Source organism: Niastella soli (genome assembly GCF_017742245.1).
GTDB classification, from domain to species: Bacteria; Bacteroidota; Bacteroidia; order Chitinophagales; family Chitinophagaceae; genus Niastella; species Niastella soli.
Genome location: NZ_JAGHKO010000002.1, coordinates 346,029 through 395,920, shown reverse-complemented (window position 1 = coordinate 395,920; position 49,892 = coordinate 346,029). Strand labels below are relative to the sequence as shown.

The 49,892-nt window shown below is 41.2% G+C and carries 27 protein-coding genes and 1 CRISPR repeat array; of the genes, 18 read left to right on the top strand and 9 right to left on the bottom strand.

Going from position 1 to position 49,892, the window contains the following annotated elements; all coding sequences use genetic code 11:
* The 14 genes from J7I42_RS14150 to J7I42_RS14085 form a co-directional block, all read left to right on the top strand.
* A partial coding sequence (locus J7I42_RS14150) for a hypothetical protein (RefSeq protein ID WP_209139467.1) occupies positions 1-557 on the top strand: 557 nt, incomplete at its 5' end.
* Positions 544-2,064 (top strand): replicative DNA helicase, encoded by a 1,521-nt coding sequence (gene dnaB / locus J7I42_RS14145; RefSeq protein WP_209139466.1) that lies wholly within the window; start codon positions 544-546, stop codon positions 2,062-2,064. The genes J7I42_RS14150 and dnaB, both read left to right, overlap by 14 nt.
* 946 nt (positions 2,065-3,010) lie before the next feature.
* Positions 3,011-7,558 carry a type II CRISPR RNA-guided endonuclease Cas9 gene (gene cas9 / locus J7I42_RS14140; protein ID WP_209139465.1) on the top strand — a complete coding sequence of 1,516 codons (4,548 nt, stop codon included), beginning with the start codon at positions 3,011-3,013 and terminating at the stop codon, positions 7,556-7,558.
* A gap of 94 nt (positions 7,559-7,652) precedes the next feature.
* Positions 7,653-8,546, top strand: coding sequence for a type II CRISPR-associated endonuclease Cas1 (gene cas1 / locus J7I42_RS14135; protein ID WP_209139464.1), 894 nt, complete (start codon positions 7,653-7,655; stop codon positions 8,544-8,546).
* Positions 8,547-8,568: 22 nt separating this feature from the next.
* Entirely contained in the window at positions 8,569-8,874 is a 306-nt protein-coding gene (gene cas2, locus J7I42_RS14130; protein WP_209139463.1) for a CRISPR-associated endonuclease Cas2, read from the top strand.
* Positions 8,875-8,967: 93 nt separating this feature from the next.
* A CRISPR array of direct repeats spans positions 8,968-14,475; the repeat unit is 47 nt; unit sequence GCTGTATCAGCTCTAAGCTACTGAATAATTTGAAAGCAATTCACAAC.
* Positions 14,476-14,598: 123 nt separating this feature from the next.
* On the top strand, positions 14,599-15,708 hold the full coding sequence (locus J7I42_RS14125; RefSeq protein WP_209139462.1) for a vWA domain-containing protein: 1,110 nt from the start codon (positions 14,599-14,601) through the stop codon (positions 15,706-15,708).
* Between the two features lie 60 nt (positions 15,709-15,768).
* A complete protein-coding gene (locus J7I42_RS14120) occupies positions 15,769-17,418 on the top strand; it encodes a TraB/GumN family protein (protein WP_209139461.1) in 1,650 nt (549 codons plus the stop codon).
* Positions 17,419-17,710: 292 nt separating this feature from the next.
* Positions 17,711-18,334, top strand: a complete 624-nt coding sequence (locus tag J7I42_RS14115; RefSeq protein WP_209139460.1) for an RNA polymerase sigma factor — start codon at positions 17,711-17,713, stop codon at positions 18,332-18,334.
* 214 nt (positions 18,335-18,548) lie between these two features.
* Positions 18,549-20,522, top strand: coding sequence for an alpha-L-arabinofuranosidase C-terminal domain-containing protein (locus J7I42_RS14110; protein ID WP_209139459.1), 1,974 nt, complete (start codon positions 18,549-18,551; stop codon positions 20,520-20,522).
* A gap of 206 nt (positions 20,523-20,728) precedes the next feature.
* Positions 20,729-21,934 (top strand): FecR family protein, encoded by a 1,206-nt coding sequence (locus J7I42_RS35585; RefSeq protein ID WP_209139458.1) that lies wholly within the window; start codon positions 20,729-20,731, stop codon positions 21,932-21,934.
* 333 nt (positions 21,935-22,267) lie between these two features.
* Positions 22,268-25,711 carry a SusC/RagA family TonB-linked outer membrane protein gene (locus J7I42_RS14100; protein WP_209139457.1) on the top strand — a complete coding sequence of 1,148 codons (3,444 nt, stop codon included), beginning with the start codon at positions 22,268-22,270 and terminating at the stop codon, positions 25,709-25,711.
* 50 nt (positions 25,712-25,761) lie between these two features.
* On the top strand, positions 25,762-27,264 hold the full coding sequence (locus J7I42_RS14095; RefSeq protein WP_209139456.1) for a RagB/SusD family nutrient uptake outer membrane protein: 1,503 nt from the start codon (positions 25,762-25,764) through the stop codon (positions 27,262-27,264).
* Positions 27,265-27,822: 558 nt separating this feature from the next.
* Positions 27,823-29,220, top strand: coding sequence for a thioredoxin family protein (locus tag J7I42_RS14090; protein WP_209139455.1), 1,398 nt, complete (start codon positions 27,823-27,825; stop codon positions 29,218-29,220).
* Positions 29,221-29,798: 578 nt separating this feature from the next.
* Positions 29,799-32,762 (top strand): alpha/beta hydrolase family protein, encoded by a 2,964-nt coding sequence (locus J7I42_RS14085; protein ID WP_209139454.1) that lies wholly within the window; start codon positions 29,799-29,801, stop codon positions 32,760-32,762.
* Positions 32,763-33,461: 699 nt separating this feature from the next.
* Here J7I42_RS14085 and J7I42_RS14080 read toward each other — a convergent pair.
* The 7 genes from J7I42_RS14080 to J7I42_RS14050 form a co-directional block, all read right to left on the bottom strand.
* Entirely contained in the window at positions 33,462-33,761 is a 300-nt protein-coding gene (locus J7I42_RS14080) for a hypothetical protein (RefSeq protein ID WP_209139453.1), read from the bottom strand.
* A gap of 577 nt (positions 33,762-34,338) precedes the next feature.
* Positions 34,339-34,842 (bottom strand): TlpA family protein disulfide reductase, encoded by a 504-nt coding sequence (locus J7I42_RS14075; RefSeq protein ID WP_209139452.1) that lies wholly within the window; start codon positions 34,840-34,842, stop codon positions 34,339-34,341.
* Between the two features lie 335 nt (positions 34,843-35,177).
* The gene (locus J7I42_RS14070; protein WP_209139451.1) at positions 35,178-38,405 is read right to left on the bottom strand and encodes an NAD(P)/FAD-dependent oxidoreductase; all 3,228 of its coding nucleotides are present in this window, start codon (positions 38,403-38,405) and stop codon (positions 35,178-35,180) included.
* 428 nt (positions 38,406-38,833) lie between these two features.
* Positions 38,834-39,343, bottom strand: a complete 510-nt coding sequence (locus J7I42_RS14065) for a MauE/DoxX family redox-associated membrane protein (RefSeq protein WP_209139450.1) — start codon at positions 39,341-39,343, stop codon at positions 38,834-38,836.
* 710 nt (positions 39,344-40,053) lie between these two features.
* Entirely contained in the window at positions 40,054-40,407 is a 354-nt protein-coding gene (locus tag J7I42_RS14060; protein ID WP_209139449.1) for a helix-turn-helix domain-containing protein, read from the bottom strand.
* Positions 40,408-40,506: 99 nt separating this feature from the next.
* Positions 40,507-40,830, bottom strand: a complete 324-nt coding sequence (locus J7I42_RS14055; RefSeq protein WP_209139448.1) for a DNA-directed RNA polymerase subunit alpha C-terminal domain-containing protein — start codon at positions 40,828-40,830, stop codon at positions 40,507-40,509.
* 121 nt (positions 40,831-40,951) lie between these two features.
* Entirely contained in the window at positions 40,952-41,299 is a 348-nt protein-coding gene (locus J7I42_RS14050) for a helix-turn-helix domain-containing protein (protein ID WP_209139447.1), read from the bottom strand.
* Between the two features lie 420 nt (positions 41,300-41,719).
* Here J7I42_RS14050 and J7I42_RS14045 point away from each other — a divergent pair, with 420 nt between their 5' ends.
* From J7I42_RS14045 to J7I42_RS14035, 3 genes are all read left to right on the top strand, one after another.
* The gene (locus J7I42_RS14045; protein WP_209139446.1) at positions 41,720-43,282 is read left to right on the top strand and encodes a tail fiber domain-containing protein; all 1,563 of its coding nucleotides are present in this window, start codon (positions 41,720-41,722) and stop codon (positions 43,280-43,282) included.
* Between the two features lie 13 nt (positions 43,283-43,295).
* Positions 43,296-44,624 (top strand): T9SS type A sorting domain-containing protein, encoded by a 1,329-nt coding sequence (locus tag J7I42_RS14040; RefSeq protein ID WP_209139445.1) that lies wholly within the window; start codon positions 43,296-43,298, stop codon positions 44,622-44,624.
* 449 nt (positions 44,625-45,073) lie between these two features.
* Positions 45,074-46,804 carry a GMC oxidoreductase gene (locus tag J7I42_RS14035; protein ID WP_209139444.1) on the top strand — a complete coding sequence of 577 codons (1,731 nt, stop codon included), beginning with the start codon at positions 45,074-45,076 and terminating at the stop codon, positions 46,802-46,804.
* A gap of 347 nt (positions 46,805-47,151) precedes the next feature.
* Here the strand turns inward: J7I42_RS14035 and J7I42_RS14030 are convergent, their stop codons facing one another.
* Both J7I42_RS14030 and J7I42_RS14025 read right to left on the bottom strand, forming a co-directional pair.
* The gene (locus tag J7I42_RS14030) at positions 47,152-47,493 is read right to left on the bottom strand and encodes a helix-turn-helix transcriptional regulator (protein ID WP_209139443.1); all 342 of its coding nucleotides are present in this window, start codon (positions 47,491-47,493) and stop codon (positions 47,152-47,154) included.
* A 208-nt stretch (positions 47,494-47,701) separates the two neighbouring features.
* Complete coding sequence (locus J7I42_RS14025) at positions 47,702-48,331, bottom strand: GNAT family N-acetyltransferase (RefSeq protein ID WP_209139442.1); 630 nt, start codon at positions 48,329-48,331, stop codon at positions 47,702-47,704.
* A 273-nt stretch (positions 48,332-48,604) separates the two neighbouring features.
* On the opposite strand from J7I42_RS14025, the gene J7I42_RS14020 reads away from it, so the two are divergent.
* The gene (locus J7I42_RS14020; RefSeq protein ID WP_209139441.1) at positions 48,605-49,501 is read left to right on the top strand and encodes a hypothetical protein; all 897 of its coding nucleotides are present in this window, start codon (positions 48,605-48,607) and stop codon (positions 49,499-49,501) included.
* Positions 49,502-49,892: the final 391 nt, after the last annotated feature.

The window sequence follows — 49,892 nt, the reverse complement described above, 5'->3', positions numbered from 1 at the left end:
ATACGTTTCATATTCTCACTTCAGCACGTATTCAGGCTACCTGGTTGGACGCAACAAGCAGACGAAAAGACTGCATAATAGATGAAAAAATGTGTTTATTGGAAGTTTCTGCCAGCATTCAGTTGACAGAAACTCCATTAATGTCGGAAGAAATGCCACAAAGTAAAGTAAAGAAAATAAAAGAAAAGAAGAATAGTAGTACTGGCGAAAACGGCCAGGCCGTTTCGCCCCCTAAAAAAAGTTTGGAAGAGCGGGAAAAAGAATTGGCTATTCGACAACAGGAGTTTTACAACAGCCTGGTTGAGTATGTGCTCACGTACGGCAAAGAAATGGTCCGGGCTTTTTACAATTACTGGGCTGAACCCAATAAAAGCCGGACAAAATTCAAAAAAGAAATGCAGGCCACCTGGGACACGAAACTTCGATTGGTTACCTGGGCGGGAAATGAGGAACGCTTTGGTAGGGGTACAACAAAGCTCGAAGCACCGGTAAACAAAGTCCGGGAACTGGAAGAAGCTGAAAACCGTAAAAAACTAGGCATCCATGGAAAAGACTAAAAACGACCGGGATAAGAAAAACAGGCGTACTGCTTACGTTGATACTGTAAACCTTGTGTATGGTAAGCTGCCGCCGAATGCTAAAGATCTGGAAGAGCTGGTACTCGGGGCGATCATGATTGTGCCCGGTTCAATAGACCGGGTGTTGGAATACGTCTCAGAGGATTCCTTCTATTCGCAGGCACACCAGGAAATTTTCCGGTGTATGCGCACGCTCCATCAAAAATGCCAGCCAACGGATCTTGGGATGGTAGTGGAGGAGCTTAGGAACCAACAAAAGCTGGAGGAAGTTGGCGGCCCTTATTACGTTACCACCCTTACCAATAAGGTTACTTCATCTGCCAGTATAGAGTTTTACGCAAAGATCATCGCACAAAAATATTTAGCCCGGGAAATGATCAGAGTAGGCACGGAGATTGTGCAAAATGCATATGAAAATTTTAACGATGCCTTCCAGCTGTTGGATTTAGCTGAGCAACAGCTGATGAGCATTGGTAGCAAGCATGTACATGGCGATGTGAAGGGCATGGATACGGTGATGGTAAACACGATCAACCGGATAGAAGAGTGGCGTAAACAGAATAGTCCGGTTACCGGTGTTCCTTCGGGGTATGAACAATTAGACCGGGCCACCCGCGGCTGGCAGCCTTCCGACCTGATTATTCTTGCTGCCAGGCCATCGGTGGGTAAAACCTCATTTGCCCTGCGGTTGGCACGTAATGCCGCACTCAATGGGATAAAACCGGTACCAGTTGCCATATGGTCCTTGGAAATGGAAGACGTACAGCTGGGATTGCGCATGCTGGCAGCCGAAAGCGGTATGATGCTTCACCGCCTTCAAACGGGGAGTTTGGAAGACGAGGACATGGCCCGATTATACCGTACCGGTATACAGACCCTGGCCGGAACAAAGATCTTCGTTGACGATCAACCGGGCTTAAATCTACTTAAACTACGGGCCAAAGCCCGCCGGCTGAAAAAGAGGTATGATATCGGCCTTATCCTGGTTGATTACTTACAGTTGATGACCGATGATGACAACAGGGGCAATCGTGAGCAGGAAATTTCGCGCATTAGCCGCGGCCTGAAGTTGCTGGCGAAGGAGCTGGGTATACCGGTGATTGCACTATCTCAACTAAGCCGTGATGTAGAAAAGCGGACGGGAGTCAAAAAACAGCCCCAGCTAAGCGATCTACGCGAATCGGGGTCAATCGAACAGGATGCGGATGTGGTGATCTTTCTGTGGGGGCCAGACGATGACGAAATTGAAAAGGATGCTTCGCTGCGAGATCGCAGGTATGCGCGTATTGCCAAGGCCCGCAACGGCATGCTCCTTACCATCAATTTCGAACTGAATAAAGATACGCAGGAGTGGGAAGAAACGGATCGGGATTCGTTTTCGAAACCAGTTCCATCCGCCTCCGCTAGACCGCTTAAAGGGGGGTCGAAGGAAAGCCCACGTTTGCCATATTCAGACAATGCAAAAGACGAAGATCTGCTTTTTTGAAAATGAATTCCGGCAATAATACCATTAGCCGGTAGTATGGCGCAGTGAGTCAGACAGCGGTGCAATAAGTAAACGCTTTTGCCGAGTACTATAAAAAAAGAAAGCGACTTGCGCCGCTTTAAATGTTTTCACAACGGAATAATCCTTATTGTGAATTGCTTTCAAGATTTAAATCTAAGAACTTTTATAATACACGAAAAATAAATTTTACAGAAGTAAGGGTTTAATAAACGTAGTTATACTTTGTTTAAACTAATTCTGGAATTTCAGATGTGCTAATTATTTCTATCGACATTATTTAATATTCTTCTGATCTATGTTTAGGAATTGTAGTAGATCATATTTTTAGATTATCTATTCCTGTTATAATCAGCATTTAGGATATATTACCCGTATAATTTATCAGGTAACACTTTGATAGCTTATTTGACTAAAAAAATCCCCACTTTTTTTGTACAATCCTTGCACAATATTAGAAGGGGTAATCATACTCGATTAATTCTAATCGATTTTCAGTTATTTTTAAGATGAAATTTATTGCAAGGTAGAATAACTTGGAATCTTAACGGTAGAATCAATTATAAGACTTTAATAAATTGGTAATTATTCCAAGAAGGATAACTAAGAATAGATAGGATGTTTCAAGGAACCTGTTATGAAACTTTCATGAACTAGATACAATCTATTTAAGAAGTTTCATAACAGATTAATTGAAAGCAATTCACAACCAACCCCTCATTTTCAATACAATCTTAAAAATGATTGTTGGAAACAAAATGAAGATAAGCGATACATCGCCAAATTGGGGTTTGGACCCCCTTTTCAGAATCTAGGGCCCGTAATCCTGCCCTTCATTTTGTAAGTATAAATATAATATTATGAGGGGTTGTGAAGCACATATTTGTGCTTTTTTGTAAATTTATTGACCTCTATCAAATAGCTAATAATGACAAAAACAATTTTAGGTCTTGATCTCGGAACTAATTCGATAGGGTGGGCATTGATAGAGCAGAATACTGTTGAAAAGGCTGGTAAGATCATTGAGGCGGGATGCCGCATCATCCCAATGTCGCAAGATGAGTTAGATAAATTTGGTAGTGGGGTTTCTGACTCAAAAGCAGCCGAAAGAACAGGATTTAGAAGCACAAGAAGGTTGAGAGAGCGACATCTTTTACGAAGGGAAAGATTACATAGAGTGCTGCACATTCTCGGTTTTCTTCCGGAACATTATGCTGCTCAAATAGATTTTGTAAAAAGGCTTGGTCAATTTATTCCGGAAACTGAACCCAAGCTGGCTTATTCATATCATGAAACAGGCAAAGCAGAATTTCTTTTTAAAAAATCTTTTGAAGAGATGCTGGCCGACTTTGCTCGGCAGCAACCACTCTTAGTGCAGGATGGCAAAAAAGTACCCTACGATTGGACCATATATTATTTAAGAAAAAAAGCATTAAGAGAAAAAATTGAAAAAGAAGAGCTGGCCTGGTTACTACTTCATTTCAATCAAAAAAGAGGTTATTACCAATTAAGAGGGGAGGAGGAAGAAGAAAATGCTGAAAAGCTAGTCGAATTCCATGCATTGAAAGTTGTAGAAGTGATACCTGATGACGCGCAAAAAAATAGAAATGAGATCTGGTATAGTATAGTTTTAGAAAATGGCTGGATATACAGGCGATCAAGCAAAACACCATTATTTGACTGGATAGGAAGGATTCAGGAGTTCATTGTAACTACCGATCTACTTCCAGACGGTTCAATAAAAAAAGACAAAGAAGGGAAGGAAAAACGAAGTTTCAAAGCCGTTGACTCTGAGAAAGACTGGATAGCTATAAAAAAAAGCACAGAAAATAAAATTGAAAGAAGTTTTAAAACCGTTGGCGAGTACATATACGACACTCTACTGCAAAACCCAAATCAAAAGATTAAAGGCAATCTGATCCGAACCATTGAACGAAAGTTCTATAAAGATGAACTAACCAGAATCCTGGAAAAACAACAGGCGCTACATCACGAATTACAAGACAAGGCGCTGTATCAGGCCTGTTTGGAAGAGTTATATGAATACAATGAATCGCACCGAAATAACATCAGCAAAAAGAACTTCAGCCATTTATTTTTAAATGATATTATCTTTTTTCAAAGACCATTAAAAAGCAAAAAATCCCTTATTGGCAACTGCAAATTTGAAAGCAGGACTTTTATAAAAGATGGGAAGAAAGATATAATTTCATTGAAAGGCATTCCCAAATCCCATCCTTTGTTCCAGGAATTCAGGCTATGGAAATTCATTCAAAACCTACGCATCTATCAACGGGAAAAGGAAGTGAATGGTAGGCTGGAATTAGATGTCGATGTTACCCGATTGTTTTTAAAAACAACCAAAGACTGGATCACTCTTTTTGAGTGGCTGAATGAACGTAAAGAAATTGATCAACAATCATTTTTAAAATTCCCTTTTTTTCAACTAAAAAAGAAGGCTGACCAATATCGCTGGAACTATGTAGAAGACAAGACCTATCCATGCAATGAAACCCGGGCTTTGATCAATAGCAGACTGGAGAAAATACATGACGGTCATGATTCTTTCCTGACCCAGGAAACGGAACAAAGTCTCTGGCATATACTCTATTCCGTAGAAGACAAAAGTGATTTGTCAAAGGCCCTAAGAACCTTTGCAACAAAAAATAACCTGAATGAAGATTTTATAGAGCAATTCAAAAAAATTCCTCCTTTTAAAAAAGAATATGGCGCTCACTCAGCCAAGGCATTAAATAAGCTATTACCCCTGATGAGAATGGGTAAGTATTGGAATCAGGAAGCGATTCACCTTCACACGAGGGAACGAATTGATAAAATATTGTCCGGCGAGTATGATGAGAAAATTAAAGACCGGGTTCGCGAAAAAGCATTACACCTTTCGCAAATAGAAGACTTCCAAGGCTTACCTGAATGGTTAGCAACCTATATTGTGTATGACCGCCATTCGGAAGATGGAGATGCCACCAAATGGCGAATAGCAAAAGATATTGAGTTGCTGGAACAACACAGCCTGCGCAATCCGACAGTGGAAAAGGTGATCAATGAAACCCTGCAATTGGTTCGCGACATCTGGAAACAATATGGCAACAGCGAAGAAAATTACTTCAAAGAAATTCACGTTGAGCTGGGTAGAGAAATGAAAAACACAAAAGCTGACCGGGAAAAGATCTCCAGGCAAAATTCAGAAAATGAAAACACCAACCTCCGCATCAAAGCTTTATTGGTTGAATTATTTAATGATGGCGGTTATGACAACGTTCGTCCTTACTCTCCGATGCAACAGGATATTTTGAAACTTTATGAAGAGGGTGCATTAAATGCTGAAGCTGATAAAATACCCGAGGACATCCTGAAAATATCCAAAACCGCTCAACCTACGTCTTCTGAGTTAATCCGGTACAAATTATGGCTGGAGCAAAAGTATCGATCCCCGTATACAGGCCAGATTATTCCATTAAATAAATTATTTACCCCGCTATACGAAATAGAGCATATAATTCCCAGAAACCGCTATCATGATGATTCATTTAATAATAAGGTAATATGTGAGTCGGCTGTCAATAAATTAAAGGACAACCAAACCGCACTTGAATTTATTCAAAATGAGGGCGGGCACATTATTGAAACCGGTTTCGGTGAAAAAGTGATGGTGTTCACCCTGAATGCTTACGAAAAATTCATTAAAGATCATTACGCTAAAAACAAAGGCAAGCTGAGCAGGCTATTTATGGAAGATATTCCGGAATCGTTTATTCAGCGCCAACTGAATGACAGCCGTTATATTAGTCGGGAGGTAAAAAGATTGCTGAGCAATATTGTGCGGGAAGAAAACGAACTGGAATCCACCTCAAAAAATGTAATACTTTGCAACGGCGCCATAACATCTAAATTGAAACAGGATTGGGGACTGAATGACATCTGGAATGAGATCATCACACCTCGTTTTGAACGACTTAATACTTTAACCAATAGCAATAATTTTGGGGAATGGGCCAGTAAGAGCGGTAAACCGGTGTTTCAAATTCAAATGCCACTAGCGCTTCAGAAAGGTTTTAACAAAAAGCGTATTGATCATCGACATCATGCCCTGGACGCTATTGTTATAGCCTGTACCACCCGGGATCATATAAATTACCTTAATAACGAGAGTGCGCTTGAAAAAGGATCAAAAGAGGAAAAAGAGAAAAAAAGATATGATCTGAGAAGTAAGCTATGTTTTAAAAAATACAATGACGCTACAAAGAAGGACTACAACTGGACATTTTATCAGCCATGGAATGTTTTTACCAGAGATGCCAAAGAAAAATTATCACAGGTAATTCCAAGCTTTAAACAAAACCTGCGGGTAATAAATAAAACCCAGAACTATTATCAAACCTGGCAAAAGGATGAACATGGCTTGTTAAAGAAAATACATGTCCTTCAAATAAAGGGTGACAGTTGGGCTATTAGAAAGCCCATGCATAAAGATACCGTTTCAGGCCTTATTAAATTAAGACTAAAAAAGGCAGTGTCTTTATCGGCAGCGTTAGATAATTGGCAAATGATAGTTGATAAGGATTTTCGGAGTCATATTAAAAAGTTAATTGACCAACATTTTGACAAGAAGAATATAATAAAGCATTTTAAAGAAAAGGGAAATAATTGGAACGACCGGGATATATCTAAAATAGAGATTTACTATTGGAATAAAGAAAATGTGGCATCCAGGGTGAAATTGGATGAATCTTTTAATTCAGCAACAATTAAAAGTATTACTGATTCGGGCATTCAGGCTATTTTAATGAATCATCTGAAGAAATACAATGAAGAAAAGGATGGTAAAGTCATTGAACATCCTGAACTGGCATTTTCTGTGGAGGGCATTGAAAATTTGAATAAACATCTCTCTTCATTAAATGGAGGAAAACACCATAAGCCTATTTTTAAAGTCCGTACATATGAGCCTAAGGGCAATAAATTCAGTGTTGGACAAAATGGGAATAAGGCACATAAATATGTTGAAGCGGCCAAAGGTACTAATCTGTTCTTTGCCATATATAAAAACGAAAGTGGTAAACGAAGCTTCGAAACTGTACAATTGAATATAGTTATTGAACGGCAAAAGCAAGGGCTAGCCCCCGTTCCGGAAACTAATGAAGTGGGCGAATCCTTATTATTCCATTTATCACCCAATGATTTGGTTTATGTGCGAGGCAGTGAAGAGCTAGACAATAGTAATGTTATAGATTATAGCAATTTAACCAGGGATCAGCTTACTCGGATATTTAAAATAGTAAGCTTTACCGGTAGCCGGTTATATGCCATCCCCTGCAACGTAGCCAGCTCTATCGTAGATAAGGTAGAATTTACACAACTAAATAAAATGGAATTCACCCTTGAGAAGATTTCTATAAAAGATCATTGTATAAAATTACAATCAAACAGACTTGGACAGTTAAAGCCTGGAATGTAGGAAAATCGAATCTTGACTATGATCAATACCTATTGGATGAAAGACTTATTGAGGAAATAAAAAATTAAAGTTACCCGTTTCAGGATAAAACCCCATGATAAAGCGTACGCTTTATTTCGGAAATCCAGCCTATTTAAAGACGGCTAACGAGCAGCTTGTAATAGAAATGCACGATAGTGGTGAAGCGAAAAGTACACCTATTGAGGATATTGGCATACTAATACTTGATCATCAGCAAATAACGATAACGCAGGCGCTCATTGCAAAGTTATTGGCCAATAATACCGCTGTTATTACGTGTGATCATACGCACCATCCAACCGGCCTGTTATTGAATCTTGATGGAAATAGTTTGCAAAGTATGAAGTTTCAGGCGCAGATAGAAGCAACGCTTCCATTGAAGAAACAACTTTGGCAACAGACAGTGGCGCTTAAAATTCAAAACCAGGCTGCTTTATTGGCAATCCAGCGGGAAGAAAATAAATATCTTTTAAATCTTGCTTCAGTCGTAAAAAGTGGTGATCCGGACAATAATGAAGCCAAAGCTGCGGCTTATTATTGGAAACATTTAATCCCTGACTTTCTGCAGTTCAGGAGAGAGCGATATGGCCCTCCCCCCAATAATCTTCTGAATTATGGATATGCAATATTACGGGCCATAGTAGCCCGTAGTCTTGTAATCTCTGGATTATTGCCAACCCTTGGCATTCACCATCGAAATCAATACAATGCATATTGTCTGGCAGATGACATCATGGAGCCGTATCGACCATATGTAGACCAGGTTGTTTGTCAGATCATTAGAGGAAACGGCAGGTTTCTGGAAATGACGCCAAATATGAAAAAGGCCTTATTGGGGATACCGGCCATGGATGTGATAATTGACGAGCAGAAGAGCCCATTAATGAACGCGGTTCAGCGCACCACCGCTAGCCTGGCCAAATGTTTTGAAGGGAAATCACGAAAAATTTTATATCCTGAGCTTTGAACGATTAAATGCCTATCGAATCATGTGGGTATTAGTTTTTTTTGACTTGCCTACGGAAACCAAAAAGGACCGTAAGATCTATGCCCGGTTCCGAAAGGAGATTATGGCGTATGGATTTCAGATGTTCCAGTTCAGTATTTACTTGCGACATTGTAGCAGCCGGGAGAACGCTAATGTTCATATTGAGAGGGTGAAAAAGATTTTGCCAGAAAAGGGGCATATTGGGATTATGTGTATAACAGACAAGCAGTTCGGGATGATGGAAATATTTCGGGGACAGGATCAGGTTAAGGCGCCGGAAACGGTTCAACAGTTGGAGCTTTTTTAGGTCTATAGGATGAAAAAAGTGCCTTCTCAAACCAGTTTTTAGGTCCTGTAAAACAGTTAAAAAGCACAACAGGACTGGGTTCTAGCCAATCCTGCTGTATCAGCTCTAAGCTACTGAATAATTTGAAAGCAATTCACAACTTAAGCCTGTCAATCTTACTGCCCAGTTTGGCTGTATCAGCTCTAAGCTACTGAATAATTTGAAAGCAATTCACAACCAGTATGCCCCCAGGTTCATTCGAGCAATGAGCTGTATCAGCTCTAAGCTACTGAATAATTTGAAAGCAATTCACAACAGTAGGTCATTTCTGAATACACCTCAACCTGCTGTATCAGCTCTAAGCTACTGAATAATTTGAAAGCAATTCACAACAAAATCATTGCTTTGCTGATTTGCCACCCGGCTGTATCAGCTCTAAGCTACTGAATAATTTGAAAGCAATTCACAACTGGAATTTACTTAGCTGGCGAAAGAGAGGGCTGTATCAGCTCTAAGCTACTGAATAATTTGAAAGCAATTCACAACATAAAGAGAATAGCGACAGACGTATGTACGCTGTATCAGCTCTAAGCTACTGAATAATTTGAAAGCAATTCACAACTGCGCCTGGTACGTCACTCTGATATTGATAGCTGTATCAGCTCTAAGCTACTGAATAATTTGAAAGCAATTCACAACGATCCTTACCCCCAATAGAATAGTAAACATGCTGTATCAGCTCTAAGCTACTGAATAATTTGAAAGCAATTCACAACCCCATGCCCACGCGTAAACTAATACCACAAGCTGTATCAGCTCTAAGCTACTGAATAATTTGAAAGCAATTCACAACAAATATTTGTAGTTGTGAAATCTTGTGATGGCTGTATCAGCTCTAAGCTACTGAATAATTTGAAAGCAATTCACAACGTTTGCGTATAGTACCAGTCGAGCAACATAGCTGTATCAGCTCTAAGCTACTGAATAATTTGAAAGCAATTCACAACTTATTACGAGTTGCACGAGCAATTAATATTGCTGTATCAGCTCTAAGCTACTGAATAATTTGAAAGCAATTCACAACACAAACCTGTGGATGTATGCGTTTAACCGAGCTGTATCAGCTCTAAGCTACTGAATAATTTGAAAGCAATTCACAACAGGCGATTAATGCCGCCTGCAAAAGACCTTGCTGTATCAGCTCTAAGCTACTGAATAATTTGAAAGCAATTCACAACTACAAAAAGACGCGAAAAATTATGTTCATAGGCTGTATCAGCTCTAAGCTACTGAATAATTTGAAAGCAATTCACAACATAACTTCGATATAGTAGTCTTTGAGATGCTGTATCAGCTCTAAGCTACTGAATAATTTGAAAGCAATTCACAACGTCCAATCTTGACAAGTGACTCGTATTCTTGCTGTATCAGCTCTAAGCTACTGAATAATTTGAAAGCAATTCACAACTCAAGACGAGGAAAGCTGTGATATGTACGCGCTGTATCAGCTCTAAGCTACTGAATAATTTGAAAGCAATTCACAACAACTTCTGTCGTTTTAAATCTTTCGCCAACGCTGTATCAGCTCTAAGCTACTGAATAATTTGAAAGCAATTCACAACAGCGCAAGGGGTATCCGGGCAGAATGGAGAAGCTGTATCAGCTCTAAGCTACTGAATAATTTGAAAGCAATTCACAACGTGACTCCCAATAACAAACTACTTCCAGTTGCTGTATCAGCTCTAAGCTACTGAATAATTTGAAAGCAATTCACAACTGGTGCCTTATAGCATTCGTATTGGGCTGAGCTGTATCAGCTCTAAGCTACTGAATAATTTGAAAGCAATTCACAACCCTGGAAGACGATTGCGACTTCCGTAACCTGCTGTATCAGCTCTAAGCTACTGAATAATTTGAAAGCAATTCACAACCATCTGGCATAGAAGCAACAATCTCCTGTGGGCTGTATCAGCTCTAAGCTACTGAATAATTTGAAAGCAATTCACAACTGAGGTTCTTGCCGCCGCAATGTAGACATAGCTGTATCAGCTCTAAGCTGCTGAATAATTTGAAAGCAATTCACAACGTTGGTAGGGCTCCGTGCTCAGAATTACCCGCTGTATCAGCTCTAAGCTACTGAATAATTTGAAAGCAATTCACAACACCCTCCGGCTTCATTGCCGTTGGTGAAGTGCTGTATCAGCTCTAAGCTACTGAATAATTTGAAAGCAATTCACAACGAGAAGCCAGCCAAGGATAGCATAATAATTGCTGTATCAGCTCTAAGCTACTGAATAATTTGAAAGCAATTCACAACCTTCGATCGCTCGTTTGGCATAGTCGGTGGTGCTGTATCAGCTCTAAGCTACTGAATAATTTGAAAGCAATTCACAACAGCTTTACGTAGCGGCTTAAATAGTTTTGCGCTGTATCAGCTCTAAGCTACTGAATAATTTGAAAGCAATTCACAACACCTTCGTCCACTCACTGGCATCCGCTGTTAGCTGTATCAGCTCTAAGCTACTGAATAATTTGAAAGCAATTCACAACGGCATGGGGCTAGGGATATGGGGAATGATGCTGTATCAGCTCTAAGCTACTGAATAATTTGAAAGCAATTCACAACTAACGGGTCAAGTGTAAAGGAAATTGCATTAGCTGTATCAGCTCTAAGCTACTGAATAATTTGAAAGCAATTCACAACATGGCGGAGTATCGAGCTTCCAAATTTGGCGCTGTATCAGCTCTAAGCTACTGAATAATTTGAAAGCAATTCACAACTCTGCCCCAACGGGCATGTGCAATATTACAGCTGTATCAGCTCTAAGCTACTGAATAATTTGAAAGCAATTCACAACTGGAATGTAGCAATTCCTCCACCCCCTGGCGCTGTATCAGCTCTAAGCTACTGAATAATTTGAAAGCAATTCACAACGATCAGTTACCGAAGCAAACACAAAAGGAAGCTGTATCAGCTCTAAGCTACTGAATAATTTGAAAGCAATTCACAACTGCGTCACTAAATAATAACGCGTTCAATGAGCTGTATCAGCTCTAAGCTACTGAATAATTTGAAAGCAATTCACAACGATATCATGGAAGAGCATGAGAAGCAGTTTAGCTGTATCAGCTCTAAGCTACTGAATAATTTGAAAGCAATTCACAACGCAGGGCATTAATTGTAAATGGTGAATGTGGCTGTATCAGCTCTAAGCTACTGAATAATTTGAAAGCAATTCACAACGGTGATTTGCGTACGTTGTACATTTTCATTGCTGTATCAGCTCTAAGCTACTGAATAATTTGAAAGCAATTCACAACGCCATTCTTCTGTTGTTGAGTGATTTAAGCTGTATCAGCTCTAAGCTACTGAATAATTTGAAAGCAATTCACAACTGTAACAAGCGGCACACTATATACTAGATAGCTGTGTCAGCTCTAAGCTACTGAATAATTTGAAAGCAATTCACAACACCCCGCCGTGAACGTGAGATAAAAAACTTGCTGTGTCAGATCTAAGCTACAGAATAATTTGAAAGCAATTCACAACCAGCAATTTGCAGCCCTTATAGACAACGAAGCTGTATCAGCTCTAAGCTACTGAATAATTTGAAAGCAATTCGCAACTAGAAGAACAAAAAGAAACACGTAAAAAAGCTGTGTCAGCTCTAAGCTACTGAGTAATTTGAAAGCAATTAACAACCTACTGTGCCTGTAGTGCCTGCTTCATGGGGCTGTATCAGCTCTAAGCTACTGAATAATTTGAAAGCAATTCACAACAGGTAGAAAGTTGGGAGGCCCTGGCGACTGCTGTGTCAGCTCTAAGCTATTGAATAATTTGAAAGCAATTCACAACCTTGTGCCACCCTGAATAAATCCGTTCTTCGCTGTGTCGGCTCTAAGCTACTGAATAATTTGAAAGCAATTCACAACTCTTAGCGTACTCAAATAAAATCTTCGGTGCTGTGTCAGCTCTAAGCTACTGAATAATTTGAAAGCAATTCACAACTACACAGGACATGTTCAATAAACTGGACAGGCTGTATCAACTCTAAGCTACTGAACAATTTGAAAGCAATTCACAACTGGTTCAAGCATTGGTAAACTTTTATGGTTGCTGTATCAGCTCTAAGCTACTGAATAATTTGAAAGCAATTCACAACACAGAAATTACCGGGCACCTACTGCATGTAGCTGTATCAGCTCTAAGTTACTGAATAATTTGAAAGCAATTCACAACAACACTCCTTTAGCCGTATTAGGTACTATAGCTGTGTCAGCTCTAAGCTACTGAATAATAATTTGAAAGCAATTCACAACACTTGTTTCAGTGCTGCGGCGAGCGCTTCAGCTGTATCGGCCCTAAGCTACTGAATAATTTGAAAGCAATTCACAACAGAGATACGCAAAAGGGTTAGCAGTTCGGGCTGTGTCAGCTCTAAGCTACTGAATAATTTGAAAGCAATTCACAACTGATCAAAAGGCACAACCATGGTGGCGATAGCTGTGTCAGCTCTAAGCTACTGAATAATTTGAAAGCAATTCACAACAGAGATACGCAAAAGGGTTAGCCGTTCGGGCTGTGTCCGCTCTAAGCTACTGAATAATTTGAAAGCAATTCACGACAACTTCATATTCGGGCATAATGCCGGTACAGCTGTGTCAGCTCTAAGCTACTGAATAATTTGAAAGCAATTCACAACATCTCCTGCCCGACCTTAAAGTTGAAATGGCGCTGTGTCAGCTCTAAGCTACAGATTAATTTGAAAGCAATTCACAACAGCAGGTAATTAGGATTGGCCATTTTTGCTGTGTCAGCTCTAAGCTGCTGAATAATTTGAAAGCAATTCACAACCCACTGAATGACTTTATTGTGGGGTACCTGGCTGTGTCAGCTCTAAGCTGCTGAATAATTTGAAAGCAATTCACAACAGTTTTGCAAGTGCTTCAGCTTGTGTCATAGCTGTGTCAGCTCTAAGCTACTGAATAATTTGAAAGCAATTCACAACGCAGTGGCGCAGAAGAAAGAAACGTGGGTGCTGTGTCATCTCTAATCTACTGAATAATTTGAAAGCAATTCACAACACGACACAAACATTTGTTAACACTTAAATTGCTGTGTCAGCTCTAAGCTATTGAATAATTTGAAAGCAATTCACAACTTTGGAATAACATTATAATCTTAGATTATAGCTGTGTCAGCTCTAAGCTACTGGATAATTTGAAAGCAATTCACAACTAAATCCATTACCCCCGATAATCAAAACTCGCTGTGTCAGCTCTAATCTGCTGAATAATTTGAAAGCAATTCACAACAAAGACCTTGGCGGCCGGCACAATATACATGCTGTGTCAGCTCTAATCTACTGAATAATTTGAAAGCAATTCACAACTGTTACTACCTCCTGTAGCGCTGTATGTTGGCTGTGTCAACTCTAAGCTGCTGAATAATTTGAAAGCAATTCACAACATGGCCATGGCCAGATTCTTTACCTCCCCAGCTGTATCAGCTCTAAGCTACTGAAATTTGAAAGCAATTCACAACACAGTATACTTCATGCCTTTGAACGTGTAAGCTGTGTCAGCTCTAAACTACAGAATAATTTGAAAGCAATTCACAACATGAAGTTCCCAATACAAGTACTGACACATGCTGTGTCAACTCTAAGCTACTGAATAATTTGAAGCAATTCACAATAACCTTCTTTTGTTTCCTGCCAAAATTAGCGTATACTAGAGGCAGCAATGAAACATATTATAATATTCTTTGTAGCGACAGCTTTTTCGGTTGGGGTATTCAGCCAGACAAAAAAAGTAACAGGTAACCTATCAACCTCCGACACGGCTGATCTCACCATTTTAAACATCTACCCCGATTCTTTTCCCAATGTATCGGTTGTGTTTAAAGCCGAAACAAGAAAAGGCGAACCCGTCTGGAATTTAACAAAAGAGAAAATGGCGGTCAGGGAGAATACACAACATTGTGAGGTGGTCTCACTGGCCCAGATCTCCAAATACAAACCGATCAATATTGGCATTGTGATTGACCATTCCGGCTCTATGCGAATGGGTATACACCCCATCGTTGATAGTTTCGGTAATCCAACGAATACCTATAACGTAGATAGCATTGCGCCTATTGATAATGCAAAATCTGCCGTCAAAACATTTGTCTCTACGTTCAATACAAAAAAGGATTTCATTGGTGTAATTGGCTTTTCGGAGGAGGTAGACGAAGTATTACCCCTTTCACAGAATGTTTCAACAATCAATGCCAGCGTTGATTCCATGCAAGCCGGCGGGTCCACTGCATTTTATGACGCGCTGATCAAAGGGATTGAAGAAGTTAAAAAGGCAGATGGCGTAAAGGTATTGGTGGCGCTTACGGATGGTCAGGACAATTCCTCAAAATCAAAATGGAATGAGGTAGTTGATATAGCTAATAAGGCAGAGGTGCCTATTTATATTGTCGGGTTGGGGAATGTTAACAGTGATACGCTTTCGCTTATTGCCAAATCAACCAAAGGGCAGTATTATTATACGAGTTCCGCTTCCTCCTTAAATGTGTTATATAAAGAGATCAGCAAACAGGTGCAGGCGTTTTACGAGCTAGTTTATAATTCTCCCAACTTTTCTTCAGCCGACAGTACCCGGCAAATAGCATTGTCGTTTAACATTGATAGTATTTATTTGGTTACCAATCCTTCCACTAAAGCATTTCCAACAGAAGTGGTTGCGTTTGTAGCCAGGAAAGAAAGGGAAAAGCGATATCCCCTCTATGGCGGTATTGCATTAGTTGTATTGGCTGCAACCGGAACAATCGTATATACTTATCAAAAAAGGAAAAAGAGTTAGTTTAATTAGTTGTCGTAGACCGCAAACCAGAAAGACAGGGCAATCCATAAAATCTGTCATGTGAGAACTATTACCATGAATTGTATTTTTCGCCAGGGAGGTAATTTATTCCTGGTTGTGCTGCTACTCCAGGCGTGTAGCTCATCAAAACCCTTTCAATATCCCGACCGGTATGTGATCCCCACATTGGATGGAAATAGCATTGTAAGAATGCCGGCGAAGAATTGGGAGCTGACATTTGTTGGTGAACCTGTCTTTTATAAACCTACTGGGGCCGGTATAAGAGACGCGAAGGAGGTCTTCCCCAATCAGATACTTAAAAGCGACTCACTTATTATATGGGGTAAAACAACCGGAGCGACTGAGCGCCGGTTTTACCTGTTTGAATCAACCGGTATGTCCAAAAGAGATGAGGATTCTTTTTATGTGCATAATGGTGCTGCGCTGTATACTGTCAGGACTGGCAAATACAAGTTCTTTTTTAAAGGCAACGCCACCGATTCTAAAAGAAGCCTCCAGCTACTCACCTCACTGAGCACGTCGATACCAGCCTGGAACGTCAATTTTGCCGATGTGAACATCGGTAATGACAGTCTAAATATGTATGTTAGTGCTGCTCATAAGATAAATACCCTGGAAAGCTATTATAACAAAGAGCTGACCTCGGCTGAAAGAAATGTGCTGAGTCAGTTCCTGGCAACGTATTGTACGTTTACTGGCGACTATGATAAAGCCTATCGTTATGACCCGACCATCATCCGCAGGGTCGGACCGTCCCGTGTAAACAAACACCTGTTACCGGCTGATGCCAAAAGCGTGATCCTGGAACAGGCAGCACGAAACAAGGTCCTTTTCTTTAACGAATGGCATGTAGACGTACAAACCCGGGCATTCCTGATCACTTTATTACCTGAGTTAAAAAAGCTGGGGTACAACAAGCTGGCATTGGAAGCGCTGTTTACAAAAGTTGATAAGGGTTATCCGGATGCTAACACCGGCTTTTATACAAAGGAACCCATCTTTGGCTTATTGATACGGAAGGCACTGGCATATGGCTATACCTTGATACCATACGAGGACACCACTAAAGGCAATAACACCTTTAATTACCGGGATTCCATGCAGGCCAATAACCTGGTGAATGCCCTTAGCGCAACCAATGATACTGGTAAAACCATTGTGCTGGCCGGTTACAGTCATATTTATAAGTCGCCCGACAATACGGGTAATACTTTTATGGCGCAGTATTTTATGCGGCGGTCGGGCATTACGCCTTATTGTATAGATGCCGTAAATGCCAACAAAAACGCTTTTACTCATGGCGGTGGTTATCCAACACCTTATCTTTTATTAGAGGACTCCCTTTTGGTGAATGATGCGCCGGCGCGGTATGACCTACAGGTGCATTACCCGACCCATTTTTACAGGACAGACAACTATCTGGATTTATATCCTTTCCAATTAAAGAAGACGAACCTGGCAGATCATAGCATTATATTTACCAAAGACAGTGATGCTATAGTATTAATATATCTGTTTGAAGAGTGTCTGAAAGCACAACAGGTAAATGAGTTGGTGCCGGTACAGGTAACCCGTGTTCATCAGACGCGTACTGAAAAAGACATTTACCTGTCGAGTGGCCGTTATATGATCTGTGTATTTAATTTGGATGGTAAACTGGTGAGGCAGAAAGGTATCACTATCAATTGATAACGCTGATGAACATGACCCCGATCAGTAAATTGTGCTACATCGATTTGCGGTATAGGTTTTTTGTTAATGGTCATCTTTATTTCGGTTGAATACCCGTAAGTTTGTATCCCAACCAATTACTCCCCTGAAATTCCTTTACATCTTTACTCTCCTTCGGTTTAAGGGATAGCTATACCTATTTAGCCTTTTCACCTATTTAAGCTTTATCTACAGCTCAAATTCCTTATCTACAACAAATTTAGTAGCAGGTGCTGGATTGTCATTCAGCAAAAATTTTCCGTGGACCTTCATGAGCAAAAAATTAGAGAACCAAACTGTCATCAATTTTCAACATGGTGATGAAAAGGCTTTTGAGAAAGTATTCAAAGCTTATTATAGTTCAATTGTAGTATTTACAAAAAAAATAACCGGTAATCAGGATGAAGCAGAAGACATAACCACGGAGGTGTTTTTAAAATTGTTCCAACGTAATACCCAATTTAAAGATGAACCCGGTATCAGGGCGTTCCTGTATGTGAGTGCCCGTAATAGTTGTCTGAATTATTTGAAGTCGAAAAAAGCACATGACCGCAGTCATTTGGAAATAGCCAAGCGGATGGAGAATGATACGCTGTTAGAGTATGAATATTCTATAAAAGCGGAGATCGTGGAAACCATCCATAAGGCCATAGAGAACCTGCCCGATGAATGCCGGAAGATCTTTAAGCTGCTATATTATGATGAGCTGAAACCCGCCGAGGTGGCAGCTTTGCTGCAGATCTCGGTCAATACGGTGTATGTACAAAAGAGCCGGGCGATGCAGGTATTGCGGTTAAGATTATCAGAAAACCAACTGGCTGTAGCCTGGCTTTTTTACACGCTGGCATTGCTTGAGCTGGATGTGGTTTGTCGTCCATTTTATGCCCTTCTTTGAAGACCGGGCAAAAAAATATTTCCCGGCTGTAAAGAATTAGCAACTAGATGTTGTTTAAAGATTAACCGAACGTTATCAAATTATTACCGGAGGGGATGATCAATTAAAACCATTAACCGAGTGGATCAGCCCCAGTAAATTAAATGGTGTCAGGATAGTGCAGTGTGAAAACCCCATATTTAATAGGATATTTACAAACCATTATTCTACGCTAATGATAAAACGATTGCTTGTAACTGCCATTGGTAACTTATTTATGATCTTTGTTTCCGGTCAGGAAGTATACAAAATTGATATTAAGAATACCAGGGCTAACATCCAACCCACCATGTGGGGCTTGTTCTTTGAAGACATTAATCGTGGCGCCGATGGCGGCTTGTACGCAGAACTTATAAAAAACAGGAGCTTCGATTTCCCAAAACCGATGACTGCCTGGGAAACATGGCCGAAGAATGTACGTGATGGTATCTTCCTCATCACAAAGGATATGGATCCCAATGCTAAAGATCCCAAATTCATGACAGTTTCGACCAGTGAAAAGGATACAGTCGGTTTAGTAAACTCAGGGTTCGATGGGATTTATTTTAAGAAAGGGCTCAACTATACATTTACCTTGCAATACCAGCAGGTTCAACCAGGTATCCATGTGCGGGTATTTTTGATCAATACAAATAATCGCCCAATTGGAAACGCATCAATGGAGCTTAATGCAGCAACCTCCAAAGGCTGGCAGGAACAACAGATCACAATCACGCCAAACGATTCTGCCATTGTAGGAAAGCTGCTGGTCATATTTGAAGGCGAAGGAAAGTTAGCCGTAGATCGGATCTCACTGATGCCAACAGATACCTGGAGGGATCGTCCGGGTGGATTGCGGCATGACCTGGTGCAAAAGTTGTATGATCTGCATCCCGGTTTTCTTCGTTTCCCAGGTGGTTGCATTGTAGAAGGAAATCAACTCGTTCATCGCTATCAATGGAAGAATACCATCGGTCCGCTAAACGACCGCTTGCTTGTTCAGTCGATTTGGGCCGATGATGTGCCGAACCGGCAAACGCCAGATTATATGGAAAGTTTTGGGCTTGGCTTCCTTGAATACTTTCAATTATGCGAAGACCTCGGCGCCTCACCTATGCCCATTATCAATTGTGGCATGAGTTGTCAATTTGATGCAGCAGAAGTGGTCCCCCTTTCACAATTGGAACCTTTTATTCAGGATGCACTTGATTTGATTGAATTTGCCAATGGAGATGTAACTACTACCTGGGGTGCTAAGCGAGCAGCATATGGCCATCCTGACCCATTCAAAATGAAAATACTTGGAGTGGGCAATGAAAACTGGGGACCGCAATATGTTGAGCGCCTTGATCTGTTTACAAAAGCGATTAAAGAAAAATATCCCTATATTAATATAGTAAATGCAACAGGATACAGCAGGAATATTCCTGTGTTTACGTACATGGATAGTGTATTACGTAAAAGAAATGTGGACATTATTGATGAACATTTTTACGACACGCCAGACTGGTTCATGAGAAATTCAACGCGATACGACAGTTACGACAGGAAAGGACCAAAAATATTTGTAGGCGAATATGCTGCACAAACCGATAGGATAGGAAGTCAGAAAAATGTCAATAATCTCATGGCGGCTTTGTCTGAGGCCTGTTTTATGACGGGATTGGAAAGAAATGCAGATGTGGTATCTATGGCAGCTTATGCGCCGCTTTTTGCGCATGTGGATGGCTGGCAATGGACCCCTAATTTGATTTGGTTTGACAATATAACTTCCTATAACACACCCAGCTATTATGTGCAACAACTTTTCTCTTTGAATAAAGGTACGCATGTGCTTTCACTGACAGAAGGTGGAAGGACAATCAATGCGCTCGATAGTATTTGGGCCAATGCAGTAATTGACACAAGTACCAACGAAGTGATCATTAAGGTAGTTAATCCATCCACGTCAGCAAAACGGAAAAAGATCTCGATCCCATCTATAAAGGATCAATCGGTAAAATCTATTGTTACAGTGCTTGCCGGGCACCCGGATGATATGAATAAGATCGAAAAACCGGACATAATTAAGCCGGAGACAAAACAGGAGACATTGAAATCAAATAATATGGTATTCGATTTTCCGCCATATTCACTAACTGTTGTAAGATTACAGACTGCAGGCAGATAATTCATAGCGCCGTTGCCTGGCTTATTTATACAGTCGCGATGCTACAGCCAGAGGTGGTTTGTCGTCCATTTTATGCCCTTCTTTGAAAACCAGGCAAAAAAATATTTGCTTACTGTAAAGAATTAGCAACCTCATGTTGTTTTAAGGTTAACCGAATGTTATCAAATTATTACCGGAGGGGAAGTTCAATAAAAACCATTAACCGAGTGGATCAGCACGCAGCAATTACCGAACTATTATTCAAGCATCTGAAGCAGGAGCTTACACCCGATGAATCGGCGACCCTATCAGCGTGGGTGGCGCAGTCGGAAACAAACCGCCAGTTCTTTGATGATTTGACCAATATGCCCGCGCTCATGGCTGAAGTGCGGGCATATAAAGAAGGCGAGCAGCTTGATCTGGAGGCAGCCTGGACCAGGATAAAAGAGATAGGTTGGGAGGAACCGGTAGTTCAGTCCAAAAGAATTTTTAGAATGAACTGGCTGGTGTATGCTGCGGCTGCCCTGTTGTTGATCATGACCTCCACTACCTTGTATCTGTTACTTCACTCTGATAAGTCGGCAGCCGTACCGGCAGTAATTCATGCCCAGCAAAGCGATGCGAAACCCAGCTCCACGCATGCCTATCTCACGCTTGACAATGGCAAAACCATACAACTCGATAACTCGAGCGGCCTGTTAGCCAGGCAGGGCAGTATGAAAGTAGAGAAGAAAGATAATGGCGCCTTGAGCTACTCCTCGGATGGACTTGCTTCTTCTGAAAAACCACTCTATAATAAGGTGACCGTACCCAAGGGGAGCGATGTGGTGTATTTGCAATTATCAGATGAAACGAAGGTGTGGTTGAATGCGGAAAGTTCAATCCGGTATCCGGTAGCTTTTAAAGAAAATGAGCGCAAAGTAGAGATCACCGGGGAAGCTTATTTTGAAGTTGCGAAATCAAAAGGGAAACGTTTTGTTGTAAGCAAAGGCAACATGAGCGTACAGGTATTAGGTACGAAGTTCAATGTAAATACGTACGAAAACGAAGCCGATATTAAGGTGACCCTGTTAGAAGGCTCCGTTAAAGTACAGCAGGAGCAATCGCAAAAGATCATAAAACCCGGCGAACAAGCCGTTGTAAACGGTGCCAAAATAAATGTAGTAAGTGATGTAGACCTGCACCAGGTAATGGCCTGGAAAGAAGGCAGGTTCGTTTTTAATAATACCAATATCCAGTTGATCATGCACCAGATGGAACGCTGGTATGATTTGGGTCCCACCCAGTTTGAGAACGAAGCCGTAAAGCAATGGGAGTTCAATGGTGAGATCTCCCGCTACAGCAATGCATCAAAAGTATTAGAGCTGTTGGAAAAAACAGGCGCTGTTAAATTCACCGTAGAGGGAAAAAAAATTGTTGTCAGGCCACTATAATAGCCCAACTCTGTTTGTGTCGTTAACCCCAAGTAAGGTGTTGTATTAAGTGTAATTTGTCTAACCATAAAATTGCCTTATCATCATTCAATTCCTGCCTTATTGTATTATTAAGCCTCGTCCTACCGGAGGGGAGTGCATCCCGTTAAGCATTAGGCCACGTCCATCTATTTAACCATTTGTAGGAGAAATTGACTCTCTGCTTTTATGCTACGATTACTTTATACTAACTGCTAAAAACAGAAAGCCAGCAATGCTGCTACATTGCCGGCTTTTAAAATGTCAACCTGCAAGTTTCTAAGGCATTACATTGTTAACATTCAACCCAAAGTTATGCAAATTATTGTTTGCAAACTAGTGTCATTATTGTCTGCCATAGGCAATAAGGCGACTAAACCAGGTGCTGTGGCCGGCACCACCAAAATGCTGCGGCAAGCAGGTAGAATTATGAAACTTACTGCTATTTTAATTCTAGGAGCATGTCTTCAGATCCATGCTACAGGGTTGGGGCAGGGGATCACCTTATCGGAGCGGGACGTTCCGATAGAGAAGGTGCTTAAGAAAATACAGCAACAGAGCGACTACAAATTCTTGTACACTTCTCAGTTGTTGGAAGGAGCACCGAAGGTTACTGTAGTTGTGAAAAATGCGCCTATTCAGCAGGTACTTGATTTGGTTTTTAAGGGAGATAGGTTGGATTATGAAGTAAATGAGCATATGGTTATTATTCGGCCGAGGAGGGAAGAGTCTGTTAAGTTAGCAACGCCATCATTTACAAAAGATCCCATTGGCGAAGTGCGGGGTGTTATAACAGATGAGAATGGCATGCCGGCGCAGAATGTGAATGTTATGGTGAAAGGGACCAGTAAGGGTACCACGACAAATTTGCGAGGGGAATTTGTATTACGGGATGTGTCGGAGAATGCGGTGTTGCTGATCTCTTCCATTGGGTTTGACCGGCAGGAAATAATAGTTAAGAATAAGGACTTTCTTTCAGTTAAACTAAAGATAGCCGTGGGTAATCTGGACGAAGCGCAGGTGATTGCATATGGTGCCACTAGCCGCCGCTTTACAACGGGTAATGTTTATACAGTGAAAGCGGCTGATATTGAAAAACAACCGGTACAAAATCCTTTGCTAGCATTAGAGGGACGTGTCCCAGGTGTAGTAATTATACAAACTACTGGTCTTTCGAATGGTGCTGTAAAAATACGTATACAGGGGCAGAATAGCATTGTGGATGCCCGTAATGAGCCTCTTATCATAATTGACGGGCTTCCGTATCCTGCTATTTTACCCCAAGACCGTAATGGTACTCCTGTCTCGGGTGGTGGTCCTACAGGTGCCAGCCCTTTGAGTTATTTAAATCCAATGGATATAGAGTCTATTGATGTATTGAAGGATGCCGATGCCACTGCTATATATGGTTCGAGGGCTGCCAACGGTGCTATCATCATTACAACCAAAAGTGGGAAAGTTGGTAAAGCAAAAATTGATATTAATTTTCAACAAGGTTGGGGACAAATTACACGCAAAGCGAAGATGATGAATCGCCGGCAATATCTGGATATGCGGTATGAAGCTCTGAGTAATGATGGGATTGATCTAAATACCATTCCTTCTACTTCTGAATACTATGATTTGAAGCTATGGGATACAAGCAGATACACCGATTGGCAAAAGCAATTAATAGGCGGAACAGCACAATATACAAATATCAGTGCTTCTGTAGCAGGCGGTGTAGAAACCATACAATACCTTATAGGTGCAATATATAACCGAACGACTGATGTCTTTCCTGGTGATTTGGATGATCAAAAGGGATCTGTACACTTTAATGTAAAGGGATTGTCATCGAACCGTCGCTTCACTGCTCAGTTATCTGGTATGTATATGGTGGATGAAAATAAATTGCCAGGTGTAGATCTTACACAAAGAGCCATTTTGATTGAACCAGTGGCCCCTGCACTTTATAAAGCAGATGGTACTCTAAACTGGCAGCCAAACAGTGAAGGAAAGTCGACTTGGGAAAATCCTATGGTTTACAGTTTATATAGGAATTATACCCATAATACGCGAAATCTTGTAAGTAATGCGTTACTTAGTTATACGCTTCTGCCTGGCTTGGAGGCCAAGAGCAGTTTTGGTTATTTTAATATGCAAACCAATTCTTTTGTATCAACTCCAATCGAATTTTATCCGCCAGAAAGTAGGCCAAACTCAGTAAGGCAAGCTCAACATACTTATTCAACACACAGCACTTGGATAATAGAACCCCAGGTTTCTTATACTAGAAATTTTAAAAATGCACAAATTGAAACACTCGTGGGCGCCACGATTCAAGAAAATAATGATGAGTCATTTGAAATATCTGGCAGTGGCTATCCCAGCAATCTTGTACTTGGCAATATTTTATCAGCAGTATCCATAGATTCAAGAAGCAATTCTAATGTTTTATACAAGTATAATGCTCTGTTCGGGCGATTAAACTTAAAATGGAATAATAAATACCTAATTAATTTAAACGCCAGAAGGGATGGTAGCAGTCGCTTTGGAGAGAAGAACCGATTCCATAATTTTGCTAGTGTCGGAATAGGTTGGATATTTAGCAATGAAAAATTTATTCAGAAAGCGATACCATTCCTTAGTTTTGGCAAGTTAAGAGGTAGCTATGGTACTACGGGTAATGATCAAATTGGCGATTATTCATATTTAAATCTTTATTTTAGCTCTCCTGCACCCATTCCATATCAAGGTACAGCAAATCTGTCAACATTTACCTTGCCTAATCCTTACCTACAATGGGAAGAAACTAAAAAATGGCAGGTAGGAATAGACCTTGGATTTTTGAACGATCGAATGATTTTGAATTTTACTTATGTTCTCAATAGATCTTCTAACCAACTCTTACCGTATACCTTGCCAACTATAACTGGCGTTAGCAATATACTTAGTAATTTTCCAGCAATTGTACAAAACACCAGTTTGGAGTTTTCGTTAAATACAACAAATATTAAATCTAAAACCTGGAACTGGACAAGCAGCTTTAATCTTACCATCCCCCAAAATAAGCTAATCTCTTTTCCAAATATCGCAGAATCCAGTTATGCCTCAGGATTTGATGGCGTCATAGTGGGGCAGCCCCTTGGAATAATTAAACTTTTTCATTATTCGGGAGTTGATCCAGCAACTGGTGAACCTCATGTTATTGACGTTAATGGTAATGCTACTTCAACTCCTGATTTTGATAAAGATTTTTATATTCTACGTTCTCCATCTCCTCGGTATTTTGGAGGTATTCAGAATGTAATCCAGTATAAAGGCCTAGAGCTCAGCTTTCTTTTTCAATTCGTGCATCAGTTGGGAAAAAGGGCATTGTTTTATGATAATGGAATGCTTGCACCTGGTGCCTTTATCAGAATGTTAAGTAACCAGCCTGCCTCTGCGTTAGATCGTTGGCGGAAATCTGGAGATAATAATGTTATGGGAAAATTTACTACTGATCCTTTATTTTCGTTTCCTTTCTATTTGGCTTCAGGTAGTGATGCGGGTTATTCGTATGATGCCTCTTATATCCGATTAAGAAACTTTTTCCTGTCATGGCGATTGCCTATTACGTGGAAACAATCAAGTAAGATTCGCGATATACAAATCTATTGTCAGGGGCAAAATTTACTCACATTTACCAATTATTCGGGATTGGATCCTGAAAATCAAAATGCGTCTGCATTGCCACCGCTACGTATGTTGGTGGCAGGACTTAAAATAGGATTGTAGCGTGGCAAATAGGGGAGTAAGATGTAACGTTTGACTACAAAATTAAATTTATGCATTTAAATAAAAGTATAATAAGCCAATGGCGTGATGTCAATGTTAATAGTTTTGTCAAAGTCGTCTTTATTGGCTGTGTATCCATAATTCAAACCAATTGTGAAAAACTGGTAGATATACCGACCCCTAATTTTGCTGTTACAGGAAGCAATGTTTACACAGAAGATGCAACCGCAATTGCAGTCCTCAATGGTATCTATCTTGATATGAGTGCCGCTTCTAAAGTTTTTTCGGGTGCGAGAAGCATATCTTTTTATACAGGCTTATCTTCCGATGAACTTGTTTTATATGATGTCTTTGCAGATGAATCATTGAAAAAATATTACCAAAATGAATTAGTTGTTACCGGTGCAACAGTCGCTGGTTTCGAAACTTGGGCGCCATTATACAATTATGTGTTCCGATGCAATGCTGCTATAGAAGGGTTAACTGTTTCAAAAACTTTGACACCATCCGTTAAAGAGCAATTGCTTGGTGAGGCCATACTACTACGTGCATTTGTTTATTTTTATCTAGTCAATCTTTTCGGAGATGTACCATTGGTATTGTCAACCGATTATAAGGTAAATGCAACATTAGCCAGAAGTCCTAAATCACAGGTGTATCAGCAGATAATTGCCGACTTAAATGAAGCGAAAGGCCTTCTTTCCAATAATTTTCTTAATGCCACTTTACAAGAAAGTTCCAATGAAAGGATAAGGCCCACTAAATGGGCAGCGGCGGCTTTGCTAGCAAGAACTTATTTGTATACTGAGAAATATGCCTCTGCTGAGGCAGAGGCTACTGAAGTAATCAACAATAGCACTTTGTTTACTTTGCCAGAATTGGCAAATGTTTTTTTGAAAAATAGTACAGAAGCAATCTGGCAATTACAACCAACTGATATTGGATACAATACCCAAGAATCTGTAACATATATGTTGATACCAAATGGGCCGATAGGAGGAGCTGAAAAGGGAATATTCTTAAGTCCACGATTGCTGAGCAGCTTTGAATCAGATGATCAACGCAGACTCAATGGAAATTGGGTTGATAGTATTATAGTCAGTGGTACAATTTATTATTTTCCGAATAAATATAAGTATAATCCTGTTTTCGATCCTTCCACCGCTTCCACTGCCGATATGAAAGAATATCTGATGCTGCTTAGACTTGGAGAACAATTGCTAATCAGGGCTGAGGCAAGGGCTCAGCAGGGTAATATCAGTGGTTCTCAAAGTGATTTGAATAGCATTCGCAGAAGATCAGGGTTAGAAAATACAACTGCTAATGATATAACATCGTTACTGGCCGCGATTCTTCATGAACGCCAGGTGGAATTATTTACAGAATTTGGTCATCGCTGGTTTGACCTCAAAAGGACTGAGTATGTGGATACGATAATGAACCAAGTCACTATACTTAAAGGTGGAATTTGGCAATCAACAGATCAATTATATCCATTACCATTAAGTGAACTGCAGCATGCACCGAATCTTATACAAAATGCAGGGTACTGAATCCCCCTGAATAATGCACCAATTAAATTAGTTCTTTGATACTGGCTGTCTCAATGCTCTGTAAGTGATAATGATAGGTCCGTCGGATGCGTTTTCAGGGCCAGCCTTATACAACCTTTAGCTGCTATCCCGTTTTCAATCATAGACGAAAACTGTAAAAACACAAGTTTGATCACGAAGTGCGAAAATGTCTTGTTTCTAAGCACAAACATGATGATTTGTGCCCAACGTTCATTCTTTTTATCTCGATATTTATCAGAGCCATACTTGTGTTGCAATTGATGCTGTTTGATACCCTTTCTATTAATTAACAGTGAGTTGGATTTTAAGGTGCCCGATAAATATGGAATGGATATGATTTGGATAAATAAATTGCAACAGACAACAAAGATATTTGAGTGAGTTGAAAAGATTGTGAAGCTGGCTCTTCCAATAGGTCATTTCTCTCGCTTTTAAAGAGTAGCAGAAAATGGTCATTTAATTCGCCGACGCAAAGTCATTATCTCTTTAGGAATTCTTTATTCCAGCCATTAATTAACCAGGAAAAAAATAAAAAATATGAGAAGCATCAAACGATCATTATGCTTAATGATGTTATTTATAGCATCTACAATAAATGCCCAAGAAGATGCGTCCCAGCGTGGAATACAATGGACTACTGGTCTTACGTGGCAACAGGTAAAGGAAAAGGCAAAAATAGAGAATAAATATATTTTTCTAGATTGCTTTGCTACCTGGTGTGGGCCATGCAAGCAAATGGAGAAAAAAGTTTACATTAATGATACGGTTGGACAGCTTTTCAATCAGAAGTTTATTTCAATAAAAGTGCAGTTTGATAAAACTGAAAAAGACAATGAAGACATCAAACGATGGTATGATGATGTGGCTATTCTTGAAAAAGAATACAGAGTAAAGGGATTCCCCACCTATATATTTCTGTCGCCACAAGGGCTTTGGGTACACAACGAACTCGGTTTTCAATCGGTAGCAGAGTTTATAAATACAGCTCAAATTGCATTGCAGCCTGATCGTGTATACGTAGATCCGAATGAGGACTTTTATAAAATGGCAGAAAATTATAAAGAAAATAAAAAGGATTTTCGGCAAATGCCTTATATGCGAAAAAAGGCTCTGGAGTTAGATGAGTTGGATATGGCGAACGCTGTTGCTCATGATTATAAACAATTTTTGACTGGTCTTAGCAAAGAAGAACTTTATACAAGGGAAAATTTGGAATTTTTGGCATCCACTTATATCGCTAAAACTTCGCCCTTTTTCAGTTTGTTTTATCCAAACGGTCGACGCGCTGATGCAGTGATGAATCAAAATGGATTTGCCGCAAGGGTTGTTGAGAATACAGTCAATGTAGAAATAGTAATGCCGTTTTATAAGCATTATGGATTTGTGCCAGCACGGATTTTTGGTAGTAAAGTGGATTCTACGGAGGCAGATTGGAAGGCTCTATATCAGTCTATCCGTAAAAGCTTCAATAGGGAGTATGCGAAAAGAAGTTTATTGGATGCTCGAATTAATTGGTATGATACAAAACAAAACGACCCAGCTTTTTTGAAATATTATTTCCATTATTTAGAATTATATGGTCTGGATACTTCGCAAGTGCATCGAAACAGTCCTTATTATGCAAGTTCAATAAATATTTATTGTTGGGTGCGTGTTTTTGAGCGCGCTACAGATAAGACAACTCTTGAAAAAGCAACCTGGATTATGAGAAAATTAGTAATGTTAACTAATGAATGCGCATACATAGATACCTACGCTAATTTACTATATAAATTGGGAAAAGTAAGAGAGGCAATTGAATGGGAGGAAAAAGCATTACAAGGTGCTTTGGAAATGAAATGGGATCAACAGATAGAAGAATATGTTAAAAATTTGGAAAAAATGAAAAGGGGAGAACCAACATGGCTTGGACAGGTTGGGAAGACTGCTCAATAGTAATGAAGCTGTTTTAGAATGTTAGCAGTAACTATCGTGCGAATCCATTCACTATGGTTAGTAATTAAACTAGGGTGTTGGCAAACATAGTTCCAGTTAATGAGTATTTAAGAGCATTACTTCTGTATTGGAAAAGCTTGCCTTTAAGTATATAGAAAGTTAAACCCAATTGGAAAGGGTGTTTTCAATAACTTCCCCCGTTCATGGCCAGGCGAATGGCTGTCGAATCCTACGAAGTGATTGCTTTAAAAACCAAACAGTTCTTATCTAACTAATCAGCTTGAACGCCTCATATCTAAGAAAATAATCTTATGTTTTATAAGTAATCTACAGGAAAAACTATGCAGATTGTTACAAATGAAATGGAGGAACGGATGGTAAGATAATCGATATTTTACATTCGAGGAAATGATACAATATTTATCAAAGATAGATTTCCCTTAAATACAAAATATTAAGAAATAACATACAGGAATTAAATGCTTTTTCGTAAATTAAATGAATTGAGTCTGTAGAAAAACTACATTGTTCGTGTTATTAATTACAACCAATGGCAAAAAATCGTAAAGCAACATTTTATGCAATATTTGGGTTTGATACTTATACTCTTATTAAGTAATATCGGCGCAACAGCGCAACGTCTGGTTCTACAGGATAGTAATCTTATACCGTATTCAGTGCAAGACTTTACCCACTATCTTTGGACTCCAATGTACGAAAAAACAGGTAAGCCTGTTATTGATTTCAGTGCGATAGATCATTGGTATGGCGTAGAACCAAGCCTCCATGGTGTTGCCATAAGCCCAGATGGACGCTATTTTACCTATAAAATACAAAATCAACCTTTCAATAGTTACACAATTGTAATACAAGCCATTGATAGTACCTGGAAATATACTTTTTGTGGTGCTGAGCCAGGTTGTTTTTCTGGAGATAGCCGCCACTATATTTTAAGGGTAGGGGACAGTCTTTGTTTTCTGACACTTGGAAAAATGCAACTCCGTTATATACCTGGTGTTTCTGGTTATAAGTTGTTTGAACAAGGAAAAGGGCAATGGTTGGTATGGCAGTATAAGGATAGTGTTCAAAGGTTAGTGCTATACGACTTGTTTTCGGATAAAGAGAAGATGGTTTTTAGGGGAGTGTCTGATTACTCTTTTGATAATAGTGGCCAATGGCTTTGCTGCCAGTTAACCGGTGCTGAAAAAGAATTGCTGCTTTATAATTTAATTACTGGAGTGACACTGAGGTTTAGTTCGGTGGTAAAGTATGTCCTGGACGATAAAGGGAAGCTAATGATATTGGAAACGGATCAAAACAATCGTTTTAAGTTGCAGTGGGTTCCTCTGTTGACTGGCAAAACACGTATGATTTGGGAGGCGGATAGTGAAGGAAATAATAGGGTTGATATGTTTGTATTAGATAAGACAGGTTCACAACTCGCCTTTTTAGTTCAGCAATTATCAGACTCTAAGTATAATGAAAATTCTGTTAAAGTGGACGATAATGTTGCCAATACCATTTGGTACTATAAAGAAGGTATGATCAGAGCTACCCTAAAGGTTAAGGACCAATCGCCAGGAATATCATCTAATTTATACATTCATGGGGCACCAAATTTTACCAGTGATGGCAAATATATAATGTTCTCTTTAAAGCCACAAGTGAAAAAAAGGGAATCTAATCCGAACGCCGTTCAGGTAGATGTGTGGAATTACAAGGATCCCATGCTGCAATCTGAGCAATTGTTATTAGATCCGAATAATATATCCACCTATACAGCGGTGATAGGGACAGAAAATGGTACGAGTATTCAATTGTCAACGACGAATAGAAAATATTTAGGGGTAATCGGCGACTATGCGTTGGTGAAACATGATGTTTGTGGAGATCGATTTTGGGAAAAGCCAGAGATAGACAGTTTTTGGTTAGTATCCATGAAAAGCGGTTCGAGCTTTTTTCTTGTGAAGCAATTATTTGCTAATCTTGCGGTTTCTCCAACCCATAAGTATTTGTTTTATTTTGATGAGGCAGTGGGGCATTATTTCAGTTATGACATAGTCACAGGAAAAAAGAAGAATATATCGGAAACAATCCCCGTATACATGGGTACTGAACAGCCTTCTGATCCCCTGCCAGGTTTTAGTAATTTGAGAACCGGAATAGCTGGCTGGTTGGAAGGAGAAAAAGGAGTGTTGCTTTATGACAGCTATGATATCTGGCAGTTGGATTTAACTGGCAAGATGCCACCCGTTAACGTAACCAATGGGTACGGTCGTAAACATGGTATTACATTTCGATTAACTGGGGGGTTAAATAAAAGTGCAAGTTATATCAATGGTATCGGCCCCATTTTTTCCACTAATGGTTCGTTAGTTTTAACAGCATACAATACAACGAATGGAGATAATGGCTTTTACCAGAAAACTTTAAATATGGAAGGGGATCCTACTTTATTAAGTATGGGACCTTGGCTTATGAGTATAGAAGCTAATTCGGTTCTAAATAATGGTGACAATGCAGCCGGTATGATCACGCCCATGAAAGCACAAAATGCTGATGTTTGGATTGTTCGCCGGCAGGCAGCCACCGATGCCCTGAATTATTTTTTTACCACGAATTTTAAACAGTTTAAAAGACTGACTAACATACAACCTCAATCTGCCTATAATTGGATGACTTCTGAATTGATTGCCTTTCCTCAGATGGATAAAACTATTAGTCAAGGGGTGCTGTATAAGCCAGAAAATTTTAACCCGGCCCAGAAATATCCTGTATTAATCAATTATTATTTTCAATTCTCACAACTTTTGAACGAATGTCCATCTCCATATTATATGGGCAATGGATTTTTAAACATTCCTTGGTTTGTGAGCAGGGGTTACCTTGTGTTTACTCCAGATATTTATTTTACCCAGGGCAGGCCAAGACCTGCCAGTGCATTGAATACAGTAGAGGGTGCAGCGTTATTTCTCAGCAAACTACCTTATGTGAATTCCAAAAGGATAGGCATTTGCGGTCATAGCCGGGCAGGTGGATACACAAATTACATTCTAACTCATTCCAATCTTTTTACTGCTGCATTATCAAGTGCTGGCGTAAGTGATTGGATCAGCGCTCAGCTCTACTTGATAAAAGATATTGGTGTGCCTCGTTTGAGTGCTGCACAACAGGAACCTTTTTTTTGGGAAAAGTTTGAGGTAATGAAGGAGAGCCCAATTATGAATGTAGATAAGATAACTAGTCCTTTATTGATTATGCATAATAAACTCGACGGGGCTGTACCTTGGGAACAAGCAGTGGAACTATTTGTTGCTATGCGGCGATTTGGCAAATCAGTATGGATGCTGCAATATGATAATGAAAACCATAACATGGCTAATCCCCAAAATTGTAAAGATTTTACCATTAGGGTCACTCAATACTTTGATCACTTTTTAAAAGAAGCCCCTGAACCGAAGTGGATGGTAACAGGGGTGCCTGCTAACCTAAAAGGAATAGAGCATGGACTGGAATTGGAGATCAATGGCGGCTTTCGCTGAGATGCCCATTATTATGATCTAAGGGAATCTTAAGATTTTACAATGCACGATAAATAAAATATTAACTATATTTTCAGTGTCCAATGGCTAAATGATAAGTTATATCGGTCTTTTATTTTAAACACAAAATAGTATCAATAAGTCGATGAATAAGCTGTTCGAAAGCCATACATAAATTTGTTTCCGATAATTAAAATCCTTCACTTTATTATCGTTGTTATATCATGCGACAAAGGGTTGATACGATGTAGATGACATTAGACTTATTAAATCGTCTAAAGTGTTTAGTAAGATAAATATAGTAATTACTTTCAAAGAGTTCAATATACAACATCAAAACGGCTAGTGATATGAAGAGGAAATTAATTCTTAATAAACGCCCGAGCAACATGATGTTCAAATAATTCCAACTAAAGAACAGCTCGCTGTTTGAAATATCGGCAACTTATGAAACAAAATATATGCAATGGGAATTGACCAGGAATTAGGTCGGTTGATAAACAATGTAACTAATCAAATACATTGTTTTATTTAAAAAAAAACGGGAAGTCAGAGTTTCACGAAAAGCATAGTGAGTAAATAATTATAATGAGGGGCTGATCCAAACGGGTCAGCCCCTAAGCATATCAAAAAAGTGCCCCTTTTTTAGTTTATTTTATTTGGGTTGAACTTAGATATGCAGCTTCAATTACCGTCTACTTATTCAATTGTTGTTGTACTAGCTGTAGCTGTACATCTAACATTGGTACAAGTATTATTTACTGTTGCAGTCCAACATATGTTGATAGCATTGCCTAAGGTAGTTTTGCTTAGTAGGCGAGTTGGACACAGTTGACCATTGGGGAAATTTGAATTTGTGCAGGTGAATGTTGTTCCCACTGGTATCGCAGCTACTGTACAAATAGGTGCTCCAAATTTTGATTTTGCTTTAAAGGCAAGTGCTCCACCTACAACCCCTAAAAGAGCAATAGCCATTAACATAATTTTTATTTTTTTCATAATTAGAGTGCTTTTTAATTCAAAAAGCTAAACTTTGGTTTACAAAATACCTGTTTAAATCATTACTTCAACAGAAGGCAACAGGATTCAACCAACCATGAAGTATCCGGATATTTTATTCTTTGACTATTTTCTTGTGGGGATAATTGGATTTTATTTGACCTGGATTCAGTTCTTGATACATCGGCGGGTGCTATGCTGAAGATAAATGCATATAAGGATTACAGCAATAGTGAAGTATATTTTGATGGTCCCTTGCGAAGTTGTTCAAGTCAATAGACAAGTTGGACATAGTCAGCCATTAGGGATGGCTACATCTGTGCAATTAAAAGCTCGATTTCTGCTTTTTGTCGCACCTTCGGTGCAAAAAAAATATACCAAGTTCATTGAATGCAAGTGCCGCGACTACTTCCGATATAATGGTAACTGTTATAAACATAGCATTTATTCTTATTGTAAAAAGGAATACTATTAAATGAAAAAACTAAACTTTTTTGATTTGATAATAGGTTTTCCAAGTTATTACGGCCTGAAATAGGATAGCTTATTGGGATAATGAAGTATTGGTATACTTGCATTAGTCTTCTGCCGCTTTTCGTATCGCACTAATATTAGTTTTCCCTAAAAAGAATTTGTTTGGTTTTTTATCTTTTCCGAAAACTGCCGTAAAGGGTACTCCGGGTATTTTAAAATATTTCCCCCCATAATTTGCCGTATCTTTCCCTACAATTATATTGGGATAATCAGCCAGCTTATAATTGGAGTAAAATTCTTTTATGTCTTGTACCGGAAAATCCGTAACAAGGTAAAATTGTATGTCCTTAAGCTGTCTCATATTTTTCATAATATCGTCCATCTGCGCGCGACAATAAGGGCAATGTGGGCTGAAAAAGAACATTACGACCGATTTATTTGTTGATACATCGGTCGTGCTTACCCAGTTTGTGCTATCAGATAATAATATTTTAAATGATGGTATTGGTTTTAATTCCAGCGCTTGTTCCATCGCCTGTTTCATCGGATCTTTGCTGGCGCAGCTTATTATGGTTACGAAAATGAAGAAGGTGATAAGTTGTTTCATTTCTTGATATTTTGTTAGTAATTTAATCAGTATGTTTGCTTGCTTTTGAGTTTTGAAATTGATCGACTATAACTAAATTTTGAGGCTGCGCATCATACAGTTTGATTGAGACTTGAGTTAGAAATTTCCTTACTAGTGATTTGTTTAATTGAATATATGGCAATTGTTGGAGCTACGAAGACCAATAGGGTGATCCAGTAATCCGTTCCTTAAACACCTTATATTTTGTTAACTTTCTAAGCTCCGTATGCAAAAAGAGTATCATGTAAAGGAGATGATTTTAACAAAAGTTGTTTTCTCAAATACATTAGCTTAAAGCTGCAGCTTTTCTTAACTCATGCTAACTGCTTAATATCTATAGTTTTGGTCAATGTAAGTTCCCCTTTTCTGGCTTCCTCATGCATCATTCTTATCATCCAATCCAATAAAAGTGCTGCCCAAATCGTAACCAGCAAAACAGGGAATGCCTGAAATCGTAGGGCGGCTGTTGATGCGAATATTGTAAACCCCGCATTGATCAGCCAGATAGTTACTGTTAGAACCATGAATTTTTGAAATGGGCTTTTTTTTCGAAAGCCATTGAGGAGCGCGAAACAAATCAAACAACATAGAAATATAACGTTTGCCGTGCCTGTGAGTATTGGATAAAAATCGAGTATATAAACGTATCCGTCATCTTTTTGGCGGTTGCTTACCTTCCCATTTTTATATCCAAACCATGTCTGAGCAATTGCATCAACACTATCTCTTCCCATGTTGTATTGCTCCATAAACTCTACAGGTGGTGCAAAATATCTATGGGCGTTAGGCCAAAGGAAATGTTCAGCAAATTTTAACGGATAAGTTCGGATAAGATAGGCTCCATAACCTGCATATAAAGGACCCATGGATGCCCATTTTTTATGTTTATCAGATATGCTGTCATTTTTAAATTTTTTGAACATGTAATCTTGTAAGGGCATGCCAGATGACCACATATAAAAAGTACTGGCTTCAATTGATTCAAATGGAAATTTATTTAAATCACGGGTGCTGTCAAAATAGGCACGTACTGCATTATCTAGAGTGTGATAGGGTTCTGGAATAGGCCTACGATCTGCACTTTCAACATAACGATATCCATAAAGCGCATTATTAGCCAGTTGCCATCCACTGAAGGGGCTGAATTGCCAGACACCAGTTAATGCTTTGTGTTTATTACCTGAATACATTATAAATAATCCACACATTAATGCGACTAAACCTATTCCTGCTGATTTTTTCCAAAACGAGATTGGAGAAAGCGAATAAGCAACAAGGGCAATAAATGGATAGACTAATGCATTATATCGTACTGTAAAGGCAAAAGACAATACAAGTGCATGGGAAATGATAATAATTGTTGTTGGTCTGTGAATAATCCATAATAATAATGCGAGCCATATCAAACTTAACGATAGGAATAAACCATCACTTGATATTAGGTTACTAAGGTAAAATGGCAATGGATTTAATACCATGAAACCCCATAGAACCCATTGCACTCCTTTGCCAGGTTTGTAAAAATAAAACATAGTAAAAAGTGAAAACAATCCACCGCATTGTATCAACAGGTATTGAAATGCAACAAGAGCGGTATCGCTATTAGTAAATACACTGAATAAACGAAGAAAACGCGGATATCCTACCGGATATGTGCCAATATCAAGATTATAATAGGCCATTTGTAAATAAACAAATGAATCGCCATGTATAAAACTGGGAAAAGGGTATAAGTATTTGAAAACAATAAATTGTATAACTATCGCTATTGCTGACAATAGCAAAAATCTTTTGTTTATTTTACTATTAAATAGAAATTCTTTAAAAGATAAAACAGGGTTCAGATTCTTGGTACTTGGTTCGTTACTTTTAATTTTTGGTTTTGAATCATCTGTTGCAAATTCTTCATCTATTCTTGTCAAATCTTTATGGCTATCAGAGTTGTTTTCCTTTTTCACCTCATGATACTCCTGCTCTGTATTAATAGCCCAGATGTTCTCCTTGCCGGTTTTACCTTCACAGATATTGTCCACCGCCACCATGGCCGTTAACATAGAGTGGTCCGCATTGTTGTACTTGTGCATGCCATTGCGGCCAACGAGGAACAGGTTCTCGAAATTGCTCACGTATTCCTTCACCACTTCAAACTTGTCATAGGTACCGAAATAAGCGGGGTAGGTCTTTTCCATACGGCGTACGGTGATGTCCAGTACATCGTTTACATTGGCCAGCTCCATTTTTTCCAGTTCCTGCAGGGCAATCTTTTGGATGGCCGTATCAGGCAGTGCCCAGAAATCATCTGTTTTGTTACAGAAATATTCCATGCCTATCCAGGTATTGTTGGGGTCTTTGATCATGCCCTGGCCCCAGTTGTTGTAGATCATTAGCCGGCCCACCTTTACATCTCTTTCCTGGATATAGATCCAGTTGTCTTTCAACTCCAGTTTTTCATATTCGCCCTTACCTACTGGTTTTGATAATTGTTTCAGCAAAATGCCTACGTTTATAAAATCCCGGTATTGCAAACCAGCCGCAACGTCTTTTACATCTTGCGGAACTTTGGCGCTGGCGGCGCCTGCATCCATGCCGGCAATCAGTTCCTGCACCGGCATGGAAGAGAAGAAGTAATCCCCTTCCCAGGCGCCTGTTTGATTGGTTTCGCTGTTGATGGTGTTAACGCCGACTATTCTCCCATCTTCAAAATAGATATTGCTAACGTTTTGATTGAGGTATATTTTACCCCCCATTTCTTCTACTTGCCGGGCTACTTCTTCCCACAGCGAACCGGGCCCATATTTAGGATATAGAAATTGCTCTATTAAACTCGTCTCTTTATCTTTTTGCCCTATACCACCGTTTTTCTTCTTCGTCATTGATTTAATGGCTTCGGCTATGGCCTTGCTCAGGGATACGCCCTTGATGCGTTGTGCACCCCATTCCGCCGAGATCTCATGGCAGGGGACACCCCATACCTTTTCTGTATAGTCCTTGAAAAAAAGCAAATAAAGCTGTCTGCCAAACTTGTTGATGATAAAATCTTCTAAACTTTTTTCCGGTTTCCTTGGGAACAGCCGTACCCACAAAAAGGAGAACATTATTTTTATGGTACGGATCAAACCTAATGTTCGCAAGGTGGCAATTGATAACTGGATAGGGTAGGCAAAGAATTGGCGCAGGAAATAGATCCTGGTGAGCCGTTGTATTACCAACATCACTTTGTCATTCTTGCCATTGATTGCCTTTCCTTCGCTGGTATTTATTTCACGTTGTTTGTTTTGATAATTGATTGTTATGTTCTCCTCTGCAGACTGTTCCAACGGCATCATATGCAGCCACCAGTTCATAACTCGGTCACTTTTAGAAAAGAACCGGTGGGGTCCCATATCCATTCTGTTGCCTTTGTAGTTAATGGTCTTTGAAATACCGCCTATATCACCGCTCTTTTCTAAAATGATGGGTTTAATATCGGTGCGTTTCAGCAGTTCGTATGCCGCGGTTAAACCCGCAGGGCCTGCCCCTATTATGATTGCTTTTTTGGACATAGTACTAATTTTTTTTTATGACAAGATTTCCAATATGCTGTTGAGAATACCAGAAGAACAGGATGCGGTGTGGATGGCCGCTCCGTCCTGAGTGCTTCGCTCACTAGCCCTTCGCAGAGCTTCGGAAGAGCAAGACCGAAGCCTTGGCGTAGGTGAGAGCCGTATACCACATCTATCGGGTCTGGTACAAAGGGTTCAAGCGTGTTGTACCCACCCGGACCGTATTCAAGACCGGTATCCTTACCAACAGGTATCAGCCGGTTGTTGTAGCATTGCCTGTATGGATAACCGCACCCTTTCCCTGGTTACATCGTACCTGACTATAGTAATTGACCGTAAACGGAAGCGCTGCTTTTGTTGAACCTTTTTCTGTAAGGCATAATCTTCCCGTTCAACTGAGTTGTTACAATGGTTGAGATAATTTAGTATTATCTGTTCTGCAAATTTGGTTTGATAAATATTTGTTGAGGTCTTATTTGTCGCTGTAACCTTACACCGATATAAGCCAGCAGCACAAGTAAGCTGTTCAATATCAGATGGTCTCGCCAGGATAGCAGGGAAATTATTCCCCCGCAACTACAAGGCAATTCTTTATCAAATACCATGATAGCCCCCACATACCCGGTAAATGCTATCATCAATGCCAGCGATGCATATAAACCCGGTAATCGCCAGCGTGGTATAATTAATAATAAAGTCACCAGGAATTCGGTCAGCGGTAATGCCCAGGCTATAAACGGCGCTATGGGGCTGAGAACAGGTGAGTCGGCTATCTGTTCTTTAAACACTGAGTATTCCATTAGTTTGCTTACTCCTGTGTACAGGAACAAGATCATAAACAATAGGGAGATGATTTCTACAATAGTACTTTTTGATAGCCAGGAAAACGTGAGGATGCGCAGCACTCCATGCTGCTTTTGAACTACAGGCCCTTCCATAATTAAATGGTTGATGGTTGTTAGTTAATCTATCTAATGTCCGAAACAAAGCCGGTGAGGGTGTAGCGAGCACCTCCTTCCCGGAACAATTTTGGTAAAAGCATTCATTGACCCTCTATCAGGCCGTAAAATTGTTTCACCAGCGTTTGTTTTGGGTTATATCTCTTCCAACCTTCCCTGTTGGATGGTTGTTGCGCTTTAGTTTAATATTTAAGTAGTGTTCGCTTATATTGGATCGCCGTCTCTGCTGCGGCTAGACAACCACGGCGTACCGGCTTGGAAACCTTATCCGTAGATAAGAAGGTTGCTACTGCTATCAGCAATGCAATGCATTATGTTGTTATTTAATCGAATGTAAAGTGATGTGGTTCACAGTTCGGAGTTCAGAGTTCAGAGTTCATAGTTCCAAGTTCCTACTTCGTACTTCCTATTAGCCAGACCTGTCAGGATCGCATGAACCCTCTAAAATGGCGAACTCAAATGGCGAACCTTACAGGTCGTGGCACTACCCATTGCCTATTGCCCACTGCCCACTGCCCACTGCCATCTGCCGTCTGCTCTCGGCTGAGCCGAGACCGTCTGCCGTCTGCCGTCTGCCGTCTGCCGTTTTCCTAATGCAAGTTACATCCCCTCATTGTCGAAAATTGCCTCGTTCATGTTGATTAATGCCTTATTGTTGTTGAAAAGTGATACACATATAACAGCAAGCACTAACCATACAACATCTGCCACGTAGTAGGCGTCATCCCAAATTCCTTCCTGAACGCTGCCGCATACGCGCTTTGTGACCGGTAAAAGCACTTTCCTGCCACCTGCTTCTTGGTGAGTCCTTGTTCCAGGAATTTCTTCGAGGCTTCTAAACGTTGGCGCACCTGGTATTCCTTAATACCGGCGCCAAAATTGGCTTTAAACGCCTTCTCCACCGCATTGCGGTTGGGAGCGCAGATCTTTTCCAGTAATTCCGATGCTGTTTTGTACTGCAGTGGTTTTTCGTCGAGCTGTTGTTTTATACACCTGATGGCATCCAGCACATACTTTGTATAAGGATTTATGTTCTCTAGCATGGGACCAAGGTTTAATTATTAAATTTGGTTTACTGTCTGTACGGGTACGTACTTAGTAAAAGATAGCTAGTAAGATTTATCTGGTATGTGAGGGGTATGCTAACGCTGTTTTCGTAATTCGACTACTTTATTATAGATCTCCTCCCGCACTTTGGCACCTGCTCCTCTTAGTACATATATATTATCCCAGTTCACCGCCTGGGCCAGCAACTGGCCAATGGTTATAATGTTATTGTACTGTAAAACGTGCAGCGCCCTTTTGCTCAGGTTTAGTTCGGTAATACTTGTCTTGAATTGCTGTTTGTCGATCTCCATTGTACGTATCCGCTCATCCAGCCAGTGGGCAAGGATCTTGCACTTATTTACATCAAACAATTGAATGCTTCGTTGTACAAATAATATGTCGGGAGTGTATCGGTCCATCGGTGTCGCTTTGTGGTTACGAACAACCATAGATGCCTTAATGTACAAGCAAGTTACTCATGGGCATTTTATCTTTTCTGGCAATTGTTTTACATTTTCCGGAATATTGAAGGGTGGGTGCTTATTGCTGTTCCCTTAACCACTCGGTAGGCGTTTGTTTGAAGTATCGTTTGAATGCCGTGCAATAGGCGCTTTGTGACCGGTATAAACTTTTAGCGGCTACCCGTTTTATTGGCATGCCTTCTCTTAAATAGCGTTTCGTATATTCCAGCCGTACCAATACCAGGTATTCTTTTACCCCATAGCCTGTAATAGTCTTAAATGCCTTTTCTACCGCAGACCGGCCGGTAATAATATTAACCTTCCACATCTCCGAACAGGTCCTATGGGCAATCGGGTTCCTGTCCAGATACTTTTTTATTTCAGCAACGGAAATTTGTGTGTTCGTACTGTTGTGGTTGATGGTCATGGTCGGTTAAATATATTGGCAGACACAACATTCCATACCCGCGTTCGTGGCTTGGGTATAAATGGGTACCTGCTAATGGTTGCAATCCCTTAAAAGAGGATCTTATTCGTGGTAATAAATCAGGCCTTCCAGGGACAGGCAACCTTATTCATACATCTATTTAATCGCAAGTTACAGGAGGGCATTTTACATTTTCCGACAATGAGTTCATGTTTTGCATTCTTAACCTTTTTTCTTTGAAAAACCGAGCAAAGTATGACTGGTGGCGGGTTTCAGGGGTTAAAAACGGCACCGGATGGCCGGTTTTTATACAACAGTTTATTGGTTATTTACATACAAAATTCCGCCATTCACCTACATCGTCTCCTGCATACTTTGCACGTTTTGTAGGTTTGTTCTTCTTAAATCAGCCCGTACACTATGAAGCCCTATGCTCCTTTAACCTGGTCTGTTCTGTTATTTTCCCTTTTCTGTATCAGCATCCCTGGCACTGCGCAAAGCGTGGCCATTAATACCGATGGGTCCACCGCCAATGCCTCCGCCATCCTGGATGTTAAAAGCGATACCAAGGGCCTCCTGATCCCGCGTTTAACCACCGTTCAGCGGACTGCTATTACTTCCCCGGCTACCGGCCTGCTGGTGTTCGATACCGACACCAATACCTTCTGGTTCTTCGACGGCACCATTTGGAAGAAAATGGATGCGGCTGGTAATGACTGGTCCATAACCGGTAACAGCGGCACCACTGCAGCTACTCGTTTTATCGGTACCACCGATGCCGTGGACCTGGTCCTTAAAACTAATAACACCGAAAGAATGCGCTGGCTTTATACGGCCAATACAAAAAATATTATTGCCACCATCAGCACCGGTGATCTTTCGGTAAACGGCGTCTACATTGGCCGCGGACCAGGTAACATCACCAGCAATACGGTTGCCGGTGTTCAGGCGCTGTTTTACAATACCACCGGCACCAATAATACCGGCGTTGGTTATGTAACCCTGTCAAATAACACTTCAGGTAGTAGCAATACGGCTGTTGGTTACTCTTCTCTGTATATAAATAGTACAGGTAACAGGAATACGGCCATTGGACGAAGCGCCCTGTATAATTCTAACACTGGTACCGGCAATACAGGCGTGGGCAGTTATGCGCTGTTCTATAACACTGGTGGAAATAACAATACGGGCATAGGAGATGATGCCATAGGTTCCAATACTACCGGAAATAGTAATGCTGCAGTGGGTCAGCAATCCATGTACGACAATACTACCGGTTCTTTCAATGCCGCCAGCGGCGTTTCTGCCTTATTCAGTAACACCAGCGGTAGTTACAATACTGCCATGGGTAGTGAAGCATTGGGCGCTAATACCATTGGCAACAATAATACGGGCGTGGGTTATAATGCCGATGTGTCGCAAGGCGATCTCACCAACGCTACCGCCATCGGTGCTGGCACTACCGTAAATGCCAGCAATAAAGTGCTTATTGGTAACAGTAGTGTTACGGTTATTGGCGGTCAGGTTGGCTGGAGCATCCTCAGCGATGGCCGGTTTAAAACCAATATTAAAGAAGATGTACCCGGGCTCGATTTCATTATGCAGCTGCGCCCGGTTAACTATAATTTCATGGCCCGCAAATACGAAGACCATGTGATGAAAAACATGCCGGATAGTATTAAAAACAAACCGGGCCGTAAAGCGGTTTCTTATTCCGCTGCTGAACAGGTGCTGCACACCGGTTTTATTGCACAGGAGGTGGAACAGGTAGTAAAAAAGAACGGGTATCATTTCAATGGCGTTCATATTCCCACCAGCGAGACCGATAATTACAGCATTACCTACGACGAGTTTGTGGTGCCGCTTGTGAAAGCCATGCAACAACTGAATTCAAAAGTGGAAAAGTTGACCACGGAAAATGAATTGCTGAAAAAACAGCTGGATGATATTAACAAACGTTTGAACAAGCTGGAAGCTCATTAATTTGTCATACCCTATGTTACGATATATAGTTTTCTTTTTACTGGCCGGGTGGTTACCCCTAATCACCCGGGCCCAGTTCACTAACTCGGGTGCGCAGATAATTGTATCGGGTGCTAACCTGGTACTGGATAACCTTGATTTAGTGAATAGTGGCACCTTTACCCATACCGCTGGCATCGTACGATTTACCGGGAACAGCAATGCTGCTGTTGCGGGAACCATTCCGCCGCAGTTCTTTGCCATTGAATTAAATAAACCTGGTGCGCAAATACAATTGCAAACCGGCATCAACGTCAATGATCAGATCCTGTTTTCAAATGGACTGCTTGACCTGAATAATAACAACATCATCCTCGGCACTACTGGTTATTTGAACGGGGAGAAGGAGAGCAGTCGCATAACGGGGGTAACCGGTGGTTATGTAGAATTCACCAGTCTGCTGAATGCGCCCGCAGCCGCCAATCCGGGTAATCTCGGCCTTGTTATTTCTTCCCCAGCCAACCTGGGCAGTACGGTTATTCGCCGTGGCCATGTTTCGCAATCCAATGGGGCCAATATGGCGAATTCTATTTTCAGATATTACGATGTACTGCCTACAAACAACACTTCTTTACAGGCTACTATCGGCATCAATTATTTTGATGCGGAACTGAATACCCTGGGTGAGACCATGCTTACTGTTTGGAAAAGTCCGAATACGACCACCTGGACTTCTTTGGGTTACAACACCCGCAACGCCGCCACCAATTTTGTGGATCAACTAAACATTACCGATATGGCCCGGTTCACGCTTTCTTCTGAACTCTATGTACTGCCATTATCGATCAGTGAACTTCATACCAGATGTATCAACAACCAGGTGGTTATCTCCTGGCAAACCAGGGGCGCCGCCGATCTTAATAAATTTATTATTGACCGCAGTGCAAACGGGGCCGACTGGCAGCCAATAGGCACCGTTCCTGTAACTGGAAAAAGTACTTACGCCTATACCGACGCCCAATCATTTAACGGCGCCTGGTACCGCATTATTCAGGTGGATGAAAAAGGCCAACAATTCATTTCGCCCATGGTACAAAGCAAATGTGATGGGAATGAAGAAGCCCGGGTATTCCCGAACCCGGCTTATGGCAACAGCTGGTTGCAATTACAAGCCGCCTCAAGCTCTAAAGTGGTTATGCGCTTATTTGATCATAAAGGAACGCTGGTAAAAATTCTCACCGCCAATGCAGCTGCCGGGGTGAATCAGTTTGATCTGCAGATCAACAACCTGCCGCAAGGGGTTTATTCGTTGGTAGTGAATTGGGATGGGCAGGTTAAAACGATCAAAGTGGTTAAGTTGTAAGTTGTCTGAACTGGGATTTATGGGATGTATGGGATTGTTGGGATTGGAGCAAGACCTGTAAGGTGCATCATTTGAGCTCGCAATAGTAGTGGGCTGAATTGCACCTGACAGGTCGTGTTTAAAAGTCTGAACTGGGATGTATGGGATTGTTGGGATGTTGTCTGAACTGGGATGTATGGGATTGTTGGGATTGGAGCAAGACCTGTTAGGTTCGCCATTTGAGGTCGCACTTATAGAGTGACGACGCGACCCTGACAGGTCTTAGCTTAATTTGAACCAGACCTGTCAGGTCTGTTCATCCCGCTGGCCTGGCAAGTTCAAAAGGCAGACCTTACAGGTCTTCCACTTTCCTTTCCTTCCATAAAATTTAATACCGTATGTGTCAAATAAACAACTAAAAAGAGTAAATTCACTGGCTACCATTTCTCATCAACCAAACAAACGATTGTATGCCAGGGGATTCTCTTAACGTTAATAGCAAAGCTGCTATTCAAAACTCATATGATGCTATTGTGATCGGTTCCGGCATCAGCGGTGGCTGGGCCGCCAAAGAACTCACCGAAAAAGGCCTGAAAGTACTGATGCTCGAACGGGGCCGTAATGTTGAACATATCAAAGATTATAAGACTGCCAATTTAAATCCCTGGGACCTCCCACATCGGGGCCAGGAGACTGATAAACAACGGCATGACTTCCCCGTGGCCAGTCGTGATTGGGCCGGTGGTACCATCGCTTATGAACAGCTCATGGGTTACTGGACCAATGAAAAGGATTGTCCATACGTAGAAAAGAAACCTTTTACCTGGTGGCGTAGTTACCAGGTGGGCGGCCGCTCCTTACTGTGGGGCCGGCAAAGCTATCGCTGGAGCGATTTTGATTTTGAGGCCAATGCCAAAGATGGCTATGGGGTAGACTGGCCTATCCGTTACCGCGACCTCGCCCCCTGGTATGATCACGTAGAACGCTTCGCCGGCATCAGTGGTTCCAAAGAAGGCTTACCACAATTGCCCGATGGCCAGTTCCTCCCACCGATGGACCTGAACTGTGTGGAGAAGGATGTGAGTGCCCGCATTAAAGAACATTATAAAAATCAACGCCATTTATTCATAGGCCGCGTGGCCAACCTGACCGCACCCATAGAAGGGCGGACGCAATGCCAGTTCCGGAACCGGTGCTGGGAAGGGTGTCCGTTTGGCGGCTATTTTAGCACACAGTCGTCTACCTTGCCGGCGGCCGTAAAAACGGGTAACCTTACGGTTCGGCCCTGGTCAATAGTAACCAAACTCCTATACGACAAGGACGCCAAACGCGCCAAAGGGGTAGAGGTGCTGGATGCCGAGACCAACAAAACCTATGAGTTCCATTCAAAGATCGTATTCGTTTGCGCCTCGGCCCTGAACAGTACCTGGGTGCTGATGAACTCAGCCACCGACGTGTGGCCCGGCGGGTTAGGCAGCAGCAGTGGTGAACTGGGCCATAACTTAATGGACCACCACTATATGCTGGGCGCCAAAGGATTGGTTGAAGGGTATGAGGATAAATACTACTATGGCCGCCGCGCCAATGGTTTTTATATTCCGCGTTTTGCCAACCTGTTTGGCGACAAACGTGATTTCCTGAGGGGCTACGGTTATCAGGGCGGTGCCAGTCGCGATGACTGGAAGCGGGATGTGGCCGAACTGGGCGTGGGCGCCGAATTAAAAGAGGCGCTTACGGAACCAGGTCCCTGGCACATTGGGGCCACCGGTTTTGGCGAGGTGTTGCCTTACCATGAAAATCAGATCAGTCTGGATAAAACCGTAAAAGATAAATGGGGGCTGCCGGTGTTGGCCATGGATGCGGAATTAAAGGAGAATGAATGGAAGATGCGGAAAGATATTATTCAGGAACTGGTGGCCATGTTTGAAGCAGCCGGCGTTAAAGACATTACCACCTGGGATAGTAAGGGCTATGCCATTGGCCAGGGTATTCATGAAATGGGTACGGCCCGCATGGGGCGCGATGCCAAAACCTCGGTACTGAATGCGCATAACCAGGTGTGGGATGCCCCTAATGTATTCGTCACCGATGGCGCCAGCATGACCTCGTCGGCCTGTCAGAATCCTTCTTTAACGTATATGGCGCTTACGGCACGTGCAGCTGATTATGCGGTTGCTGAATTGAAAAAACGGAACTTGTAGAATCGGCAGACGGCAGACGGCAGAAGGCAAACGGCAGACGGCAGACAGCAGACGGCAAACGGCAGACGGCAGAAGGCAGACGGCAGACAGCAGACGGCAAACGGCAAACGGCAAACGGCAAACGGCAGACGGCAGAAGGCAGATGGCAGACGGCAGATAGCAGACGGCAAACGGCAAACGGCAAACGGCAGACGGCAGAAGGCAGATGGCAGACGGCAGATAGCGCCGTCGCGGCCTCCTACGCAGACCGTAGAAGGCAGATGGCAGACACCGCGGTCGCGGCTTGCTTTGCCAAGTGCGGATAATAGGTGTATTTGTTTTCTGCCGTTTGCCGTCTGCCGTTTGCCTTATAGCCCTTTGCTATTCCGAAACTCCGTCGGTGTCACTCCAAATTCTTTTTTAAACAATGTAGTGAAATGCGTTACATGACTATACCCAATATGATAGGTAATATCAGTAATAGGCATGCTGGTGGTCAGTAATAATTGCTTTGCCTTTTCCAGCCGTAATTGCTGCAGGTAAGTGTGGATCCCCGTTCCGAATAATTCTTTAAACCCTTCTTTAAGTTTGGCTTCATTGATGCCCGTTTGCCGGGCTAGTTGCGGAATAATAATGTGCTTGTCGAAATTTTCGTCAAGAATCGTTTTGGCCTGCCGGATATACGTGATATCCTGTTTACTCAAGGGCATAAATAAGGTTTAATTTAATACACGTTTGTCTGATCCCGGTTGCAACGGAGATTAACAAACGAAAGTAATAAAAAACTGTTTATGTATGTGATCCTCTGCCTTCACCCTTCAACAGGAGAAGGAGAGTTACCGGGACGGATAGCCTGTTTGTAACCGGTTTCGGAAGTATTGGAGGTGATGGGTAATATAACTGGCAACCTTATATAATTTACGAAAGTTTTTGCATATGTCGATGATAGGTAGATAAAAAGCAGGTAAAATTTTCGCGCAAATACAAGAAAACCTGTACGGCTGATGCCCTGCTGTGTATAACGCCTGCCTGGTTAGCCAGACTTATGTAGTACTTATCTTTTTCATGCAGCTGCCAGACGATGCGTTTTACCTGCGGATGCGAGAAAAAATAATCCAGACAACTAAAGAGGGCATACTCACTCCAGTAACGCGTGTGCATAACGGCGTGGGATAAGAGCAGTCGCATGGAATGATCGCCCGGTTCAAAAATATGCGTCCCGGGTTCCCATTCATCACATTGTTTGTCGCCATCACAGAGCTCTACCAAAAAGACCGGCTGATCATTGATCAGTCCTACAAATGGTTGAGCAAAATCGCATTGCAACATAATGCTGAATGTTTCGCGCAAATGTTTATCGGGCAGGTAGGCTGCCGGTGAAAAACGGCCAAAGGCGCGGTGCAACCATTTTACAATAAATGGCCAGTCGTTGGGCAACGATAATGGCCTAAGCGCAATGGTGACCCCATGGGCCAGTTGCCGCTCAAACACCGGGTCGTATTTGTTATCAGGTGCCAGTGAAGCATATAATGGCATAATACAATTCATGTAACAGCACTCAGTTTTCTGTTTAATAGGTATTGTCTTGTAATAGCTGGTTCAGTAAAGGGAATAAGTATTCCGTAGACCTGATAAGGTGCCTGACCGGAATTGAAGTAGTTTAAAGATGACCGCCATTGCACGCGGTACTGGCAATATAAATAAACAGTAGTGCTTTTGTTTATGAAATCGGGAGAAAATTATGTGGGTATGATAATTTCATAATTGCATATTCGATTTGGCAAAGCATATTGCTGGTATTTTTAATAACTTGTAACCGTTATGTTGATACAAAATCGAAACGCCTTACTTCATTATACAAGTGCCTTCCTGTTTTTAATGACAGCCTTAACGGCCTGTAATCAAAATCATGATAATGGTTCAACGGGCTTTGTTGCTTCTCCCCAGGAATTCCTGGTTAGCGATGTGACCCTGAACGAAGCCTCAGGCATTGCCGATAGCAAGGCCAATCCTGGTTATTTATGGGTAGAGCAGGATAGTGGCAACCCGCCTGATCTTACCCTGTTACAACATAATGGTACCGTGTTGAAGTCGATCCATCTGGCTAATGTACAGAACCGCGATTGGGAAGATCTGGTGCTGTCTGCAGGACCAACACCCGGCAAGCAATACCTGTACATTGCCGAAACAGGTGATAATTTACTGGTGCACACTGATTACGCCATTTACCGCCTGGAAGAACCGGCTGCCAGCACCGATACGGTGCAAATCATTGATAAGATCGCATTTTTCTATCCGGATGGCAGTCACAATGCCGAGGCCATCCTGGTTGATCCGGATACAAAGGATATTTACATTATTACCAAGACCGATCTCCATTCAAAGCTGTTCAAACTGGCTTATCCCTATAGTACTATTAAAATGAACGAGGTGAAAGAAGTGGGCAGTCTGCCTTATAATTATGCCGTTAGCGCGGCTATTTCACCTACGGGCAAAGAGATAGTGGTAAAAACTTACCAGGACATCTATTATTATCCGCGTACGGCCGGTGAATCCATTGTACAAACCTTGAGCAAGAAGCCGGTCAATTTACCCTACCAGGTAGAACCGCAGGGCGAAGCCATTGTGTTTGATAACAGCGATTCGGGGTATTATACCATAAGCGAAAAAGCCCTGGCGTCGTCGGTGAAGTTGTATTTCTATAAGAGAAAGGTCTGAACTGGGATGGATGGGATTATTGGGATGGATGGGATAATTATCGGGGAAGACCTGTAAGGTCTGCCTTATTAACTTGCCGAGCGAGAAGGTGGGGCAGACCTGACAGGTCTTGCGTTAAATAAGGCGATAAGACCTGTCAGGTGCAACTCAACCCACTAATAAGGCAAGCTCAAATGATGCACCTTACAGGTCTTGTTTAAAGTAAGGTGAGCAAGACCTGTCAGGACCGCTTGATCCCTCTAATTGTTCAGCACCCGATGGCGGACCTTACAGGTCTGATGTATTCAGTCGAATCAGACCTGTCAGGACCGCTTGATCCCTCTAATTGTTCAGCACCCGATGGCGGACCTTACAGGTCTTAAAAATAAAAAAGGGCGCATCGTAATCGATA

Coding starts and splice junctions, on each gene's coding strand:
- dnaB (WP_209139466.1), top strand. CDS start 544: ATGGAAAAGACTAAAAACGACCGGGATAAGAAAAACAGGCGTACTGCT.
- cas9 (WP_209139465.1), top strand. CDS start 3,011: ATGACAAAAACAATTTTAGGTCTTGATCTCGGAACTAATTCGATAGGG.
- cas1 (WP_209139464.1), top strand. CDS start 7,653: ATGATAAAGCGTACGCTTTATTTCGGAAATCCAGCCTATTTAAAGACG.
- cas2 (WP_209139463.1), top strand. CDS start 8,569: ATGTGGGTATTAGTTTTTTTTGACTTGCCTACGGAAACCAAAAAGGAC.
- J7I42_RS14125 (WP_209139462.1), top strand. CDS start 14,599: ATGAAACATATTATAATATTCTTTGTAGCGACAGCTTTTTCGGTTGGG.
- J7I42_RS14115 (WP_209139460.1), top strand. CDS start 17,711: ATGAGCAAAAAATTAGAGAACCAAACTGTCATCAATTTTCAACATGGT.
- J7I42_RS14110 (WP_209139459.1), top strand. CDS start 18,549: ATGATAAAACGATTGCTTGTAACTGCCATTGGTAACTTATTTATGATC.
- J7I42_RS14100 (WP_209139457.1), top strand. CDS start 22,268: ATGCAAATTATTGTTTGCAAACTAGTGTCATTATTGTCTGCCATAGGC.
- J7I42_RS14095 (WP_209139456.1), top strand. CDS start 25,762: ATGCATTTAAATAAAAGTATAATAAGCCAATGGCGTGATGTCAATGTT.
- J7I42_RS14090 (WP_209139455.1), top strand. CDS start 27,823: ATGAGAAGCATCAAACGATCATTATGCTTAATGATGTTATTTATAGCA.
- J7I42_RS14085 (WP_209139454.1), top strand. CDS start 29,799: ATGCAATATTTGGGTTTGATACTTATACTCTTATTAAGTAATATCGGC.
- J7I42_RS14080 (WP_209139453.1), bottom strand. CDS start 33,761: ATGAAAAAAATAAAAATTATGTTAATGGCTATTGCTCTTTTAGGGGTT.
- J7I42_RS14075 (WP_209139452.1), bottom strand. CDS start 34,842: ATGAAACAACTTATCACCTTCTTCATTTTCGTAACCATAATAAGCTGC.
- J7I42_RS14070 (WP_209139451.1), bottom strand. CDS start 38,405: ATGTCCAAAAAAGCAATCATAATAGGGGCAGGCCCTGCGGGTTTAACC.
- J7I42_RS14065 (WP_209139450.1), bottom strand. CDS start 39,343: ATGGAAGGGCCTGTAGTTCAAAAGCAGCATGGAGTGCTGCGCATCCTC.
- J7I42_RS14060 (WP_209139449.1), bottom strand. CDS start 40,407: ATGCTAGAGAACATAAATCCTTATACAAAGTATGTGCTGGATGCCATC.
- J7I42_RS14055 (WP_209139448.1), bottom strand. CDS start 40,830: ATGGACCGATACACTCCCGACATATTATTTGTACAACGAAGCATTCAA.
- J7I42_RS14050 (WP_209139447.1), bottom strand. CDS start 41,299: ATGACCATCAACCACAACAGTACGAACACACAAATTTCCGTTGCTGAA.
- J7I42_RS14045 (WP_209139446.1), top strand. CDS start 41,720: ATGAAGCCCTATGCTCCTTTAACCTGGTCTGTTCTGTTATTTTCCCTT.
- J7I42_RS14040 (WP_209139445.1), top strand. CDS start 43,296: ATGTTACGATATATAGTTTTCTTTTTACTGGCCGGGTGGTTACCCCTA.
- J7I42_RS14035 (WP_209139444.1), top strand. CDS start 45,074: ATGCCAGGGGATTCTCTTAACGTTAATAGCAAAGCTGCTATTCAAAAC.
- J7I42_RS14030 (WP_209139443.1), bottom strand. CDS start 47,493: ATGCCCTTGAGTAAACAGGATATCACGTATATCCGGCAGGCCAAAACG.
- J7I42_RS14025 (WP_209139442.1), bottom strand. CDS start 48,331: ATGAATTGTATTATGCCATTATATGCTTCACTGGCACCTGATAACAAA.
- J7I42_RS14020 (WP_209139441.1), top strand. CDS start 48,605: ATGTTGATACAAAATCGAAACGCCTTACTTCATTATACAAGTGCCTTC.